The organism is Anatilimnocola floriformis (assembly GCF_024256385.1).
Taxonomy (GTDB): Bacteria; Planctomycetota; Planctomycetia; order Pirellulales; family Pirellulaceae; genus Anatilimnocola; species Anatilimnocola floriformis.
The window spans coordinates 5,816,739-5,874,409 of the sequence record NZ_JAMLFW010000001.1; the positions used below are offsets into that span (position 1 = coordinate 5,816,739).

The 57,671-nt window shown below is 59.9% G+C and carries 43 protein-coding genes (2 of these 43 cut by a window edge); 27 read left to right on the forward strand and 16 right to left on the reverse strand.

Translation table 11 applies throughout. From position 1 onward, the window contains the following. From M9Q49_RS23110 to M9Q49_RS23150, 9 genes are all read left to right on the forward strand, one after another. Positions 1-5 carry the end of a hypothetical protein gene (locus M9Q49_RS23110; RefSeq protein ID WP_254511296.1) on the forward strand. 406 nt of this gene lie to the left of the window's left edge, so 5 of the gene's 411 nt are visible here — the last part of the coding sequence; the start codon falls outside the window, past its left edge; it ends in the stop codon at positions 3-5. Positions 6-74: 69 nt separating this feature from the next. Further along, complete coding sequence (locus M9Q49_RS23115; protein ID WP_254511297.1) at positions 75-2,690, forward strand: PSD1 and planctomycete cytochrome C domain-containing protein; 2,616 nt, start codon at positions 75-77, stop codon at positions 2,688-2,690. Positions 2,691-3,226: 536 nt separating this feature from the next. Continuing rightward, positions 3,227-4,621, forward strand: coding sequence for a DUF1501 domain-containing protein (locus M9Q49_RS23120; RefSeq protein ID WP_254511298.1), 1,395 nt, complete (start codon positions 3,227-3,229; stop codon positions 4,619-4,621). 12 nt (positions 4,622-4,633) lie between these two features. Continuing rightward, a complete protein-coding gene (locus tag M9Q49_RS23125) occupies positions 4,634-4,942 on the forward strand; it encodes a hypothetical protein (RefSeq protein WP_254511299.1) in 309 nt (102 codons plus the stop codon). Between the two features lie 105 nt (positions 4,943-5,047). Beyond that, positions 5,048-5,323, forward strand: coding sequence for a PIN domain-containing protein (locus tag M9Q49_RS23130; RefSeq protein ID WP_390844838.1), 276 nt, complete (start codon positions 5,048-5,050; stop codon positions 5,321-5,323). 172 nt (positions 5,324-5,495) lie between these two features. Further along, the gene (locus M9Q49_RS23135; protein ID WP_254511301.1) at positions 5,496-6,476 is read left to right on the forward strand and encodes a DUF1559 domain-containing protein; all 981 of its coding nucleotides are present in this window, start codon (positions 5,496-5,498) and stop codon (positions 6,474-6,476) included. A gap of 32 nt (positions 6,477-6,508) precedes the next feature. Continuing rightward, a complete protein-coding gene (locus M9Q49_RS23140) occupies positions 6,509-6,907 on the forward strand; it encodes a hypothetical protein (protein ID WP_254511302.1) in 399 nt (132 codons plus the stop codon). Between the two features lie 317 nt (positions 6,908-7,224). Beyond that, positions 7,225-10,035, forward strand: coding sequence for a type I DNA topoisomerase (topA, locus tag M9Q49_RS23145; RefSeq protein ID WP_254511304.1), 2,811 nt, complete (start codon positions 7,225-7,227; stop codon positions 10,033-10,035). A 14-nt stretch (positions 10,036-10,049) separates the two neighbouring features. Then, positions 10,050-10,265, forward strand: coding sequence for a hypothetical protein (locus M9Q49_RS23150; RefSeq protein ID WP_254511306.1), 216 nt, complete (start codon positions 10,050-10,052; stop codon positions 10,263-10,265). Positions 10,266-10,280: 15 nt separating this feature from the next. On the opposite strand, the gene M9Q49_RS23155 is transcribed toward M9Q49_RS23150, so the two are convergent. From M9Q49_RS23155 to M9Q49_RS23185, 7 genes are all read right to left on the reverse strand, one after another. Next, the gene (locus tag M9Q49_RS23155; protein WP_254511308.1) at positions 10,281-11,636 is read right to left on the reverse strand and encodes a cytochrome P450; all 1,356 of its coding nucleotides are present in this window, start codon (positions 11,634-11,636) and stop codon (positions 10,281-10,283) included. Positions 11,637-11,662: 26 nt separating this feature from the next. Then, a complete protein-coding gene (locus M9Q49_RS23160; RefSeq protein WP_254511309.1) occupies positions 11,663-12,970 on the reverse strand; it encodes a BaiN/RdsA family NAD(P)/FAD-dependent oxidoreductase in 1,308 nt (435 codons plus the stop codon). A gap of 23 nt (positions 12,971-12,993) precedes the next feature. Next, a complete protein-coding gene (locus M9Q49_RS23165) occupies positions 12,994-13,206 on the reverse strand; it encodes a hypothetical protein (RefSeq protein WP_254511310.1) in 213 nt (70 codons plus the stop codon). Positions 13,207-13,218: 12 nt separating this feature from the next. Beyond that, positions 13,219-13,854 (reverse strand): DUF6677 family protein, encoded by a 636-nt coding sequence (locus tag M9Q49_RS23170; protein WP_254511311.1) that lies wholly within the window; start codon positions 13,852-13,854, stop codon positions 13,219-13,221. Between the two features lie 163 nt (positions 13,855-14,017). Further along, positions 14,018-14,611 (reverse strand): 3-isopropylmalate dehydratase small subunit, encoded by a 594-nt coding sequence (leuD, locus tag M9Q49_RS23175; RefSeq protein ID WP_254511313.1) that lies wholly within the window; start codon positions 14,609-14,611, stop codon positions 14,018-14,020. 104 nt (positions 14,612-14,715) lie between these two features. Further along, entirely contained in the window at positions 14,716-16,134 is a 1,419-nt protein-coding gene (gene leuC, locus M9Q49_RS23180) for a 3-isopropylmalate dehydratase large subunit (RefSeq protein WP_261365091.1), read from the reverse strand. A 180-nt stretch (positions 16,135-16,314) separates the two neighbouring features. Continuing rightward, on the reverse strand, positions 16,315-17,355 hold the full coding sequence (locus tag M9Q49_RS23185) for a hypothetical protein (protein ID WP_254511314.1): 1,041 nt from the start codon (positions 17,353-17,355) through the stop codon (positions 16,315-16,317). A gap of 988 nt (positions 17,356-18,343) precedes the next feature. Between M9Q49_RS23185 and M9Q49_RS23190 the strand changes: the two genes are divergently transcribed. The 5 genes from M9Q49_RS23190 to M9Q49_RS23210 all read left to right on the forward strand — a co-directional run bounded on the left by M9Q49_RS23190 (position 18,344) and on the right by M9Q49_RS23210 (position 23,294). Beyond that, positions 18,344-18,739, forward strand: a complete 396-nt coding sequence (locus M9Q49_RS23190) for a hypothetical protein (protein WP_254511315.1) — start codon at positions 18,344-18,346, stop codon at positions 18,737-18,739. 30 nt (positions 18,740-18,769) lie between these two features. Then, the gene (locus tag M9Q49_RS23195; protein ID WP_254511316.1) at positions 18,770-19,072 is read left to right on the forward strand and encodes a hypothetical protein; all 303 of its coding nucleotides are present in this window, start codon (positions 18,770-18,772) and stop codon (positions 19,070-19,072) included. A gap of 118 nt (positions 19,073-19,190) precedes the next feature. Continuing rightward, positions 19,191-21,143 (forward strand): peptide ABC transporter substrate-binding protein, encoded by a 1,953-nt coding sequence (locus M9Q49_RS23200; RefSeq protein ID WP_315861191.1) that lies wholly within the window; start codon positions 19,191-19,193, stop codon positions 21,141-21,143. Continuing rightward, positions 21,140-22,075 (forward strand): ABC transporter permease, encoded by a 936-nt coding sequence (locus M9Q49_RS23205; RefSeq protein WP_254511318.1) that lies wholly within the window; start codon positions 21,140-21,142, stop codon positions 22,073-22,075. The genes M9Q49_RS23200 and M9Q49_RS23205 overlap by 4 nt, the downstream gene beginning before the upstream one ends. Before the next feature lie 10 nt (positions 22,076-22,085). Then, complete coding sequence (locus tag M9Q49_RS23210) at positions 22,086-23,294, forward strand: ABC transporter permease (RefSeq protein ID WP_254511320.1); 1,209 nt, start codon at positions 22,086-22,088, stop codon at positions 23,292-23,294. A 103-nt stretch (positions 23,295-23,397) separates the two neighbouring features. Here the strand turns inward: M9Q49_RS23210 and M9Q49_RS23215 are convergent, their stop codons facing one another. Both M9Q49_RS23215 and M9Q49_RS23220 read right to left on the reverse strand, forming a co-directional pair. After that, positions 23,398-29,877: a hypothetical protein gene (locus M9Q49_RS23215; RefSeq protein ID WP_254511322.1), complete on the reverse strand. Its 6,480-nt coding sequence runs from the start codon at positions 29,875-29,877 to the stop codon at positions 23,398-23,400. Further along, positions 29,874-33,296 (reverse strand): hypothetical protein, encoded by a 3,423-nt coding sequence (locus tag M9Q49_RS23220; protein ID WP_254511324.1) that lies wholly within the window; start codon positions 33,294-33,296, stop codon positions 29,874-29,876. The genes M9Q49_RS23215 and M9Q49_RS23220 overlap by 4 nt, the downstream gene beginning before the upstream one ends. Positions 33,297-33,667: 371 nt before the next feature. Here M9Q49_RS23220 and M9Q49_RS23225 point away from each other — a divergent pair, with 371 nt between their 5' ends. Then, on the forward strand, positions 33,668-36,682 hold the full coding sequence (locus M9Q49_RS23225) for a dockerin type I domain-containing protein (protein ID WP_254511326.1): 3,015 nt from the start codon (positions 33,668-33,670) through the stop codon (positions 36,680-36,682). Here M9Q49_RS23225 and M9Q49_RS23230 read toward each other — a convergent pair. From M9Q49_RS23230 to M9Q49_RS23245, 4 genes are all read right to left on the reverse strand, one after another. After that, positions 36,679-37,539 (reverse strand): ABC transporter permease, encoded by an 861-nt coding sequence (locus tag M9Q49_RS23230; RefSeq protein WP_254511328.1) that lies wholly within the window; start codon positions 37,537-37,539, stop codon positions 36,679-36,681. The genes M9Q49_RS23225 and M9Q49_RS23230 overlap by 4 nt on opposite strands. Positions 37,540-37,632: 93 nt before the next feature. Continuing rightward, positions 37,633-38,976 carry a purple acid phosphatase family protein gene (locus tag M9Q49_RS23235; protein WP_254511329.1) on the reverse strand — a complete coding sequence of 448 codons (1,344 nt, stop codon included), beginning with the start codon at positions 38,974-38,976 and terminating at the stop codon, positions 37,633-37,635. A 449-nt stretch (positions 38,977-39,425) separates the two neighbouring features. After that, positions 39,426-40,505: a zinc-binding dehydrogenase gene (locus M9Q49_RS23240; RefSeq protein ID WP_254511331.1), complete on the reverse strand. Its 1,080-nt coding sequence runs from the start codon at positions 40,503-40,505 to the stop codon at positions 39,426-39,428. Then, on the reverse strand, positions 40,502-41,797 hold the full coding sequence (locus M9Q49_RS23245) for a DUF5690 family protein (RefSeq protein ID WP_254511332.1): 1,296 nt from the start codon (positions 41,795-41,797) through the stop codon (positions 40,502-40,504). The genes M9Q49_RS23240 and M9Q49_RS23245 overlap by 4 nt, the downstream gene beginning before the upstream one ends. Before the next feature lie 161 nt (positions 41,798-41,958). On the opposite strand from M9Q49_RS23245, the gene M9Q49_RS23250 reads away from it, so the two are divergent. The 5 genes from M9Q49_RS23250 to trxA all read left to right on the forward strand — a co-directional run bounded on the left by M9Q49_RS23250 (position 41,959) and on the right by trxA (position 45,487). Continuing rightward, entirely contained in the window at positions 41,959-42,528 is a 570-nt protein-coding gene (locus M9Q49_RS23250) for a phosphonate degradation HD-domain oxygenase (RefSeq protein WP_254511334.1), read from the forward strand. Continuing rightward, complete coding sequence (locus tag M9Q49_RS23255; protein WP_254511336.1) at positions 42,525-43,652, forward strand: TIGR03364 family FAD-dependent oxidoreductase; 1,128 nt, start codon at positions 42,525-42,527, stop codon at positions 43,650-43,652. The genes M9Q49_RS23250 and M9Q49_RS23255 overlap by 4 nt, the downstream gene beginning before the upstream one ends. A gap of 47 nt (positions 43,653-43,699) precedes the next feature. Beyond that, a complete protein-coding gene (gene phnX / locus M9Q49_RS23260) occupies positions 43,700-44,479 on the forward strand; it encodes a phosphonoacetaldehyde hydrolase (protein ID WP_254511338.1) in 780 nt (259 codons plus the stop codon). Positions 44,480-44,527: 48 nt separating this feature from the next. After that, the gene (locus M9Q49_RS23265) at positions 44,528-45,100 is read left to right on the forward strand and encodes a tRNA (cytidine(34)-2'-O)-methyltransferase (protein ID WP_254511340.1); all 573 of its coding nucleotides are present in this window, start codon (positions 44,528-44,530) and stop codon (positions 45,098-45,100) included. 84 nt (positions 45,101-45,184) lie between these two features. Next, positions 45,185-45,487: a thioredoxin gene (trxA, locus tag M9Q49_RS23270; protein ID WP_254511342.1), complete on the forward strand. Its 303-nt coding sequence runs from the start codon at positions 45,185-45,187 to the stop codon at positions 45,485-45,487. Between the two features lie 3 nt (positions 45,488-45,490). Here trxA and M9Q49_RS23275 read toward each other — a convergent pair whose 3' ends face one another. Further along, positions 45,491-46,897, reverse strand: coding sequence for an MATE family efflux transporter (locus M9Q49_RS23275; RefSeq protein ID WP_254511344.1), 1,407 nt, complete (start codon positions 46,895-46,897; stop codon positions 45,491-45,493). 178 nt (positions 46,898-47,075) lie between these two features. Between M9Q49_RS23275 and M9Q49_RS23280 the strand changes: the two genes are divergently transcribed. The 7 genes from M9Q49_RS23280 to M9Q49_RS23310 all read left to right on the forward strand — a co-directional run bounded on the left by M9Q49_RS23280 (position 47,076) and on the right by M9Q49_RS23310 (position 54,518). Further along, positions 47,076-47,351 (forward strand): DUF2089 domain-containing protein, encoded by a 276-nt coding sequence (locus M9Q49_RS23280; RefSeq protein WP_254511345.1) that lies wholly within the window; start codon positions 47,076-47,078, stop codon positions 47,349-47,351. 104 nt (positions 47,352-47,455) lie between these two features. Continuing rightward, the gene (gene argC, locus M9Q49_RS23285) at positions 47,456-48,463 is read left to right on the forward strand and encodes an N-acetyl-gamma-glutamyl-phosphate reductase (protein ID WP_254511346.1); all 1,008 of its coding nucleotides are present in this window, start codon (positions 47,456-47,458) and stop codon (positions 48,461-48,463) included. A gap of 83 nt (positions 48,464-48,546) precedes the next feature. Beyond that, positions 48,547-49,737 carry a bifunctional glutamate N-acetyltransferase/amino-acid acetyltransferase ArgJ gene (argJ, locus tag M9Q49_RS23290; protein WP_254511347.1) on the forward strand — a complete coding sequence of 397 codons (1,191 nt, stop codon included), beginning with the start codon at positions 48,547-48,549 and terminating at the stop codon, positions 49,735-49,737. A 108-nt stretch (positions 49,738-49,845) separates the two neighbouring features. Continuing rightward, on the forward strand, positions 49,846-50,646 hold the full coding sequence (locus tag M9Q49_RS23295) for a TerC family protein (protein WP_254511348.1): 801 nt from the start codon (positions 49,846-49,848) through the stop codon (positions 50,644-50,646). A gap of 77 nt (positions 50,647-50,723) precedes the next feature. Continuing rightward, the gene (locus M9Q49_RS23300; protein ID WP_254511349.1) at positions 50,724-51,329 is read left to right on the forward strand and encodes a hypothetical protein; all 606 of its coding nucleotides are present in this window, start codon (positions 50,724-50,726) and stop codon (positions 51,327-51,329) included. Positions 51,330-51,421: 92 nt separating this feature from the next. Next, positions 51,422-53,236, forward strand: coding sequence for an ankyrin repeat domain-containing protein (locus M9Q49_RS23305; protein ID WP_254511350.1), 1,815 nt, complete (start codon positions 51,422-51,424; stop codon positions 53,234-53,236). A gap of 61 nt (positions 53,237-53,297) precedes the next feature. After that, complete coding sequence (locus M9Q49_RS23310; RefSeq protein WP_254511351.1) at positions 53,298-54,518, forward strand: iron-containing alcohol dehydrogenase; 1,221 nt, start codon at positions 53,298-53,300, stop codon at positions 54,516-54,518. A gap of 5 nt (positions 54,519-54,523) precedes the next feature. On the opposite strand, the gene M9Q49_RS23315 is transcribed toward M9Q49_RS23310, so the two are convergent. Together M9Q49_RS23315 and M9Q49_RS23320 are read right to left on the reverse strand one after the other, a co-directional pair. Beyond that, positions 54,524-57,112: an alpha/beta hydrolase gene (locus M9Q49_RS23315; protein WP_254511352.1), complete on the reverse strand. Its 2,589-nt coding sequence runs from the start codon at positions 57,110-57,112 to the stop codon at positions 54,524-54,526. A 132-nt stretch (positions 57,113-57,244) separates the two neighbouring features. Next, positions 57,245-57,671, reverse strand: the final stretch of a protein-coding gene (locus tag M9Q49_RS23320; RefSeq protein WP_254511354.1) for a hypothetical protein. Its footprint extends 1,187 nt past the window's final position; the window shows 427 of its 1,614 coding nt (coding positions 1,188-1,614); its start codon lies off the right edge, out of view; it ends in the stop codon at positions 57,245-57,247.

Below are 57,671 nucleotides of genomic sequence, written 5' to 3' on the forward strand. Positions count from 1 at the left end.
GCTAGTCGCTTCCTCGTCGCACACCCACCGGACCACATCCTTCCCCAGCCTTTCTGGCGCGAAAGAATTGCACGATGCAAAAGTCCTTACCCACATTCCTCGCTGCAACTCTTCTCTTCGCGGCCAACTCGGCGAGTGCTGCTCCCGATGCGAAAGCCATCGCTCGCGCTGCGGCGGAAGATCCTGCCAAGATCGAGTTCTTCGAAAAGAAGATCCGGCCGATCCTGATCGACAACTGCTACAGCTGCCATTCGGCGACGACGAACAGCAAGGGTGGTTTGCGGACCGACGATATCGGTGGCTTGCTAACCGGCGGCAACAGCGGCGCGGCGATCACTCCCGGCAATCCAGAGGATTCGCTTCTGCTGCAGGCGGTGAAGCACGAAGGCTTCAAGATGCCGCCGAAAAAGAAGCTCGCCGACGAGCAAATCGCCGATCTCGAAAAGTGGATCGCCGATGGCGCTGCCTGGCCGAAAGCGGCTTTCGATGAAAACAAAAAGCCGAACGAGAAGTACGAAACGCTCAAGCAAAATCACTGGGCCTGGCAACCGCTCACCAAACCCACTGTGCCGCAGGTCGAAAACGAATCGTGGGCGCGCGGTGAACTCGACAAGTTCATCCTCGCCCGCCTCGAAGCCGAAAAGCTCGCGCCGGTCGGTGATGCCGAGAAACGCGATCTCATTCGCCGACTGACGTTCGATCTCATTGGCCTGCCGCCGACGCTTGAAGAAGTGAATGCCTTCCTCGCCGACGAATCGCCGAAGGCTGTCGAGAAACTTGTCGATCGACTCCTCGCTTCGTCCAGCTTCGGCGAACGCTGGGGCCGGCATTGGCTCGACGTCGCTCGCTACGGCGAATCGACTGGCAGTGCTCGTAACCTGCCGATGCCTCACGCCTGGCGGTTTCGCGATTACGTGATCGACTCGGTTAACGCCGACAAGCCGTACGACAAGTTTGTCCGCGAACAGATCGCCGGCGATCTGCTGCCCGCGACCTCGCCCACCGAAAAAGCCGAGCAACTGGTCGCCACCGGCTTTCTCGCCCTCGGCGTGAAGGATGTGAATCAGCGGTTCAAAGTCCGCTACATCATGGACAACGTCGATGAGCAGATCGACACCGTCAGTCGGGCGATCCTCGGTCTCACCGCGAGTTGCGCCCGTTGCCACGATCACAAGTTCGATCCAATTCCGACCAAGGACTATTACGCTCTCGCCGGCATCTTTCAAAGCAGCGACTTGTGCGCTGGCCTGCGAAACAAGATGGGTGGCGGCGGTCTCGATTACTACGACAACAATTTGCTGCTGACCATTTCGACCAGCAAAAGCACTGTCAACGAAGAGGATCTCAACAAGGCCAAGGAGGCTGTGAAGACGGCTCAAGCCGAGTTCGTCAAGCTCCGCGATTCCGCCGAAGGGGCCGAGAAAGCTCCCGACGGTCGGCCGAAGCGGCAAGTCGCTCGGCAGAAGTGGAACCGCGCCCAAGCCGATTTACTCGCCTTGTCCGATCCCGCCGTCCTCGGCGAGGTCGCCTACGGTGTGCGTGACGGCAAAGCAGTGGCCGACACCGAAGTCCGCATCCGCGGCGAAGCGGAAAAGCTCGGCCCGGTCGTGCCGCGCGGTTTCCTCTCAGTGGTTCCCGTGACGAACGCTCGGCCGGTGAACACCGACCAAAGCGGCCGGTTGGAACTCGCCTACTGGCTGACGAGCAAAGAAAATCCGCTCACCTCGCGGGTCTTTGTTAATCGAGTCTGGCAAAAACTGTTCGGCGAAGGGATCGTCAAAAGTGTCGATAACTTCGGCTCGACCGGCGACAAGCCGTCGCACCCTGAGTTGCTCGATCATCTTGCCAATCAGTTTGTTCGCGACGGCTGGTCGCTGAAAAAGCTGGTGCGCTCGATCGTCCTCTCGCGCACTTATCAATTGAGCTCGGTCGAAACGCTCGAGCATCGCGAAATCGATCCTGCCAATCGGCTCGTCTGGCGTCACAGCCCACGGCGGCTTACGGCAGAAGAAATTCGCGATGCCTCGCTCGTCGCCACCGCTCAGTTGAAAGCCGATCGCCCTGAAAAGGGAACTTCGCAAACGCTCAAGGTCATCGAAATTCGCAACAACGGCGCGGAAGCAGCGAAGATCGCCGACGAAGCGCTCGCCAGCCCGCATCGCAGCGTCTACTTGCCGCTCGTCCGCGGTCAAACGCCCACGTCGCTCGCGATGTTCGATCCTGCCGAGCAAGGGATGGTCGCCGGTCAACGCGAAAGCACGACCGTCGCGCCACAGGCTTTGTATCTGCTCAACGATCCATTCGTCCGCAGCCAGAGTCTGGCTCTCGCCGAACGGGTGCGGAAGGAAAAGGAGCCGCTGTCGCTGCGGATCTCGCTGGCTTACGAGTATGTCCTTGGCCGACCGGCGACCGGCGAAGAACTGACGCGGATCGAGAGCTACCTGGCCGAGTATCAACAAGCGGCTGCCGAGATTCTGCCCCAAGAAGCCGAGAAGGTCGTCGTCAAAGTTGAGAAGCCGGCCATCGAAGAAGAAAAGATCGTCAAACCAGCGGCTGACCCTGACAACGTCGATCAAACCGACCTGACGGTCCGCAAAGAAGAAGCAGGCCCGAGCGATCCCGAACTCGCTGCCTGGGCCAGCTTCTGCCAGGCCCTCTTCGGCACGGCGGAGTTCCGGTATTTGAAGTAACAGCGCGATAGGCCCGATTGCTTCAGCAATCGGGTCCGCGCAGCGGCAAGAGGCATTGTTATCCACAGCGGCCGACGCGGGATGGCGACACCTTGATGCCGGCAATGCGGTGTTGATTGCCGGCGTGAGTTCACTGGCGACAGAGATGCCTCTAGTGGCTTCGCCACACAGGTTGCCCAGGCAACCTGTGCTATCCGACAAACCCCAATTTCCTTTTACCCAAGTTGTCCAACCTCAAACGTCTAATACCGTTGGCCCATTGCGCGCTGAGGCGGGAGACTGCCACGGCGGTTCAAAAAACTGAAAACACTATTGTGAGCCAACGGATCGAGCCTCGCACTTCCCAAGAAAAACGCAAATCAGCCCCCTGATCTAGCTGTTGTGAAGTAGTGACTTCACAACAACTCACCAGAAAACAATCAAAACACACATAACTACTTCATAGATAACCACTTACTTAGCATTTCTTAAGCCGCTTTTACAACCTGCCAGCCCCCACCACAACAACATTACAACCCTCGGTTGAGGATCAACCCATGAAGCGCGAACTCCCCCTGTTGCCATCTTTGCCCATTACTCGCCGTTCAGCGCTGCAAACGGCGGGAGCGGGTTTTAGTTATCTCGCGCTGCAAGGTTTGCTCGGTGAGAACGCACCCAAGGTGCAGGCCGCAGAAACTCCTCCCGCCGAGAAGCCCTTGGCCGTGAAGGCGCCGCATTTTCCTGCCAAGGCCAAGCGGATCATCTTCTGCTACATGCAGGGCTGCATCTCGCCGATCGACACCTTTGAATACAAAGCGGCGGTGCAGAACAACGATGGCAAGGTGGGCCCCGGTGGCGATACGCTCACCGCCTCGAAATTCAAGTTTGCCCAGCACGGCGAGACTGGCACTTGGATGTCGGAACTCTTTCCGCACCTCGCCAAGCAGGTCGATCAGTTGTGCTGGCTCCGCGGTTTGCACACCGACACGCCGGCCCATCCGCAGGCGGTCATTCAGTTGCATACGGGCACCGCGCTTGCGCAGCTCACTCGGCCGTCGATGGGCGCCTGGCTGACGTATGGTCTCGGCAGCGAGAACCAAGATCTGCCGGGTTACATCACGATCAATCCGCCGCCAAACTTCGGTGGCGCGGTGAACTACGGCAGTGCGTTTCTGCCGGCTCACTATCAAGGGACGAAGATCAACGATCAGGGTTACGTGCCGAACTTGAAGGCGAGCGCGCCGAGCACGTTGCAACGGAAGCAGCTCGATCTGATTCAGTCGATGAATCGCGACCTGGCCAAGAACCCCAGCAAGCCCGACGAGCTCGACGGCGTGATTCAGTCGTATGAACTCGCGTTTCAAATGCAAGGCAAAGTGCCGGAGCTGCTCGATATTTCGAAGGAGCCGCAGCACGTGCTCGATCTGTATGGCGTGAAGCCGGGCCCGGCTGGCAGCTTTGCCCGTCAATGCTTGATGGCTCGTCGCTTGAGCGAAGCCGGTGTGCGGTTCGTCGAGATCTGCCAGCCGGGCTGGGATCATCACAACAACCTGCACAAAGGCCTGATCAGTAACTGCGCCGCCGTCGATCAACCGACAGCAGCTCTGCTTGTCGATCTGCAACAACGCGGTTTGCTCGATGACACGCTGGTGCTCTTCGGCAGCGAGTTCGGCCGCCAGCCAACCGCGCAAGGTCCCGACGGCCGCGATCACAACATCACGGGCTATCCCATGTGGCTCGCCGGCGCCGGCGTGAAGCACGGCTTCTCGTATGGTGCAACCGACGAATACGGCATCCACGCCGTCGAAGGCCGGATGCACATGACCGACCTGCACGCCACGCTCCTGGCACTGATGGGCCTCGATCACGAAGCCCTGACCTATCGCTACGCAGGCCGCGATTTCCGGCTGACGGATGTGGCGGGGAATGTGACACGGGAGATTTTTGCTTAGGATCGCGTCAGCATGTTAGAATTCGTGCAGACGAGGGACGCCATGACGCTTTCATTGCAATTGCCTCAACACCTTGAGGCAGAACTTTCCGCAGAAGCCGCTCGCCACGGCCTGACATTGCCTGACTACGCGTTGCAAATCCTTGCGACTGGTAGCCGCCCCGCGAAGTCAGAGCTTGAGAGGAAGCCCAGGACCGGCGCAGAGTTAGTTGAGTACTGGCAGCGCGAAGGGCTGATCGGCCCCGCGCCGGCGGTCAATAACGCGCCGGAAGATGCACGAGCACTCCGCGAAAAAGCCCAGAATCGACGATGGGCCGAATAAATGGACCTCGTTGACACCGACGTATTAATCGATGTGCAACGTCAACATCCTTCGGCACTGCAGTAGTTCAATTCGCTGGCTGCGCAGCCGGACGTGCCCGGATTTGTGGTGATGGAACTTGTTCAACAGGCACGCAATTCTGCGGAGCAACGGCGTCCTTTGCAGCTTGTGGCAGCCATGAACGTCGTCTGGCCGACAGAACCGGAATGCGAGCAAGCCCTCGACTTTTTCAAGCAATTTCACCTTTCTCACAATCTTGGCTTGATTGATTCTTTGATTGCATCGCTTGCTGTCGGGAGGGCCGCCACGCTGTTCTCATTCAATGCGAAGCACTATCAGTGCGTGCCAGGTCTGATCGTGAAACGCCCGTATGTGCGTTGAGTTAACTAGAACAGCATTCCAATTTCTTCATTGAGCCTGCCCCGTGCGCAGGTTATCTTTCACTCCGTCGGCGGAGATATTCTCTCCCGCTGGCCACGGCGAACCTATCGCCGTTGGCGGCCTCTCTTTGACGTGTGAATGTCCTTTCCAAGTGCCTGTTGAGGTAATTGGTATGAGAACGAGCACGAGAGTTTTGTGTGGTCAGCGATCTCGCGGTTTCACGCTGGTGGAACTGCTGGTGGTCATCGCCATCATCGGCGTGCTCGTGGCGCTACTGCTGCCTGCCGTGCAAGCCGCGCGGGAATCGGCACGGCGAATGTCCTGCACCAACAACATGAAGCAGATCGGCATCTCACTGCACAATCACCACGATTCGAAATTGGTGCTGCCGCCGGGTTCGACGGGAGGCGGCGGAGTGGGGACCGATCTGGGCAAGCCGCGCGGTCCGAGCGAGACGACTTGGGTGGCTTATTTGTTTCCTTTCTTGGAACAGACAAATCTCGACATTCAGGTGAATTGGGCACAGCTGAATGCCAACTTTTACGACAATGGCGGCCTGAAGATCACGCCGCTCAAAGTTACGCTGTTTCTGTGCCCGTCCGATGTCCGCCCCGAGCCGAATACGACTTATCCTCCGTCGGTGTTTGGACGTGGCAACTATGTCGCCAACAACGGCATCGGGCCGGCGATTGAGTATCGCCTGGGGCCGGGGCACACGACTCCGCCCAACATGGCCCGGCCGGGCGGCGCGTTCTTTATCAATAGTTGGCTGGGCATGAAAGATATTACCGACGGCACTTCGAATACCGTCATGGTTTCGGAGATTCGTTGTCCCAAGAGCACCACCGACGGCCGCGGCATCATGCATTATCCCGAAGGACCACTGTTTCATCACAACCGCACGCCCAACAGTCTCGCTCCCGATGAAATCCGCCAGGCCTGGTGCGTGAGCACGCGCGAAGCTCCCTGCATCGGCGCGTATACGGCGTACAACAACATTCGCGATATTCGCACGGCCCGCAGCAATCATCCGGGCGGCGTGAATGCGATGCTCGCCGATGGCAGCGTGCGGTTTGTGCGCGAGTCGATTCAGCTCAGCATCTGGCAAGCGGTTTCGTCACCCGACGGCGGCGAAATCATTGGCGAGTTTTAGCGGCAAACAAAAGAACGGAAGGGAAGTCTTTGATGCGCGCGGCAATGTTGTTGTTGATCGTCCTAGGATTCGCCACCGGTTGCGGCAGTAGCTTCGCCACCGTCGACGGCATGGTGACCTTCGATGGCCAACCGGTCGAACAAGGCGCTATCGTCTTCGAGCCTGCGGACCGCCAGGGTGCTGTTGCCGGAGCAACCATTCAAAACGGCAAGTACCGCATCGGGCCCGAATCGAAAATGGCTCCGGGCAACATGACCGTCCGAATCACTGCGATGCGGACGACGGGAAAAAAGATCAAAGCCGGACCGCCGGCCCCGGAGGGCACACTGGTCGACGAAGTGCTCCCCTACCCGTCTAGTAATAATGAGAAGACCGCGCAGGTACAGGCCGGCAACGGAATCCACAATTTCGAGCTGCAATCGCCGAAATAGCTGTCGAACTCGCCGCGATCGCTGCTCGGCTGCAACCCGGAAGTCGTTTGAGCCATTTGAGATAGATCGAGCGATGCAACCTTGAGCAGTCGCAGAATCGCCGACACCGGCCGCTCCTAAAAACCCTTCTCACCATCATCGACGGCTTGACGAGGGGGCGCTCTAAAGTTTAGGAACGTTGGTCTGACCGTCCTCCTCAAGGTACGGAAGGCGGGTCTTTTGCCGTAGGTGCTCAGGCAGGGACCTATTTATAGGGCATATTTCCAGGCAGTGCTTTCTCAGGCAGTGATTGGGTTCTTTGGGCGAATGGATTGATCATGGCCAAACGTGCGGCAGGAAACGGAAAATCGCTGGTGATTGTCGAATCACCGGCCAAAGCGCGAACCATTTCCAAGTACCTGGGAAAGGACTACACCGTCGAAGCCAGCATCGGCCATATTCGCGATCTCCCCAAGGGCTCAAAGGAAATGCCCGAGGAGTTCAAGCGCAAGAAATGGTCCTACCTCGGCGTGAACGTCGACGAGGGCTTTGAGCCCGTCTATATCGTACCGGGGGAAAAAAAGGCTCAGGTAGCCAAACTGAAGAGCCTGCTCAAAGACGCATCTCGACTGTATCTCGCGACGGACGAAGACCGCGAAGGAGAAGCCATCAGCTGGCACTTGCTGGAGGTTCTCAAGCCGCGAATTCCCGTGCATCGCCTCGTCTTCCACGAAATCACCGAAGAAGCCATTCTCGGCGCTATTGAGCATCCACGCGATATTGACGAAGGTCTGGTCCGGGCGCAAGAAACCCGCCGCATCCTCGACCGCTTGTATGGATATGAAGTCTCGCAGCTGTTGTGGCGCAAGGTTGCCGCGGGGCTATCGGCCGGCCGCGTGCAGAGCGTCGCGGTGCGACTGATCGTCGAACGCGAACGGCAGCGAATCGCGTTTCGTTCGGCCACTTATTGGGATTTGATCGCACGGTTCGTGACCGAGGACGGCAAGGAATTTGACGCTGAACTCGTCTCGGTGGGCGGCCGCAAGATTCCCGCCGGCAAAGACTTCGATCCGAACACCGGCAAAATCAAAGACGCGAAGCTGTTGCTGCTCGATGAAAAGGCAGTCAAGGAACTCGCCGAGAATCTGCAGCAAGCGAAATTTGCCGTGCATGCGCTCGACGACAAGCCCTACACCCGCAAGCCATCGGAACCGTTCACCACCAGCACGCTGCAACAAGAAGCGAACCGCAAGCTCGGCTTCACCGCGCGGCGAACGATGAACGTCGCGCAGAGTCTGTACGAAAACGGTTACATCACCTACATGCGTACCGACTCGACGAACCTGGCCCAGGTCGCCATCGATGCGGCCCGCGACCTGGTGCGCACCGAATACGGCAACCACTTCCTGCCTGCCGAACCGCGCGTCTACAAGAGCAAGGTCAAGAACGCGCAGGAAGCTCACGAAGCCATTCGTCCCGCCGGCCATCCGTTCAAGTTGCCCGAGTCGCTGCGGAACGTGCTCACTCCTGATCAGTTTCGGCTGTTCGATTTGATCTGGAAGCGGACCATCGCCAGCCAAATGCTCGATGCTCGCGGCCGCAGCATCACGCTGCAAGTCGCCGGCGCCGAAGCGGTGTTTCAAGTCACCGGCAAAACAATCGAGTTCCCCGGTTTCTTGCGAGCCTATGTCGAAGGCTCGGACGACCCCGAAGCCGAACTGGCCGATCAAGAGCGGCTGCTCCCTTCGGTGAATATCGGCGATCCGCTCGGCTGTAAGAACCTGAATGAGAAGAGCCACTCGACGCAACCGCCGGCGCGGTTCAGCGAAGCGGCCCTCACGGCTGCTCTTGAAGAGCGCGGCATCGGCCGCCCGTCTACGTACGCCTCAATTATCGATACGATTCTCGAGCGGAAATACGTCTTCAAAAAGGCGAACGCCCTGGTGCCGACTTGGGTCGCGTTCTCCGTCTCGCGATTGATGGAGCAGCACCTGCCGAACCTGGTCGATTACCAATTCACCGCGTCGATGGAAGACTTGCTCGACTCGATCAGCCGCAAGGAACAAGATGCGACGTCGTACCTCAAGACTTTCTACTTCGGCGAAGGCGGCGTCGACGAAGGGAACGGCCTGAAGGCGCAGCTCGATAAGAAGATTGTCGAAGTCGACCCGCGCGAAATGGGTCGCTTCACCCTCGGCACGCCGACCGAAGGGGAACACAAGGAAGAGGTATTCGTCCGCGTCGGCAAGTACGGGCCGTTCATCGAGCAGGGCGAACGAAAGGGTTCGATCCCGCAAGACACGCCGCCCGATGAAATGACGCTGGAGCGAGCTTTGCAACTGCTCGATCAGGCCGGCGTCGGCGAGGAACCGCTGGGCGTTTGCCCCGATACGGGCGAACTCGTGTACTTGAAGACGGGCCGGTTTGGTCCGTACGTGCAGCGCGTTCCTAAAGGCGAGAATGAAAACGAAAAGCCGAAGAACGCTTCGCTTCTGCCGGGTATGCAGCCGAGCGACGTTACGTTTCTAGTTGCGCTCGATCTGCTCAAGTTGCCGCGCACGCTCGGCGAACATCCGGAAGATCACGAACCGATCCTCGCCGCCAATGGCCGCTATGGCCCGTACATCAAGCACGGCTCCGATTTCCGTTCGCTACCGCCGAACCTTTCGCCCGTCGTGGTGACACTGGAAGAAGCACTGGCAATCTTCGCTCAGCCCAAGCTGCGCGGCCGTCGTGGCCAAGCCAAGGAACCGCTGAAGACGTTCGAAGCCTCGCCCGTCACCGGTCAGCCGATTCGCGTGCTCGAAGGTCGCTATGGCGTGTACATCACCGATGGCGAAACCAACGCCACACTCCCGAAGGACCTCTCCACCGAGCAGTTGACCCTGCCGCAGGCAATCACGCTGCTCGAAGAACGCACCGCCATGGGCCCGCCGAAAAAACGAGGCCGCGGCGCGAAGAAAGCGGCACCCAAGAAGGGAGCTGCCGCACCAGCCGAAAAGGCGCCCAAGGCTGCGAAGAAAAAAGCGGCTCCCAAAAAGAAGGCTGCCAAAAAAGCTGCCCCGAAGAAAGCCGCCAAAGCCAGCACCGGCGAGAAAAAATCGCCGGTGAAGAAAACGCCGAAGAAGATCGAGGACGTGCCGTTCTAGAAAGTGATTGTTCGATGGCGAAATCGTTGCTCGATGTAATTGAAAGGACTCCACTCTTGAGCGGTCGATTTTCCAATTCATCGACTCTCGAAGATGTGCTGAAGTACATCGACCAAGTGCTGCTCAGCGACTCTGATCCTGACGAAGATTGGGAGGCCATTCTTGACAATGTTGACAATCTCGCCGAGCAGCATGGCGAGAGTGTAACGCTTGACACCCTAGTCAAGTGAATTAGGTTGACGGTCTTACGTCTGCAAGTTCACCCGCATCTCCATCGGCTTCTCGGGCCGCAACGTAATCGCCGGCAAGATGGGCATTGGCTCGGGATCGACGAGCGACAGCTCAATCCGCTGCGCCATCGTCGCCAGGATTAGCGTCCCTTCGAGCATTGCAAACTCCTTGCCGATGCAAGCCCGCGGGCCGCCACCGAAGGGAAAGTACGCATACTTCGGCAGTGAATGGCTAAACTCGGCGGTCCAGCGATCGGGCAGAAACACATCCGGCTCCGGAAACCACCGTTCATCCCGCTGCACGACCCATTGGCTCATCAGCACGTTTGTCATCGCCGGCACAAAGTGCTCGCCGATCGTGCAATCCTCGGCGCACCGTCTGCCGACGACGTACGCAGGCGGATAGAGTCGCATTGCTTCACGAATGACGCGATCACAAAACGGCAACCGAGGCACATCGGCAATCGTCGGCAATCGCCCCTGCAAAACCTGATCGACTTCATCGCGCACCCGCTGCTGCTCGACAGGGTTTTGTCCGAGCAGATACCAAGTCCAACTCAGTGCATTCGCCGTCGTTTCATGACCGGCGAGGAACATCGTCATCACTTCGTCGCGCAATTGTTGATTTGAAAGCGGCTTGCCATCGTTTTCATCGCGAGCCGAAATCAACAGCGAGAGAAAATCGCCGCGGAGTTCGCCTTTTCCTTCGATGGCTGCCCGGCGTTCATCGATCATCTGCTGCAGCACGGCATCGAGTCGGCGAATGGTCCGTTTCAACCACCAGTTCCCCGGCGTCGGCAACCAATAGGGAATTGGAATCGGTGCGCGGAACCTCGCGAGAAAGTCGCGCATGACTCCTTCGAGACAAACGACCACTTCGCGATATCGATCGCCGACGTCGACGCCGAGCAGCGTCTTGCCGGCAATGCCCATGGTCAACTGCATCATCTCGCGGGCCAAGTCGCGCTCCTCGCCGCTGCGCCAGGTCGTCAGCATGCGGTCGGTGAGTTCCACCATCGCCTGCGTATAGAATTCGAGTCGAGGTTTGGCGAACGTCGGTTGAATGAGTCGCCGCTGCCGCAGCCAGTTATCCCCTTCGTTGATGAGCAAGCCGTTGCCCAGCAGCGGCCGCAGAAAAAAGCTGAGGGCGAAGTTCTTGATGAACTGCTTGTTGTCAGTAACCAGGACTTGTTCGATGTCATCAGGATGACTAAGGAGCATGCTCTTCCGCTGGCCGACGCGAAAGTAGGCAGCGTCGCCGTATTCGCGCTGGCAGGTCGAGAAAAAACCGAGAATATCCTTCCGCAGCGCCGGCAAACTACCGAGCAACCAACCGCCGCGCGGGCCGGGAAATTTAGTGAGAGCAGCCATACCAATATCTTACTGTCTGCACCCCGCTACACGCACCGCCCGGCCAGCATTCCCGTGGCAAACGCCGCTTGGAAGTTGTAACCACCGATCGGGCCATCGAGATCGAGCACTTCGCCAGCAAAGAACAAGCCAGGCATGAGCTTGCTCTGCATCGTCCGTGAATCGACTTCGGCTAGGTCCACACCACCCGCCGTGACTTCCGCTTTGGCATATCCGCGCGAGCCGCTGGCGGAGATGCGGGCTTCCTTGATCCATCGCACCAACTGCGATCGCGCGGCCTTCGACATTTCAGCCGCGCGCGTCTCGGTCGAAACGCCCGCTTGTTGAAAAATCTCTTCCGCCAGGCGGTGCGGAATCCACTTCTGCAAGATGCCGCCGATTTGCTTCTTACCCGCGGCAGCACACTGCTCGCGGATCCCTTCGTCCAACAGATCAGACCGAATGTCGGGGACAAAATCGACCACTACATCGCACGCAGTCGGCTCCGGATGACCAGTCACCGTGCGGCTAATATCGAGCACCACCGGCCCCGACAAACCAAAGTGCGTAAACAGCAGCGAGCCGCGGCGTTCATCCAGCCACGGCAACTTCTTCTTACCTTTCTTGCCTGCAGGGGCATTTCCCTCGTCCGCGGCTCCTCGCGCTTCGCCTCGACGATCGGCGATTCGCAGCACCACATCGGGCAGCGTCAATCCCGACAGCCGCAGCACCCACGGATCGTTCGTGGTGAGTGGCACGAGTGCTGGCTGCAGCGGAGTGATCTTATGACCAAATCCTTCGGCCCACGCGTAACCATCGCCGGTCGTGCCGCAGCCAGGATAGCTTTTACCGCCGGAGGTAATGAGAAGCTTACCCGCGACGAAGGTTTGCTTGTCGGTCGTTATCGTAAACGTGCCGTCCTGCTGCGAGATGGTTTGCACCGACTGCTCGAGCAACAGCGTCGCGCCGCTCCGATCGAAGCGTCGCATCAGCGCGCTCACCACATCGAGCGCCCGATCGCTGACAGGGAAGATCTTGCCGGTTTCCTCGCGCTTGGTCGGCACTCCTTCGTCTTCGATCAGCTTGATCAAATCATCGGGGCCGAGGATCGACAGGGCGGAGTGTAGAAACTGCCCCTGCTCGCGATAGGCCGTGACGATGCCACGTTTGTCGGTCGCCTGCGTCAGGTTACAACGCGTACCGCCGGAAATAAGAATCTTCACGCCGGGCCGGCGGTTCTTTTCGAGCAGCAACACACGGTGGCCTTGAAAGGCAGCTTCGGCTGCACCCATGAGTCCAGCAGCGCCCGCACCGATGACGATCACATCCCAAACATCGGCAGGCGCTTCACTCATCTCGGCCCAGAATTCTTTTCGGCTTAGACCAGCCAGTTGAGCACAAGGGCAACGAGAAAGATGCCGCCGATGAACGTCGTCATCCACACGGCAGTGTGCCAGGCATGACGCAAGATCGGACCGGGCAACTCATGACGTGTGGCGCCATACACCAGGCTGATGGCTACCAGCAGCGGCACGTAGTACCAGAGTTGATTGAAAGGCAACGCAGCGAGCAGCGGAAGATTGATAAGCATGAGCTCGCTCCGTTACAGGGATTTGATGGCGGGTGATGGGCTGCTCTTCGGCGGATCGTCCTTTTTCGGATCGCTCTTATCCTTCTTCTTTTTGTCGGCTGGTTCGCTCGGCGCCGGACCGGCGGCAGCATCCCAGATGGCAAAGAAGTTGAGCAAGCCGGCGATCATCGTATAGAGGACACCCATGTCGAAGCGCTGATTCAGCTGCCGATGCCAGCTGTTCAATTCCTGCGCCGAATTCGGCGGAGCCATCCAGCCGTTGAACAGTGGTGGCTTGTGACTTTTGACGCGCATCCGTTGCAAGACCGCAGGCATGGCCGGCAAGCCGGTGCCGGCCTGCAGCCAGAACGGCAAGGGAGCGAGCGAGGCAAACTTCGTAAAGATGCCACCAATGCCGCCGCCAGCGGGCGGATCTTGATTGGTGGGATTCATCGCATAGACCACGCGACCCTGCCCCAGCACCAGGCCAAAGAAAAAGATAGAGAGGATGCAAACCATGAACAGCAGCCCCTTACCGTACCGCCGTTGGTACAGGTGGCCGGCGCCGGGCCACAGCCAGGCGAGAATACCCGCGAGCCAAGGATTGCCGAGGTCGATCGTGATCGAAACCGACGGCGGAACAGCGGGTTTCTTGGAGGCGTCGTTCATGGGCGTGCGGAGACTGCGGTGGGAAGGGGCCTGCCACTAATTCGTCGCAGCGCCGCCGATATTGTGACCGAACCCACCGCTGGCAACCAGGGCAGTTTGGCTGTTGGACACGAGCCTGAAGCGCAAGCGAAGGAGCGCACTTTTCCTTCTTGTGGAGGTGGCCCTACGACACCATCTGCTTTTCGAACGCCGTGATCTTGGCTTCGTGCATCAGTGTGAGGGCGATGTCATCGAGGCCGTTCAGCATGTTGTGCTGGCGCGAGGGATCGATGGCAAAGGTCAACGCCAGGCCGTGATCATCCTTCACCGTGCAAGTCGCCAGATCGACGTGCAACTTGTAACCGGGATGCTTCGCGGCTCGCTGGAACAAATCCTCAACCTGCTCTTCGCTCAGTCGGATCGGCAGCACGCCGTTCTTCGAGCAGTTGTTATAGAAGATGTCGGCAAAGGAAGGCGCGATCACGACGCGAAAGCCGTAGTTCTCGATGGCCCACACCGCATGTTCGCGGCTCGAACCGCAGCCGAAGTTGCGGCGGGCGAGCAATACCGTCGCGCCGCTATTCTTGGGCAGATTCAATTCAAAGGCCGGATCGTCCGTTGTGCCATCGGCGAGGTACCGCCAATCGAAGAACAAAAACGGGCCGTAGCCAGTTCGTTCGATCCGCTTGAGGAACTGCTTCGGAATGATCTGGTCGGTGTCGACATTGGCCCGATCCATCGCACAGACGAGACCGGTGTGTTGGGTGAAGGCTTGCATTTGAGGTAGCCCGTAGCGTTAGCGAGGGCGAGCGAATTTAGAGTGTGAGTTGGTTGGACGGAAAGAGGACTCCCTCGCTTACGCTACGGGCTTCCTGGCGGCAACTACGCCTGGTACTTCCATTCGCGGATATCGACAAAGTGCCCCGCGACCGCCGCTGCAGCGGCCATCGCCGGCGACACCAGATGCGTCCGGCCACCCTTTCCTTGACGACCTTCAAAGTTGCGGTTGCTGGTCGAGGCACAGCGTTCGCCGGGCTCGAGCTTGTCGGGGTTCATGGCCAGGCACATGCTGCAGCCTGCTTCGCGCCATTCAAAACCGGCTTCGCGGAAGATGCGATCGAGACCTTCCTGTTCGGCTTGCTCTTTCACCAAACCGCTGCCGGGCACAACCATCGCGTGAACCTTGTTCGAGACGCGATGACCACGAACCACCGCGGCCGCTTCACGCAGATCGCCGATGCGACCGTTGGTGCAGCTGCCGATGAAGACGCGATCGATCGTCACGTCGGTCAGCGGCGTGCCGGCTTTCAGATCCATGTATTTCAGAGCCTGATCGCAGGCCTTTTGCTCGGTGGCATCGGCGTAGTCGCCGGGGCTCGGCACTTTGTTGACGACCGGCGCAACCTGGCCGGGGTTGGTGCCCCAGGTGACTTGCGGCGAAATATCCGACGCTTTGTAGATCAGCGACTTGTCGTACGTCGCGCCGGCGTCAGTGGGCAACAACTTCCAGCGAGCGACGGCGGCTTCGTAATTTTTCGGAGCGTATTCGCGGCCCTTCAGGTAAGCGAAGGTCGTTTCATCTGGTGCGATCATGCCGGCGCGAGCGCCCGCTTCGATCGACATGTTGCAGACGGTCATCCGCTCTTCCATGTTCAGATTGCGGACGGCTTCGCCGGTGTATTCAATGACCGAGCCCGTGCCACCATCGGTCGTGATCTGGCCGATGAGATACAGGATCAGGTCCTTCGCCGTGACACCGCGCGAGAGCTTGCCATCGACACGCAGCTCGAGCGTCTTCGGCAGCGATTGCAACAGCGTTTGAGTGGCGAGAACGTGCTCGACTTCGCTCGTGCCGATGCCGAAGGCGAGCGCGCCGAAAGCGCCGTGGGTCGCCGTGTGGCTGTCGCCGCAGACGATCGTCATGCCGGGCTGCGTCAAGCCGAGCTCCGGGCCGATGACGTGTACGATGCCCTGGTTCTTGTCGTGAATGTCGTACAGCCGCACGCCGAACTCTTTGCAGTTGTTGCGAAGCGTCTCGACCTGCTGCTTAGCAATCGGGTCGGTGAACGGCAAGCTGCGGTTCGTCGTCGGCACGTTGTGATCGGGCGTGGCGACGGTCCGTTCGGGCCGGCGAACCTTGCGGCCGCTGAGGCGCAGCCCTTCGAAGGCTTGGGCGCTGGTCACTTCGTGAACCAGTTGCAGATCGATGTACAGAATCGTCTGCTTCCCCGATTCAGCGTGAACGACATGGTTGTCCCAGATTTTCTGGAACATCGTGCGGGGCTTCGTAGCGGCAGTCATGGCGATTTTGGCGAGCGGATTTGTGCACTCACCCGGAAAGGAGAAAACAGCACTCAAGTAGGCGCAGCCACGGCGAAAAATACGCCGCCGTGAGACCTATAAGTATAGCCGATTTCGACCGCCTCGGCGAGAGACTGCCGTGTGTAACTCTGCTCGCCGACCTGCGGACCACCGCACTCGCTATTTCAGCGATGAGCGGAGCGATTCCAACTGCTTCTTCAGATCTTCGAGCTGTTGCTGAGCCTTTTTCAGCTGATCGGTGTCGCCACTCTTCTTGGCCGCATCCTTCAAGCTGGCATCGGCTTCGGCGAGGGCTTTTTGGAGCGACTCCAAACCTTCCACCAATTTCTTATCCGGAACCGGAGCAAACGCCGGCGCGATCGGCATCAGCGGAACAGCCCGGGCCGGCAGCGGAACCGGCACTGCATCCGGAAACGCCGGCAGCACCGGAATCGCACCGGCCGGCGCAAACCCAATGCCGCCCATCTTCACCTCGACGCCCTTCGCCGCGTACTGCTCGTAAATCTTGTGAGCTTCGGCGTGCTTGCTCTTCAGCTCTTCGGCGTTTTTGACGTCGTATTTCTTCGTCTCTTCCTTACCGTCTTTCGTCTCGGTCACTTCCAGCTGCAGGCTCTTGTCGCCGTCTTCGACGATCTTCACCTTGCGGTCTTTGTCCTTGATCTCGGTCGTCTTCACGCCGTCTTCGACCTTGATTCGCGTTTCGACACCACCACCAATGCCGCCGGCAATCGCGACTCGGGCCGCAGCGATCCGAATGCCGCCACCACCCACAGCGATCGGCATGCGAGCATTCGCGGGCACGTTTTGCGGAACGACCGGCGGCGGAGCAAGTGCTTCGCTGGCCCGACGCGATGCAGCGCCGAGATCTGCCTTGGAGATCCGCTCCAGGGCTTGCTTGGCCGCGTCTTTGACGCCGGCTTCACCCTTGTCGAAGTGCCCCTTCAAAATCTCGAAAGCCCGCATCGAAGTTTCGCGGCTGTCGCTGAGGGCAGCCTTCTCAAGAGCGGGAATGGCTTTCTCCAGCTCCGCGGCCAACTTCTTCGAAGCCGCTTGGCGATCGCCGAAGCTCTCGGCATCGAGCTGCTTGACAAGCGTGGCGATGTCGTCGGGCAAAGCCGGAGCCGCATCCTGAGCCGACGCCCAGCTACCAGTGACTAGCAGCCCCAAAACCAGCATCGAGCGGAACCAGGAAACCTTCATCGCGGCACCTCAACAACAAACGGCAGAAACGGCGTCGATCACAGAAATTGCTGCCCCGTATGTTACCGCACTGCAAGGAATCTTGCATCCTCATCACCGCCGCGGCCAACTGTCGCGCTCCGCACCATTCGGCGTCTGCGCTGGCCCCGCCGTAAGGGAACTTCGCTCGCGAGTTTTATAACACCTCACGCACTTTTCTAAACCTTCGAAAAGTCAGGCTGAGTCAGCACTTACGCCAAACCACCCGCAAAACCGTATAACACTTTATAACAGCGCCATTTTTGAACGTTGCCTCGTTTGGCAATCGCAAAACACTCTTCCAGCCAACAACTTGCCGCGAACGACCAAGCCGCAAACCCTTATTCTGTCCGCAGCGAATATAACCCCCGATATAACACGTCATCACCACCGTATAACGGGCAATTCGTTCGCCAGCAAAGCAACTTGAAGTCGCTTGCCGTCAGGATCTACCAGTTTGCCAAGGAACGAGGCATCGGCCGGCGCCAATGAATATGGCTTTGCCCAATAAGTCCGACTTGCCCAACAAGTCGCGCGGCTGCCCAATAAGTCCACGCCCAGCATCAAACCGGCGGCGGCTCAATCTTCGCTACGCTGAGCCTGCTTCGTAGCCAACCTCCCATAAACGCTCCGGCAGTTACAGTCGGCAACACGTATGGCAAGATGAGAACAACGCTGAACGCTTCTGGCCATCCGAACTTAGTCAGCATCCAGCTCTCCGCCCACCCGCAAGCAGCGATTGTTCCCAGCAGAATGCCAACCCAGCGATAGGGCGTTAGCAGCCCGCCGCAGAACGAAATCACCATTACGGCAAACAGGGGCGGCAGCGGACTCGGATGGGATATTGTGGGGGAGTTGATCCAATAGCCAAGAGCCAGCGCAATAGCCGTCACTGCGATGAAGACGCCAGCCAGCGAAGTGCGAGGACGGTCCATCCACGCATTAGAGCAAATTGGAGGAGCAGCCAGCGATGCCGATCTCGTTTCGCAAAGCGTTTCCTTACGTGATCGGCGCGCTGTTGATCGCAGCAGTGGGCCGGGCGGCAGTATTTTTCTTCTATGGCACGATGGTGATTTCCACGATCAATCGCTTGGCAGATCGCTATCAGGAAGCGCAATCGGCGGTTCGCGAAATTTCCCAATTCCACGCCGGCAGCGGGAAATGGCCCACTGAAGCGGAAGCTCAGGCCATTCTACGCAAGCACTCCGTTTCTCCGGACTGGGGTTACACAGCGCCCGATGCATACGTCGACACTCCGACTCTTGCCTTAGGCGGAGCCGCGCACGCGAGAGTCGTCCACTTCTTCGAGGAAGATGACGACCGTTGGGAGTTGAGAGTTGAAGGTGATGTATTCCGGCGATGGTAGTTCAATGCAGAGGTCGATCCTGACAGAAATGTGTATGACAACGATCGTTCCGAAATCAAACACCGCCATTATTTAAGTTTGGCTTCGTTACCTTTTTGGTGCAGCGCACTCCTCCTTTGGGCGACCTTGATTGCGATTGTTGCCACCAGTAATTTTGGCTTGTCAGGGGCGTTTGTTGCCTCGTTCTCACTAATCGCCGCAACTGCCGCGATTGCTCGCTTATTAAGGCTCAACGCCAATCGATTCGCCCTCTCGGCATTCCTGGCTGGCTTGATATTGACCGGCAGCTTGTTTCTGATTGCCCTGCTCGCGAATAGCGAATGGGTTGGTTAGCACTCTGTTGTACACGCGGCAGTGAAAGCAACTGCTTGCCGCCGTTGCAATCCAGTCGGCCTCGCATTAGGTTGACCCGGCATTCAAGCCACTTCCTTGGTTCCCGCCGCAGCCAGCGATGCCGATCTCGTTTCGCAAAGCGTTTCCCTATCTCATCGTCGCCATACAACTCGCCGCGGTGGCGTGGGCGGTGTCGATGCGGCCGTTGCCGCCGGCTGACTTCACGTTCGACAACGGCACGGAGTGTCAAACGCTCGACCCGGCCAAGGCCACCGGCAATCCCGAGAACCGCGTCATCAACGGTCTGTTCGAAGGGCTGCTCCGGCAGTTGCCGCCGAAGGAACTGAAGGGCCCGCACGAAAACACGCCCCTCACGGCCGAGCCGGCGATGGCCGAGTCGTTCGATGTCTCCGCTGACGGCAAGACGTACACGTTTCACATTCGTAAGGACGCCGTCTGGTCCGATGGCTCACCGGTGACGGCCGACGATTTCGAGTTCAGTTGGAAGCGAATGCTCCATCCCGAATCGGCCAGTCAATACACCTATCAGCTCTTCTACGTTAAAGGTGCCCAAGCCTTTAGCCAGAAGAAGATGGAAGGCGGCACGCCGATTGAAATCGAGCTGACCGATCGGCCGCAGCGCTATCAAACGTATCCCAGTGGCACGATGAAGCACGCTGTGCTGAAAGAGATTTTGAAGCATCCGGAGCCGGAGTATCCCAAGGGAATCTCGCCTGATGAAAAGACGGAGCTCGAATCGGATTGGAAAAAATCGTGGACCTATGTCGTCGACCTCGATGGCCAGACCGCGGCCTTCAGCCAGGAACCCGACGAAGCGATCAAGTTCGAAGGCAAGCCGCCGCAAGCCTGCCTGACGGTGATGACCGATTGGAAGAAAACGGTCGGCATCACGGCGAAAGATGAAAAGACCCTCGTCGTCGAGCTCAACAACAGCACGCCGTTCTTTCCCGAACTCGTCGCGTTCTATCCACTCTATCCGGTCAATCGTCGCTGCGTCGAGAAGTACGGCTCGCCGGAATTCACGCAGCCCGGCAAGCTCGTTTCCAATGGCCCTTTCACGCTGGAACTGCGACAGCTCCGTGATCGCATCCGGCTGAAGAAGAATGAAAAGTATTGGCGGGCCGAGACGGTGAAGCTGAAGAACATCGACGCGCTCGCCCTACGTGATGAGACGACGGCGCTCAATATGTATCTGACTGGCCAGCTCGATTGGGCGACGACGATGCCGGCTGCGATGATTCCGCAGCTGAAGCGCGAGTTGAAAGATGAGTTCCCCTCGGCGCCGATGCTCACCGTTTATTTCTATCGCTTGAATACGAATCGGCCTGGCCTCGGCGACAAGCGGATTCGTCAGGCCCTGAATCTGGCCATCGACAAGAAGAAGATCTGCGACTTCGTGACCAAGGCCGGCGAGGTTCCCGCAGCGACCTACGTGCCGCCGGGCATGGCCGGTTATGAAAGTCCGCCGGGTTTTGAATTTGATCCTGAGCGGGCCAAAAAACTCCTCGCCGAAGCGGGCTTTCCGGGCGGCCGCGGCATGCCTCATCTCGAGATTCTTTACAACGATTCGCCGGTGCTCCATCGCACGATTGCCGAGACGATTCAACAATCGTGGCGCGAGCACCTCGGGATTGATGTGCAACTCGGCGGCCTCGAGTGGGGCGTGTATCTCGATGCACAAGACAAGATGGATTACTACATCTGCCGCGCCGGCTGGATCGCCGACTATCCCGACCCCAACACCTTCCTCGATATGTTCGTGACCGGCGGTTTGCAAAACATGACCGGCTGGGGAAACAAAGAATATGACACTCTGATCGACGCGGCTGGCAAAGAAGCCGATCCGCCGAAACGAATGAAAATACTGAAGGACGCGGAAGCTATCTTCCTCGACGAGATGCCGATCATTCCGATGTACTTCTATGTCTCGAAGAACCTGGTCAAGCCACACGTGAAAGGCTTTTGCAACGACGTACAGGACCTGCATCCGCTCAACACCCTGGAGATCGATCGCGAGCTGAAGGCGAAGAACGTGGGAGCAGGCAAATGACCAGCTTTCCGCAACTTCTCGGCATTCTCGGTCGCCGCGTCCTGTGGCTGTTCTTCACGCTCTGGGCCGTCTTCAGCATTTCGTTTTTGTTGATGGTGTCATCGCCCGGTGGCCCGTTTCTCGGTGAGCGCAAGCTCCCCGATGAAATCCGTCGCAGCATGGCAGAGTACTACGATCTTGATGGCACGATGAGCGAGCGCTATTTCAAATCGCTCGCCAAAGCCTTCACGTTTCGCTTCGGCCCGAGCACCAAGCTCAAGGACTACACCGTCAATCGTGTTATCGCCGAAGGCTTTCCGGTTTCGGCGGCGCTGGGGGTGATCGCGCTCACACTAGCGCTCGCAGTCGGCATGACGGCGGGGATCATCGCCGCCGTGAAGCGGAACACGTTCTTCGATTTCGCCTTCATGGGCCTGGCGACCATTGGCATCGCGATTCCCAATTTCGTGCTCGCCGGCTTTACGATCATCTTGTTCTGCTTCGTTTTGAAATGGTTTCCGCCCGCGGGCTGGGGAAGTGTAAAGCAAATCGTCCTCCCCGCCGTGTGCGTCGCCGCGCCATACGCTGCTTACATCGCGCGCTTGACCCGCACTGGCATGCTGGAAGTCCTCAATCTCGACTTCGTTCGCACTGCCTATGCCAAGGGACTGTCGCCGCGCACGGTGATCGTGCGACATGCGTTGCGCGGCGCGATCATGCCGGTAGTTTCTTACATCGGCCCTGCCGCGGCGGGCATTCTCACCGGTTCGCTGGTGATCGAACGGATTTTCAATGTGCCGGGAATGGGCTCGCACTTTATTGATGCGGCCATGCAACGCGACTATCCGCTCGTGACCGGCATCATCATGGTCTATACGTTGCTGCTGTTCACGATGAATACGCTGGTCGACCTGTCGTACGCCATCATCGATCCGCGCGTCAAACTGGAATAACTCACCGGCAATGAGCAGTCCGACAACCGAACCAAAAAACACCGCAGACCGCTACGCCGCGCTCCTCACCGAAGCCGCGTCGATTCGCGGCGTGTCGCTGTGGCTCGATGCCTGGCGTCGACTGCGCAAAAACTACGCGGCCATGGCGTCTCTGTTTGGGCTGATCGCGATCGTACTGCTGGCCTTCTTCACACCCATCCTGCCGCTGCAGTCGCCGCAGTTCATTCGCCTGACGAAGGCCGATCAATACCAGCCGCCGCGCTTCACCAAGACCGAGCTCGGCATCACCCGCGCTGGCGTGCAAAAGTTTGAGGAAGAACTGCGCGACCTGCAATCGCAACTCGGTTCGCTGAGCGGCGACGAGCTCAAAGCGAAAAAACTCGATATCGAAAGCAAACATCGTGACCATCCGTTTTATAAACTCTGGAACAACCCCGGCCCGCTGGTGTGGCAGCTGCTGAAGCTTCGCCTCGCTATTTTTGGCGACTGGTGTTTGCCCTCGATCTGCGGTACCGATGAACTCGGCCGTGATGTTCTCTCGCGGATCTTCTGGGGGGCGCGCGTCTCGCTGATGGTTGGCATTCTCGCCGCGCTCGTCTCGCTGGTTATCGGCGTGAGCTACGGCGCGACGGCGGGTTACGCGGGAGGCACGATCGATGCCGCGATGATGCGCATCGTCGACGTGCTTTATTCGATTCCGTTCATTTTTATCGTGATCAACCTGATCATGCTCCTCCGCGACGATTACTACAAAGCAGCCATGGCCCGTTGGGGACTGAACGAAATCACGCTGTTCTATATCGTGATCGGCGCACTCTTCTGGCTGACGATGTCGCGCGTGGTGCGCGGTCAGGTGATCTCGCTGAAGCACGAACAGTTTGTCGATGCCGCCCGCACCATCGGCGCCGGCAGCCAGCGCATCATCTTCCGCCACATCGTGCCCAACGTGCTGGGGGTGGTGATCGTCTATCTCACGCTCACCATTCCCAGTGTGATGCTCTTCGAAGCCTTTCTCTCCTTCCTCGGCTTCGGCGTGCAACCGCCGAATGTCTCGTGGGGTTTGCTGGTGAACGACGGCATTAAAGTCATCACACCGATCGGCATTCACTGGTGGCTGGTCCTCTTTCCCGGCCTGGCGCTGGCGCTGACGCTCTTTGCGCTCAATTACCTCGGCGATGGCCTGCGCGATGCACTCGATCCGCGCATGAAGAACCGCTAACGCGAAATGTAGGGTGGGTCGAGCGGTACTCCGCGAGGCCCACCAAATGTAGCTGGTGACGAATGGTGGGCCTCGCGGAGTACCGCTCGACCCACCCTACGATTTACACCCGTTGTCGCCAGGGCGAATGCACCGTGACTAACAAACTGCAAGCGAGCAACAGCACGCCGATCCACAGATAGTCGGGAATGGCCAGCGCGGCACAACCACACAGCGCGAGCACCAGTTGTGGATACGCAATCACCCAATCCCGCAGACTCGCGCTCCGGGCCGATTGCGTGATGATCAGCGCGCCGAGCAGCAAACCGCCGGCGATGAGCCATTGCCACAGCAGGTTGGTGGTGGGGGCTGCCGTTGGGCGCACCACGGTCAAGCTGACGAGTTCACCAGCCGAGCTCGTGCGGAGTTCCTGTAGCGGCCGGGCGGCGACTTCGCTCAGATTGTCGAGCACCGGCGCGGGACGACTTGCTTTGCTATCGGGCAACGCCGCGTTCAACTGGTCAGACATTTCGTTTTCGAGCGCTTGCAGCCGAGCTGCGATCATCGGCGCGAAAGGGGACGTCGGCGGGCGTTTGCGAATGATTTCCAGTTCGCGATCCCAATGCCGCCGCCAAAGCGCGAGCCAGGTGCTGGCCGACTCGGTGTGATTGCCTGCCGGCGCATCGGCGGCCCCTTCGGCCATTTCGACCAAGGCTTCGAAGGGGGCGAGCGCTTCGTCCGGCGGCGCGATGTTGGCGCGGGCCATGCTGGGAGGAAGCTGCAGCTGCGCAGGTCCGAGAATCTGCCAGCGGGTGTGCGCGATGGGAACATTCGCGACGCGCGGCGCGGAAAATTCCCAGCGGCCACTGGTGTCGTCAGCCGTCGCGAGCACACCGCGATAAATCACTTGCACCCACTGCGGCCAACTGTCGGAATGGAGCTCGACAGTCGCAGCGCCGCCGATGCCGGGTTCGCGGCGGAGCGGCGTGGGGACGTCGTTGACGATGGCGGCCACCAGCTCATGCGCCGGCGGCGGTTGCAGCAGCAGCGTCTTCGCGCCGCTGGGAAGGACCATCAATTTCGTCTGTCCCACGACTCGCCGATCGGCTTGCCATGTGACCTGATGTTCGGCGAGCAGAATTCGCGGCTGTTCGCGGCGCACGCGTTCGGGCCGCGCCGATGCGCGATACCGATCGATGATCGCTTCGTAGGTCAGCTCCGGCCCGACGGCTAGGTTGGTGAATTCCTCGGGCAGTTCACCCCGTGGCTGCAGCCCCGCCGTTTGCCATTGCAGCGGCGAATCGGCACCGCGGCGCGGTAGTGCGATGAAGCGCTGTAGCGAATCGTGATTGCCGATGAGATCGATCACCGGCAGGCGAATGAGCTCCTGCTCGACCGCGAGCGGAGCTTTGATTTGCAGCAGCAGTTGATCGGTCGCCGGCTTGTCGAGTTGCACGCGGAGCAAATTGCGAGATTGCCCCGGCAGCGATTCGAGGTGGTAGCGGGCAGTGGGCTCGATATCGAATGGCCCTTCCCAGTCGCGCGGGATGGAGAATTGCAGTTCGTCGAACGTGCCGCCGGGGCTGCGGAGCTTGGCGATTACCTCGAGTTGCCAATCGTCGTCTTCGGTGAGGACGCGAGTCAGCAGTTCGCCCGAGTAACCGATCAGCGCCGCGCCGAGCGTGATGGGAATTGGCTGCGGCACGGGACCGGGGCGCGGGTTACTCCAATCGAGGCGGGCGAAGATTCGATCGGCGGTTGCAGGCTCATCGGCCGTCGGCGTGATCGCCACTTCTTTCCAACCAGTGAGCTTGCCGAGCGTGATCGCAGCGCCGGCCCGCTTGCGAAGCGTGCAGTCGTAATGCTGCACGTCGATCTCGCTCGTTTGCAGCACCGGCAAGGTCAGCGACTTGCCCGCGACATGCGCGCGATCGGCGAAGACTTCTACCTGCCAGGCCGCGGTGCGTGTTTCATCGAGCAAGATCGTCAGCAAGCCATCCGCATGGCGGAACCAACGGCTGGCGACGGCAGCATCGGTTTGCGAAACCGTCACGCGGCGGACGATGAGTTGCGGTGGCAGTTGAAAGCGAAGTTGATTGACACTCGCGGGCAACAGCGGACCGCTGACGCGATAACGCACGCTGGTTTGTTCGGGAGTGAGAGTCCACTCGATTTGCTGCGACGCTTGCAGGCGATTGGGCGTGGCGATGACCGCCAGCGTGGGTCGCGGCGCATCGGCTGTGCTGCGAAACGCGTGTACCGGCGCGAGCGAAGGATCGCCCCAATTCTGCAGAAACTCGGCCGCGGGGAGCGTGCCCGGTTTGCCGTTCCACTGCAGGCTGGGCGCGATCCACGCCGCTTGCCAGTCGCGCGTGATGCGTTCGGCAATCGGCTCGATGCGAGGCGGTTGTAGATTGCCGATGCCAGTCGAACCGACGAGCAAAAACGAAGCACTGATGTGAACGTCGCCGGTCGCCGGTTTGTCGAGCACGAAGTGATGCAGATTGGTTTCGCCCTCGTCGGTGAATTGGCGGACGACATTCACGCCATAGCCGGTCGGCAGCAATCGGAAACGGGGGTCGGCGCGGACCACTACTTCACGCAACTTACCGGTGAGGGGCCGGAATTGCCATTTTCCTTCGACGACGACCGAGCTGGGACGCATTCGCCAGAGGAGCAATTGCTCGACTTCGACGACAGGCGCGGGCTCCGTTGCCGTTCGCGACCAGGTGACGCTCAGTTGATCGCTGCCGCCGAGTTCGACTGCGGCCGTAGTGCTGGTGGAGCTTCGTTCGCCGCCCCGAGCGCTGGCAATAACCACATGCTCGCCCGAGGGCAATTCGGGAACAACGACTCGGCTGCTTGTCACCGGCGGAATGCGAATCTTCGCACCGACCGCGCCATCTTTTTGCGGCGTGGCCAGCGCAAGACCGATTTCGAGGCGCTTGCGGCCGAGGCCCGTGAACTCGATTTGTAGAGCATCGCCCGCGGCAGACCATGTCGCTGAGGCGGCCTCGCCCTCAATCTTCACACCTGGGTCGCTCAGGCGAACCTGCTCGCGCTGGAATGGCAGGCGAACGACGCTCTGTTCCTGAAATATCTCCACTTCAAAGCTGGCCACCAGTCCTTGCAGCTCGGCGGGAAGATCGGCGGTGCCGGTGCTCCAGCGCAGCTCATACTGAGCGCTGCGGACAAGCCAGGCCGGGTGCTCGCCACTGCGTGTTTCGGCGCGAAAGAGTGCGGCATACAAACCGGGCGATACATAGACGTAATCGGTCGGCTGTTGCTCGGCATCGACGGGAATGACGACGCGCCAGGGCTTGGTTGTTTTTTCTTCGGCTGCCGAAGGACGATGCTGCGCCTGCACGAGCAACGCGAGCGCGCCGCCAGCGAAAAACAGTCTCGCAGCGGTCTGCCAGGCAAAACCCGTGGTCGTGGGTGAGGGTTGCGGCGCCGTGGGCTGCTTGAGCGGTCGAAGAAAAAGCTGCCAGGCAAAACCGGTGAGCCAACCCGCGAGCGCGGCCAGCGCGAAACTCCCCCACGGTTCGCCGGGGAGCCACGAGATGGCCAGCAGTGCACAGGCTGCGCTGAGGTGGCGAAATGAGCTCCATTCGCGCAGTCGGATGGCGAGTCCCGCCACGGCAATCGCCAGCACCAGACCGAGCAATCCGAACCAGGCCGGAGAATAAACGACAATCGTTTCGGCTGCCGTGGTCGGTAGATCGCGCGAGATCACCGCACTCGAGTTGCGCGGCCAAAGCAGGGCCAGCAGCGAATCGGCAAACAAGCTTCGACTTTCCTCGGGCTTCAGCTCGCTCGAGCCGGGCCAAGGTTGCCAATTGCCGGGCAGGCGAATTTGCCAGTCGCTTTGCAGAATCGGCAATCGCGTGGTGGGGATCGGCGCGAGCCAGCGGGCAGTCAGCCAAGCGCGCTCGCGGCTGGCGGGCGATGTGTATTCGATCCGCACGCGCGGATTGCTGTTGCTCGTCGCGCTGCCGTTGCTTGCTCCGTTGTTTCCACGCAGGGGAATCGACAGCCAGCGAGGATCGCTGGTGCGCGAGAAGGCGAGGACTTCGCGGCCGTCGACAGTGGCCCGCGCGAGACGAGCTTGCTCGGGTAGCCGCAGCTCAAGCACTTCGACATTGCCGGTCACGTCGTAGCGTGCTTCGTGTCGGCCGGCGCCGGTGGGGGCAAACTCGCTGTCGAGATCGCACAGGCTGATCCAACCGGCAAAGGCCCGCTGCGAATCGGGGAGCGCGGAGATGGTGAGTTTTGCCTCTTGGCCCGGTTGATAGCGATAACGGGCGCGAAGATCTTGATTCGCCGCGGCAAACGGCAGCGGCCGAAGACGTTCGGCATGCCAGGCATATGGGCCATCGAGCGCGCCGAAGATCTCCAGGTGCGCGGCGTGCGCGGTGGCTTCGGGGAGCTCGACGAGCGGTGTCGCCGTGGGTGCGGTCAGTTGCTCGGTCCACTGCGCTTTGACGACGAAAGAATTGTCGCGGGCCCGCGGCAACTCGACACGATAGAGCGCGGGCTGCACCGCATCGGCGGCCATCATCGCTTCGACGCGTTGCGCGACTAGCGGCCGATCGTCACCCGCGAGGAACCAATCGGGATCGGTCGCCGGCGCGGGTCGCAGCTGCACGAGCAGACTGGCCACGGCGGACGACTCGGGTTCGCACTGCAGCTGTAGTTCGTACTCGATCCGTTCCGGCGCGAGATGAATTTGCAGCGTCGAATCGGCAGCGTAATGCGCCGAGCCCGGCGTGAGTTGAAAGCGTGGTTGACGAGCGGCATCGGTCAAACGAACAAGCCAACTGCCGGGAGGCGATTCACTTAGCGCGCGAACTTTGGCTGGTAGAGTCGCGGTGGTGAGAAACTCCAGACCATCGGCAGTGAGGAGTTTCGGTTCGAAGCTGGAATCGGCGAGCTGCAGGGTGACATAGCGCTGCGTGGTGGCCGCGGCTGGAAAACGCAACGGCTGGAGCATGTCGTCGCTCCAGTTTTCGGCGCCGGTCGCGCGAACGTGCCGGAGCCGAGCGTTGATACGTACGGGCCGGACCGAGCGGAGAGGTTGCCGCAGCTGCAGCGTGATGACTTGGAAATTGCCGCGGGGCCGTACGACGCGGTCCTCGAGCAATTCGGGTGGCGAGGTTTCGACCGAGTCGATCACCCAGCTCCGCGGCACTTCGCATTCGACGCTGAATTGCTGGCCGCTGCTCACCGAGAGCTCGGCGCCGACCTGCGCCACGATTTGTTTCGGCTCGACCTGCAGCGTGACCAGGCTGGTCGCTTCGAGCGGCATGGGCGTTGGCGCGGGCTGCACTTCGATGACGGCGTTTTGTCGTTCGAGTTGATATTGCAGCAGGTCCATTCCCGAGCTGTCGCTGGCGAGCGTGGTCGCCGACAGCCGGCCGCCGGGACCGGCTACTGCATCGAGCTGCAGCCAGCGCGGCGAAGCAATGTTGATGCGCCCTTCTTGCCAGAGCGCGTCTTCGATTGTGGCCCGCGGCAACGACCATTTTTGCGGCGACTGTGGCCAATCGGCGACGGCGGTGAGTTGAATCAAACGACTCGGGCCGATCAGCGGTTCGGGCAGCGCGATGATCGCGAGTGGTTCGCCGCTAGCTGTTTTTTCGCTCGTCCACGAGAGGGATTGTTCGCCCCAGCGGATGGTTGTCCACTGCAGCCGCGGATCGTGACGAACGCGGATTTGCCGGAGCGGTGCGCGATTGATATCGAGCTCGAGCGAAAGTTCCAGATCCATCTGGCCGGGCGTGAAGACATAGCTGCCGGTCTCGCGGACGAGGACCAGCGGCGGCGTTTGAGCATCGGCCTGGCGGGGCTGCGCGAGCAACTCGACGCGATTGCCGCCGGCGATCTCGATTTGCCAGAGCGATTCGGCTTCGCTGTTTTTGGACGAGGCACTCGGCGTTTCGCGGAGGATGGCCTGATCGCTGGTGAGGAGCCAATTGGCTGGGACTCGCAGTTCCAAATGCTGCCGTGCTGCGGGTGGCAGATCGAGGGCAAACTTCAAGCGGCCTCGCTCGTCGCGCCGGCCACGCAACGACCACGGGAACTGCAACACGCCCGATTGCGGTACGCCGAGGAGCAGTTGTTGTTTGTCGTTTTGGCCGAAGGTCGCGGAGTTCAGGTTGGAGTCACTGCCGGCAGCGTCGCTCTCTTTCCAATTCGGCAAACCGATGGCGAGGCTGCAGGGCGACAGCGTCAGCCAGGCGAGATCGGGAGCATTTGCTACGTTGCGGCGATCGATTTTAAGTTCCGCCGTTCCTTGCGTCAGCTGATCGGTCTTCAGCGTGGCGCGATACAAGGCAGAGGTGATGACAGCGCCAGGCGGAGCGACCGGCGGTGCCGTGACGACTGCGAACCTCGCCATGCGTCGTTCGAATTCCGCGCGCGGCAGTGGCAGCAACCCGCGGGCTTCGGGATCGAGTTGATCGACGGGGACGAAGATTTTGCGTACCGACTGCGGCGTGAGTTCTTTCGGCGCCTCGACGGGCGCGACAGGCGGCTGAGCGCTGGCGAACGCTGCGGCGAATGCGAATAACAGCGCGCAGCAAATGGCTGCGACACGGTTCACGACTCCACCTCATGCGGCGACGATGGCAAGACCGGGGCCGCTGCCGTTGTTTGCGGCGGTGGAGCAGCAGAGCGGCCAGCCGTCGAGCGCGGCCCCGTCAACTGCGAATGCGTACGGCTCACGGAAACAGGAGCAGCAGGCACCTGCCCAGTCCAGAGCCAGCGGAGCGCGCCGATGACGGCGACAATCACCAGGCCGAGGCCGAAGAGTTGCGCGACAAAGAGCATCGTCTGCGGCGCAGCAAAGCCGAAGGCAAACAGAAGCGAAGCGAGCACCAGCAAGCCGGTGGAGCTGCGGACTTGTGGCACGTGCAAGATGAGCAATCCCAGCGCGAGACCAAGGCCCGAGAGCCAAATGGCGAGGACGCGCTGGCTGGTCGTGCGCAAATGCAGCTCGGGCGAACTGCCAACCGTGGAATACAGGTAGCTGTTGAGCGAAGCCGGGAGTGGTTCTTGTCGGCTGGCGCCGTACGTATCTTCCAGCAAGCGCTGGTCATAGAGGGAGACACGCGACCAGTAGTAGTCACGCCATGCCCATTTCATTTCGGGCGCGTAGTCGAGCGGATCGAACAATAAGTGCTCGTGCGAAGGCAACACGATTTGCCACTGCACGCGCTGCGGCTCGATGCGCTGCGTCGAGTTCGGCAACTCGACCTGCGGCGGCGAGAGACGATGATCGGAGATCCAGGACGAGGCATTGGTGCGGCGCATTGAATACCAAAGCTCAACGACTTGCGGCTGTGAACTCGCGCCACCCAGTTCGATGCGCACGGTCCGTTCGCCGCTGGTGGTGGAAGTGACGCCCTTGCCGTTGAGGAGCATCTGCACATTGCTATCGGCGACGGCGACTGGCAGGCGAACGACAATCGCCGGCGCTGCCGTGCGCAGTTGCAGCACGCAGCGGTCCTGGCGTTGTTGCGGCGACAGCCAAGTTTGCATCCAGAGGCGATCGATCACCAAACCGCTGACCTCAGGTGTTTGCAGCAGCGCGACATTCAAGTCGATCGCGGTCAGTTGTTGATCGGTTTTCCCAGCGAGTACGCCGCGCTCACTCGGCAGCAGTTCGTCGCCCCCGGAACTTTCCGGCGCTGTTACACGCAGTTCATCAGCATGTTCCACGCGAACGCTTTGCCCGACGAAGCGATCGACCTCGCCAGCCGCGGGAACGATCAGCGGAATGTGCAACGTGCTGGCATCTGTTTTCCATTCGGGCGACGGCAGCGTATAGCGCACCGTGAGCGTGACGCGGCCGAGCCGCGATTGCGTATCGAGAATTTCGAGGAGCTCGGGGCCTTCTTCGGGCGGCGGCGCGGGGCGATGTTCGAGCAATTGCGTGCCGAGCAAAACCTGCAAGCCCTTCGGCTCGGAGAGGCCCGGCGGCAGCGCGAGGAAGTAAGTTCGCTTGCCTTCGAAGGAGATTTGATAATCGAACTGCTGTTGCACTTCGATGGGCCCGCGGCGGAGTTTCACCGTGGTTGCGGCTTGCACGCTGGTATGTCGCGAACGAACGCGCCGCGTGCCGACGAAGGCGATGGCTTCGGCGGAACCGAGATCGCGATAGAGGAGCGGCGGTTGCTGCCGCTGATTCGCGTTCACCGCTGGCGGTGTGGCAGGAGTGGCATCGGCGACCAGTCCCTTGAGCTCGGCGACGACCGGCGCGAGCTCGACATTATCGGCTGGCTGCACGCTGATGCCGGCCGGGGCCGAAGTATCGACCTGCGGCCGTGGCAACGAAAAGCGAGTCGTCGCGCTATCGGCGGGCAAAGCTTGATGCGCCGAGATGCGATAGGTCAGTTCTCCCTTGGCGACATCGACCTGCGCGAGGGGCAGCGCAAGCGAGGTGCTGCCGTCGCCGGGGGGCAATGGTTGCTCGGTCGTGTTTTCGCCGCTGATGCTGTCGATCCGCCAACCGGCGAGATCGAGATTGGTGGTCGTCGCCTTGGGTCCGCGAATGCGGAAGCGGAACGAAGCTTCGAGCCGCAGCTGGGTGGCATCGACAAAGACCTGGTAGTTCGGTTCGACGGCAACACGCGTGGGGCGCGGCGCGACCGAGAGCTTGAGATCGAGTGGTTGTTTGAAATATTGAAACCGCGCAACAGGCCGGCCGGCGGTCGCAATCGAATCGGTGAGTTCCACGCGACGGGTCGCGTTTTCGTCGGCCCAACTCAGATTCCAATCTCCTTCGACGAGAAAATCGATGTTCCCTTGCTGCCGCTGTGCACCAATGACTTCGAATCGCGCGGGGCGGAGCGAAGTGTCGGTCATGTTGGGCGACACATCCTGCTCGGCGAGCAGCCGAACTTCGATCGGGCCGTTGGTGGGGCGATCGAAACGAACATCAATGAGCGAGCCGTTGCCCGGTTTGCCGCTGTCGCCAGCGGGAGTGAGTGTGTAACCCGTGGTCGGCGCGGGGACGAGCTGCATGCCAGGGGGCAATCGAACGGAAACCGTTTCGAGCGGTTTGCCGACGGCGCGCAGTTTCAAACGTGCTTCGGCGCTAAGGCGGTTACGACTCTCGACGCGAACGGTGATTTCACCGCTGGCATCGAGCGAGGGTTTGATGTCGGCGGCGGCGCCTTTGCCGGCCAACCAAGCGAGATGCAAATCGCCGGCAGGGCCTACGATGGCGATTTCGCTTTGATTGCTGGAGAGGGACTTCGTCGAAAGGATTCCTTCGCTGGCGTTGCGCAGATTGGCGATGACCTGACCGAGCGGCACTTGCAGCTTCACTGCCGATTCGGTGCCGCGGGGCAGGTTCAGTTGCAGACGGCGCTCGGTGCCCGATTCCGTAATGGGTGTGGCGAGTCGCAGCTGCAGTTGATGGGCTTTGCCTTGCCCCTTGAGCCACAGCACATAACCTTCGCCATCGGCGCCGACATTTAAGACGTGTTCGCCGGGGCCCTGGTGTTTGGCTGGTTCCAGCAGCGCGCTCCCCGCGAATCGCAGCGGCACACGCACCCAACCGTCTTGCCGCACGCGCACTGTGGCGTTCACCTGCAGCTCGGCCGTGGCGCCTTCTACTTTACCGGCGATCGTCAGCGAATCGATGGCAAACGGCGGTGGCGGCGGCGGGGCTAGTTGCTTCTGAATTTGCAGGAGTTTTTCAAAATCTTCGAACGAGAGACCGATGACCGGGACGAGATTTCCCTTGCTGTCGCGCAGCAGGTAAGTGTCGAGCTCGCTGGCCGCTTTTTGTTGTGAAAATGTTGGCGCTGCGGGACCGGCCACGGCGGGCTTGGGATCTGGTTGCTTGGCGGGTTCTTTTTCGGGCGTCTCTTGCGCGCACAAACCCGCTGCCAGAATTCCTGCGAACAGAATTCCGCCAATCAGGGTTGCGAGTCGGCCTGCGACAGACCGGCGCGTCGAGATGCTCAGCCTGCCAAAACGCACCAGCGGCCCACCTTTGTGCGAAGAACGCACGACGAGAAGAGTTTGCACACAATCCCCAGTTTAACTGGCTGGACCCGGGGAACAACCAGCAAGTAGGTTGCCGCCCGGCTGGATTACTTGGCTAGCCGCCGCAGAAAAGTTACACACGGCGTAAGCCCTCTCCCCAATCGGCGGGAGGCGGAAGATTCCGAAAAATTCGCTAGCGGTTGGGAACTTAACGGCGGTTTGCCGCGTCGGAGAGTTGTTTTGTGTGTTCGGTCTGCTTACGATGGATATCTGTCGTGGGACGTTCGTCAGGAAGAGGAACGTCCGCCAGCGGGTAACGATGATTCAATTCTTTCCCAGGGTGTGCCGGAACACATGCCCTAGGGGTGAGTCTCCGTCTGGTTGGACAATCTCTAATGCAATGGGCTTTTTCTCGCCGTAATCGTCACAGCGTTGCTGTGAATTATCCGCGCCGTACGCGCCGCAATGATCGTGCGCGCGATCAGCATTTGGAAAACTCCAAACGCAAGTTGCGTCGACGCGCGCTGTTTGAAACGCTCGAAGAGCGGACTGTCTTTGCGCCCCTCGGCGCCATGCCCGATGACACGGGCGACTACATGTTGGGCGACGTGCTGGTCACCGTCGTGCTGATGGAATCCGATCCGACGCTGCCCGGTGCCGACGTGAGCACCGAAAACTGGACCCAGTCCACCATCAACGCGGTGAAGACCAAAGTTCAAGACGGCATGAACTACTGGAAGCAGACGCTGGCGAATGCGACCCAGTTCTACAACAACCCAGACATGCCGCTGCTCAATTTCAAGTTCGACTTTACCTGGGCCGATAATCCCGTTCCGACGCAATACGAGCCGATCAACCGCTACGCGTCGTATCACGAATTGTGGATCAACGATTTTCTCAATCAGCCCAACGTCAATTTCGCCAACTCGCTCGACATCTATAAGGATGTCAAAGCCTTCAATAATTTCCAGCGCGAGAAGTATGGCACGGATTGGGCCTTCACGATCTTCGTGGCCAATAGCACCAACAGTGTGGACGACTTTTTCCCGGTAAATCCGACGCCCGCCGTGGGCGAAGTGACCTATCGCGGCGCTTATGCGTTTCTCGGCGGCCAATTCTTGGTTGTGCCGTCGGACCGGCCGACGACGACGTTTGCTCACGAAGCCGGGCATATTTTCTACGCGCTCGATGAATACACGGGCGGCCACTCGTATTATCAGAAGTCCGGTTACTACAACGCCCAGAATCTGAACGGCGCGACGAATAATCCGACGGCGAATTTTCTCAATTCGCAACAGCCCAGCATCATGGGGACGGGGACCGGCCAGCAGACGGCCTTCAACACCTTCGTCACCTCCACTTCGTCGATGGCCACCATCGGCTGGCGCGACAGCGATGGCGACGGCGTGATGGACGTGCTCGACGTTCCCTTCACGCTGAACGGCGGCGGCAGCTACAACTCGGCGACCGGGACGTACAAGTTCAAGGGAACGAGCAGCGTGCAAACGCTGAAGAACGAAAACACCTTTGGCGGCCAGCACACCGACCTGAACTACAACGACATTAGCATCAACAAGATCCGCCGCGCAGAATACTCGCTCGACGGCGGCGCTTGGACGACGGCTGCCGAGTACACCAATCTGACGACGGCGAATCTCGATCTGACGATCACCGGACTGTCGGCAGGCGCGCACATCCTTAAGATTCGGACATTCGATCAACGGACCGGCGCTAGCTCGCCGGAGTTCGTCGCCGAGATCAACCCAGCCAATGAACCCACGCCGCCAGAGCAAACGACCTATTCGGGCGGCATCAGCGGTTATGCATTCCGCGATGACAACGCCAACGGTGTGTGGGACAACGGCGAACAACCGCTGGTCGATTGGGGCGTGGAACTCCGCACGGTCGACGATACGCTGTTGAAGCTCGCGACCTTGATCGAGCCCAACAACTACTCCGAAAACACGATGCTCAACTCCGTCGAAGCCGGCGTGAATCTAAGCGTCATCGGCGCCACGTCGGGTGGTTCCATGGTGCTCTCGCGCACGGTCACGAACGGCTCGAACAAGATTTTCTACGCCGCCTCGAGTGGCAACGAAACATTCGCGACGAAGCGCGACTTCTCCGGCAACAATCTGTCCGTTGATCGGAAGTTGAAGGCCGAATTTTTGACGCCGACGACCACGGTGAGCCTGACCGCGATCGGCACCGGCGCTAGCGTTGGTCGGCTCGATGCGTACGACGCCAACGGCAATCTGGTGGGCCGCTACACGACGAGTCCCTTGGGCGCCGGCCAAACGGAAGTGATGACCATCACTCACGCCACGGCCGACATCAAGTATGTGATCGCTAGCAGCCATCTCGAAACCGAAGTGATGTTCGATACGTTGTCGATCGGCCCGCAAACGGCCACGACCACGAACGCTGACGGCAGCTTCAATCTGGCCGCGTTGCCAGCCGGCACTTACAACCTGCAGGTCATCACGCATCCCAACTACAATCCGATTTCGCCCATCGAAGGCCGCGTCACCGTTACGGTTACGCCCGGCAGTTCGGCTTCGAACAATCTGTACTTCGCCTATCAGTTCGGCGGCAATCCGTGGCACAACCTGCTCGACCCGCTGAACACCAACGGCACGGGCGGCATCACGGCCTTTGACGCGATCATCGTCATCAACTACTTGATCCTGTATCCGACCGGCAACAGCCTCGTGGCCAGCGAAGCTCAGGCGGGCATGTACATCGACGTCAATAACGACAGCAGGATCACTGCGTTCGATGTCATTCCGATCATCAATTTCCTGAACGAGCATCCCGCCGGCAGCCTCGGTACTGAAGGGGGTGACGGCGGCGAAGGGACCTACGAAACACGAGGTTCCACTAGCAGCGGTTCCGGTACCGGCGGCGGCACGATCTTCAACACAAATACCGACTACGGGAGTCCTGGCGGCGGTGGCAGTGAGAACGCCGGCGGCGAAACTCCAGCCGTTGCCCAGAATGCGGATCAATACTTCGCCAATCACCCGTTGCACGTTTCGCAGCGATTCAAAGACCAATCGCACGAGGACCACGACGACGACGATGCCGACGTGATCGCTTCGGCAACCGACGGCAGCCTGTCGGACGATCACGACGTGATCTTTCAGACGTTGTCGACGACTCAAGACGACGAGTCGAACGACGACACAATCTTCACAACCACGGCCACGCCGCTGACGAATGAGTTGTTGTCGCTCGTCGAACGTCTCCGCCGCTTGAAGGAATCGGCGACTCGCGACAAGGATCAGTTTGATCCTCGTTTGCTCGCCATCCGCACCGCGCTCGGCGACGATTTTGATCCCGTCACGGCGACCAGCGACAAGCTGGCGCAGTTCAAGTTGCTGATGAAGCAGAACTTCCGCCGTAATTAGTTGGTAGTGCGCGGATCGAACGCGTCGCGCAACCCATCTCCCAAGCAGTTAAAGCCCAGCACCGAGAGCGAAATGGCTCCGCCCGGCGCGAGCGCGTACCACACGTTGCGGCTCCAGCTATCTTTGGCCTGCGAGAGCATCGCGCCCCATTCCGCATCAGTCGGATCGCCGCCGAAGCCCAAGAACGACAGGCCGGCCACTTCCAGAATCGCGGTCCCCACACTCAAACTGGCGAGCACCGTGAGCGGCCCGATGAGCGCGGGCAACATCACCCGCGCGAGCAATTGCCCCGTACTCATTCCCATCGCCCGACTGGCCAGCACGTAGTCGAGACTCGCCATTCCCAGCACGGTGGCCCGCGCTTGCCGGGCAAACACAGGAATGTTGATGAGCGCCACGGCCACGATCACGGTCGTTCGTCCTGGCTGCAGCGCTGCCGTGCAAAGCAGCGCGATCAGAATGCTGGGAAAAGTCAGTGCTACATCGATGGCCCGCATCACCAAAGCGTCGGTTCGCCCACTCAAAAATCCCGCCACCGCGCCCAGCGGCGCACCAATGCCCAGGGCGAGCACAATCGACGACACGCCGGCCAGCAGCGACAACCGCGCGCCGTGCAGCACTTGCGTGAGAACATCTTTGCCGAGCGCGTCGGTTCCAAACCAATGCGCCAGCGAAGCCGGGCTCAGGTTGCCGCTGGTTTGATGCAATCCGTGTGGCGAAACGAAATCGGCAGCCACGGCAACGAACACGAGCGTGCCGACAATCACCGCTCCGACATTGGCTGCACGATTGCGCGCAAATCGCTGCCAGGCACGTTGCCAGGGAGTTGCCGGAGGAGCTAGGGAAGCGGTGGTCATGCTAGGAGGAGATTCTAGCGAAGACCTGGCCCGGCTGTCTCCTCGCGCGGTCCCTTTCGTGCCGCAAACGATTCGCAATCTTTCCGCACCGAATTATCCGCGGCGGGCCACACGTTTGCCGTTCGTCGAGCAGATGTCGGCGATGCGGCCGGAGGAAGTGAGGGCCACGTGGTGCCGCTGATTTCCTTCCAGGCGGTGAACGCTCACGTGATAGGAGTCGCCGTAGGCGGCGAGGTAAGGACGTTCCTCGGGCTTCTTCAGTGAGCGGAGTTTGCCCCACGAGCCATCGCCCAGATAGAGCACGCCGTTCTTGTCGTACAGACCGTCCGTCAGTGGATGCGTCCGCTTGAAGGTATGGTCGTGATGTTCGAGCACGCCGTCGACGCCGAATTTTTCGAACAGCGGGCACCAGTACTTGCGATTGTCCTTGCCGGTGTTTTCGATCGCACGGTACGACGGATACGCCGGCACGTGATTAGCCACAAAGAGATGCGGCTTGGTCTGGCGGTCGGCGAGGACCTTGGCCAGCCAATCGGTCTGTTCACCTTTGACGGGCGTAACGTGGCCGCTGTCGAGCAGCACCAGGCTGAGATAATCGGCGAAGTCGAGCACGCCATACATGCCGCTGTTAAAGATGCCATCGAACAGCGCCGTGTAGTGCGGCGCGATGGGCTTCTTGAGCGAAGGAAAAATGCCGGTGAGATTGCTCGCGCTCGTGGTCTCGTGATTGCCGATGCAACTGACCAGCGGAATCATCCGGCCCTGCGTATCTCGCATTGTCTGGCTGTAGTTCTCAAAGAACTGCTGAACCGTGGTCGGACTCTTGCCGTTGTCGTAGGCGAGGTCGCCGCCGATGAGCGCGAACTGTGGATCTTGCGCGGCCGCGAGGACATTGGTCTGCAGCGCCGACGATCCCACGCCGCAGTCGCCACCAGACACAAACTGAAACGTGCTGGTCAACTTCGCCGGCATCGTGCGAAAGCGATAACTGCGCGGCGCATCGTTGATCACAAACTGGTATTCGGTCCCCGGCAGCAGGCCAGTCAGTTCACAGCGATGAACCTTCAGTGGCGTATCGGGAAACGTCTTCGACTGCACGCGGGCGGTCAGCTTTTGTTCGCTCTTCAGCACGCCGTAATGAATGCTGCATTGCTCTTCCGGCCCGAGCCATTGAATGACCATGGTCGTCGTCGGATCACGCCACCAAGTGAGAAACAGCGATGGCGGCTGACCCGGAATGTGAGCGGCAAGTTTGACGCCCGGTTCAGCGGGCTTGGTCTCAGCAACCTTCGCCTCGGCGGTTTTAGTTTCGACCGGCTTGGTGGCATCGGCAGCGAACGCAGGCGACGGCAGGTACGCACCCAGAGACCAGGCGGCGGCAGCGCTCAGCGAGGTAGTGAGAAATTCACGGCGATCGCGCCGAGGAGAGCGTGGCATGGCGAGGGCACCTGGTGGGAACTGCAGGCTGAATTGCAATAAGCGGGCGGGATGCTGTTACGATAACCGCCCGCGAGACGGGGGGCAATCGAAATGACATTCTGTCGCTCTTGTAAGCCAACCTGAAGAAGAAATGAAGAAATCTTGCGTATGGAGTCAGTTTTGCGGGTTATTCGACCTGCTGGCTGCAAAAGGTTGTCATCGCGCTGCAACTTGAGTGCATATTCACGCCAAAGTAGTCGATAGATTACCCAGCGTGATACTTGTTCTAACAACCCTCAGATCAGCAACTTTGGATCGACCAGATCACGCTGCGACATGAGCCCAACGGGCCCACGCGCTCTGCTCCGACTGACCGCGATATTGGAGCTGCGGCTCATTCACTTCGAGATGGTACTGCCCCACTGTCTTGAAGTGCGTAGCCGCAGCTCTTTTTCGTTTCTTGGTGACTACGTTTCCGCCCGCACGCCGATCCGAACTGCTTGCGATTCGCGAGCGACTTGAAATGCCTCGGCCGTTTCCGCCAGCGGTCGCCAGGCTGCGACGAGACTGGCGAACGGAAACTTTTCTTGGTTGTGCTCGAGAAATGACATCGCGACGGCTAAGTGCCGCGGCGCGTAGTTGTGTACACCGCTGATCGTGAGTTGCCGGCGGATGATTTGTTCGGGAACGAGCGACAACGGCGGGCCGGGAAAGACCGCGCCGACCAACACGATACGGCCGCCGATCCGCAGCAACGGCCAGGCGTTCTCTAGGGCGGGCGTGGAGCCGGTGAACTCCAGCAGGATATCGAGGCCATGACCGTCGGTCAGCTCGCGAACTTTGTTTGCTAATTCATCTGGAGTAAGCGCGTGCGTCGCTCCAAATGCAATCGCTTGAGCTCGCCGCGCTTCATTCGTATCAACGCACAGCACTTCCGCTGCGCCCGCCGTGCGGCTCATCGCGCACACTGTGAGGCCGAGCATTCCCGCGCCGAGAATGCCAACCGTTCGCCCTGATAGTTCACCGGCGGCTTCGAGGGCGGCAGCGACTGTCGAAGTCGCACAACTCGCCGGGCAAGCAACTTCCAGCGGTAAATTTTCCGGCACACGGATGATCGCAGTGCCGCGCACCAGCAGGCAATGTTCGGCCAGACCACCGAGCAACTCGCGGCCCGGCCGAAAGGCTTCATGGCCATACTTCACGCTCTGCAGACATTTCTGCGGCAAGTTGCGCTGGCAATAAAAACATTCGCCGCAATTGGCAACGATGGCCCAGGTCACGCGATCGCCGATCCGCAGTTCGCGACCGGCCAGATCGATTCGCGGCGTTCCCTCACCAAACGAGATAATCTCGCCGACGATCTCATGACCGAGCACGGTTGGTACGGGAACCTTGCGATGCCCTTCATAACTGTGCAAGTCGCTGCCGCAAAGCGTGCAGCCAAGGACACGCACCAGCGTTTCACCCGATTGAAGATCCGGCAATGACAATTCGCGCAGATGAACTTCCCGCGCGGTTCCTTCGAATACGGCAGCCTGTGAATTCATGCTTCAACCTTTAGCGCTCTGGCCAGCATCGCAGGCTGCCGCGCGCGAGTGGCGAAGTACAACCAACTGCCCAAGAGAAAAAACATCGACAGCCCTGCTGCGATCCAGCTGATGGTGAAAAAGAACCCGAGGAACGAGCCTTCGACCTTGAAGAAATTCTTGCACAACAGCACGGCGACCACACCCAGATATCCGATGGCATCGGCAACATACATCAAGAATCCGAGGTTTCCTTTTTCGCGCGTCATGGCGAGAAACCGCTCGAACACCGTGGTGTGAATGGCGACATACGGCAGATACAAACCGAGCCCGATCAGCACCATGAAAGGAAAGCTGCCGAGCGAACCACTCTGCACCGCAAACAGCGCGGCGATCATGAGCGCGAGGCCTGCGCCGCAAACTCCTAGCGAGGCAAAGAATGCCGCGCGACTATCGCGAATCATCACAAGTGCGCCGTTTACGACCAGCACACCAAGGGCCACAAACATTTCCGATTGGCTGAAAATTTTGGGAACCACTTCGGTGTGTAAACCGTGCCAAAGCTCCGGCGCAAAATCACTGCGAATGCTCCGCAGGATGGAAATGAGCAGATAGATCAACACAATCGCGGTCAGACCGAACCAGTACCTGCCATACAGTCCCCAGCGCTCCGCTCGCGTCAGCGTGACGCGCTCCGAACGTTCGGCAACATCATGCCGTGTCGGTGGCGGAATGAAAGCGAGCATCAACACAAACACCAGCAACGGCCCAGCAAACACGAGCCCGGCCACCGAAGGCATCCACGCGCTCGGCACCTGCTGTTCGAGCAACCAGGAACCGACTGACTTCGTCATGCCGTCGGCGAGAATGAAACTCGTACACAAACCAGCGGCCAGCGCTTCAGTCGCGCGTCGTCCTTCTAAAAATCCCAGCACCAGGCCGAAGACCATTCCCAGCGGCAAACCGTTGAAAAAGAGGGCGATGGCATTCCACGGTTGCGGCAACAACCCAAAGAAGACGAGCGCGAGTTCGGCGATTCCCACGAGTGCGAGAATCGCCATCGCGCGTCGTTCGCGCGGCATCTCTGAAATCACTTTGATGCCGATAAACTTCGACAACATGTAGCCCAGCGTCTGGGCGATGACGAGGACCACTTTCAAGCTCAAGCCGAAGACCAGCGCTTGGTCCGGCGCGTCGGCAATCGTCGTGAACGGTTTGCGAAAACCGTACATGCAAAAATAAGTGCCGAAAGCCGCGACGACCGACCAGATGCCCCAGAACCAGGCGTTGCCCGCGGGCACGTCGCGCGCCATCTTCCTCGCATCGGTCTGTACTCCGCCATTCATACGTCGCACTATACACCCCGCCCCTGACGAGTGTGTTTAGATTTGATGAATCTCCGTTTGAGCCCTGCAAAGCAAGCGAATCGCGCGATACGATACCAGCCGCGACACTCACCGGAGGAATTCCCACCATGGACAATCATCACCCCGTCACGCGCGAAGTGCTCCACCTCTTTCACGCCCACGGCGGTTCGCGCTACGGCGGCGAAAATGTCTCGCAACTCGAGCATGCCCTGCAAGCCGCGTACTTCGCGGAACGCGACGGCGCACCATCGACACTCATCGCCGCGGCGCTGTTGCACGATGTCGGTCACCTGCTGCACGACTTGCCCGCCGATGCTCCCGATCAGGGGATTGATGACCGGCACGAAACCCTCGGCGCGCGGTGGCTCGCGAGTCGGTTTGGTCCTGCGGTATGCGAGCCGGTGAATCTGCATGTCATTGCGAAGCGTTATTTGTGCGCGATCGATCCCGCGTATTTCGGTTTGCTCAGCGCGCCGTCGATTCAAAGTTTGGCCCTGCAAGGCGGGCCGATGAACGCCGAAGAGTCTCGACAGTTCGAACAGCATCCGTTTCATCAAGAAGCGGTTCGCCTGCGTCGGTGGGATGACGCTGCCAAGGTCGAGAAGCTCGCCACGCCTTACGTTGAGCACTTTGCTGGGCACTTGGATGCCGCTGCCGCAGAAGGACACGGCGCGTGAGCAAGGTCGGTATTATCGGCGCGGGGATCGTCGGCTTGGCGCATGCCTGGTCGGCGGCGGAACGAGGCCATCACGTCACGGTGTTCGAACGAACCGCGCAGGCCAGCGGCGCGTCGATTCGCAACTTCGGCATGGTCTGGCCCATCGGTCAACCGGCGGGTGAATTGCATCAGATCGCGCTCGCGAGCGCTCAGCGCTGGCTCCGCCTCGCCGACGAAGCGAGCGTGTGGGTCAATCGCTGCGGCTCGATCCATCTCGCGCATCGCGCTGACGAATGGCAGGTGCTGCAAGAGTTTCACACGCAAGCGGCGACGCTCGGTTTTGCTTGTGAACTTCTAACTCCCAACGAAGTGCTCCAGAAAAGCCCAGCCGCCAATCCCAACGGCTTGCTCGGCGGCTTGTACAGCGCAACCGAGCTCGGCGTGAATCCGCGTGCCGTCATTCGCGAGTTGCCTGGCTGGCTGGCCTGGCAAAAGGGCGTGAACTTCGAGTTCCAAACAACCATCACGCATGTCGACAGCGAATCGCTGCGCACTGCGAACGGTCAGAGCTGGCAGTTCGACAAAATCATCATCTGTGGCGGCGCCGATTTCGCCACGCTCTTTCCCGCAGTCCTCGCCTCGGCTGGCATGAAGCAATGCAAGCTGCAAATGCTGCGAACGGTTTCACAAGCCAATAACTGGCGGATCGGCACGCACTTGGCGAGTGGTTTGACGCTGCGACACTATCACAACTTTGACGTTTGTCCGTCGCTCGAAAAACTGAAGCAACGCATCGCGCACGAAACGCCGGAGCTCGATCGCTACGGCATTCATGTGATGGCATCGCAGCTCGATGGCGGCGAAGTAATCCTCGGCGATTCGCACGAGTATGACGGCGACGTCGAACCGTTCGATAAATCGCTAATCGATGATCTGATGCTTCGCGAACTCCGCCAAATCATTCAGCTCCCTGACTGGTCGATCGCCGAACGTTGGCACGGCATTTATGCAAAGCATCCCACGCTGCCGATGTTCCAAGCCGATCCACTGCCGAACGTTCACATCTGCACCGGCACCGGCGGCGCCGGGATGACCATGTCCTTCGGCCTCGCCGAACGCAACTGGCAACGCTGGTCAAGCTAATTCTTCCCTTCTTTCAATCTGCATTCTGCCATCTGAAATCTGCAATCATGAACCTCCAAGCCGTTTTCTTCGACTGGGCCGGCACAACCGTGGATTACGGCAGCCGTGCGCCCGCTAAGGTCTTTGTCGAAATCTTCCGCCGACGCGGCGTGGAAGTGACCGTTGCCGAAGCACGCGGACCGATGGGAATGGCCAAGCGCGAACACATCGCCACGGTTCTTGCGCTGCCGCGCGTGACGAAACTGTGGACCGAAGTTCATGGGCGAGCGCCCGTCGACGGCGACGTGCAAGCAATGTACGACGAGTTCCTGCCATTGCAACTCGACACGCTCCGCGCTGGCAGCGAACTCATTCCCGGCGCCGTCGCAGCCGTCGATGCTTGCCGGCGGATGGGTCTTAAAATCGGCTCCAGCACCGGCTACACCCGTGCACTCATGGAAGCCGTCACTCCCGGCGCTGCTGCCGGCGGTTACGTGCCCGATTGTGTCTTCTGCGCCGACGACGTTCCGCAGGGCCGCCCTGCTCCGTGGTTGAATTTTCGGATCGCCGAGGAACTCAATGTTTATCCCCTCAGCCAAGTCGTCATCGTCGACGACACCCCGGTCGGCATCGCCGCGGGCCTGAACGCCGGCTGCATCACCGTCGCCGTTTCACAAAGCGGCAACGCGCTCGGCCTCTCGCTGGCTGAGGCTGAATCGCTCCCTCCTGCAGAATTAGAGTCTCGCCTCGCTGCGATCGACCGCGACTTCCGCGCCGCTGGCGCGCATCACGTCATCCGTTCGGTTGCCGATCTGCCGGAGCTTCTAGAAAAGCTAATTGCAAGCTAAGCCGTAGGGCGGACCATTGGTCCGTCGAAGAGCCGCGAGTTCACAGATTTGGCGTGGTACCCGCTTCGGGAGCGGACCGATGGTCCGTCCTACGAACTCGCTCGCCTCGGCTACAATAGCTTGGCTATGAACGACTCGCCGCTGCTCCACATTGTCCTTTATCAACCCGAAATCCCGCCGAACACGGGGAACATCGGCCGCAGTTGCGTGGCCACCGGTTGCCGATTGTGGCTCGTCGAGCCGTTGGGCTTCGACATCAGCGAGAAGGCAGTCCGCCGCGCCGGGCTCGATTACTGGTCGCTGCTCGATCTGCGCGTGGTGCCCAATTGGGAAACGCTTGCCGCGGAACTGAGCACGCAGCTCACCAGCGGCCGCGTCTGGCTTTTCACCAAGCACGCCACACAGAGCTATCTCCAGCCGCAGTATCAGCCCGGCGATGTGCTGATCTTCGGCTGCGAAACAGCTGGCCTTCCGGCGGAGATCCTGCAGCAGTTCCCCGGCAACCTCGTTCGCATTCCGATGCGGCCGCAGGTCCGCAGCTTGAACCTCGCCGTCAGCGCCGGCATCGCCATCTACGAAGCCGTTCGCCAGATCGGCGTGACGGATGAACACTTTGCGTGACAGCTGCTTTGGTGGGCCTCGCGGAGTACCTCTCGACCCACCCTACGTAAGTTGATTGCGTAGAATGGAGTCAGGAGGTTCCTCATGTTGCTCGAAGAATTCAAATGGAAACAAGAAGTCCTCGAATCGACCGAGCCGGTGCTTGTCGATTTCTGGGCCGAGTGGTGCCAGCCGTGTCGTGCGATGCACAAGACACTCGAGTCGCTCGCGCGAGATTTCAAAGTCTGCAAAGTCAACGTCGATAAAAATCAACCGCTGGCGGCGAAGTACAACATTTCGTCGATACCCGCGCTGCTGATTTTCAAAAATGGGCAAATCGCCGCTCAGCATCTGGGCGTAACGCCCGAGGCCACATTGCGAGCCGACTTGCAGCGGCTAGGCGGTTAGTTTTCAAACCTTCGCATGCTGCCATTTGCCGCCGGCGAAGCGGATGGCCATCAGCACGCTGCGAACGGCAACGTCGGTGACCATCGCCATCCACGCGCCATGCACGCCGAGGTTCCAACCCGGTATCGAAGTGTGCAAAAAAGGGAGCGGCAATTCGGCCCAGGCCAGCCACATCGCGCCCGGCACGCGAATGCAAATCAAACCGGCCAGCGTCACCATCAGCGGCCAGGTCGTGTCTCCGGCGCCGCGCAGCGAACCGCTGACAACCTGCAGCACTGCGAGAAACGGACACGACAGCGCGACGATCTTCAGCAACTGTCCAGTCATCCGCGTCATCTCGCCGGGCTCCTTCGCAAAGAAAACGGCAAGTTGCTCGCCGAAAGTGAAGAACAACAGCCCGGCCGTGCACATCACTGCCATGGCCAGACCGCTGCCGACCAGTGTGCTGCGCACCGCGCGTTCTGAGTTTTCCGCACCGAGCGATTGCCCCACCATGGTCGCCGCCGCTACGGAGAACGACAGCCCGGCCAGATACGACATGGCTTCGATCTGCACGCCCAGTCCATGCGCGGCCTGCGCCGCCGTGCCCAGGCTGCTGATAATTCGGTAATAAACGAGATGGCAAAAAATAATCACAAGCAGATCGAAGCCACCGGGCACGCCGACGCGCAGAATGCGGCGCATCAACGGCTGATCGATCTTCAGCGTTTGCAGCGAAAGTCGCACACCGCCGCGCCCGCTCAGCATGATGAGCAGCAGAGCGCTGCTGCCGGCAAGGTGTCCACACACCGTTCCCGCCGCCAGCCCCTCCCAGCCAAGCTTTGGAAAGAGCCCCCAACCAGTCACACAGCCCGTGCTAACGATCGCATTAACGAGATTCACCAGCACCCGCGCTTGCAAGCCGCTGATGGTATCGCCCGAGCCGCGCAAACAGGCCGTGCCAATCTGCTCGAACATGATGAACGGCACGGCGAGATTCAGCAGCCGCAGATACCGCGCACCAAAGCTGGCCGCATCTCCTTGCAGGCCCATCGCATTCACAAACGCCCCGCCGCCGAAGAAGATCACCAACATGGCCAGCAAAGCGAAACCAACGCCGAGAAACATCGCCTGCTGCGTCGCGAACTCCGCATCGGCCCGTTTGCCGGCGCCGACGCTGCGGGCCACAAACGCCGTTGCGCCGATGCCGATGAACGCGAAGGAACTCGGAATCAGCCAGCTGATGTAGGCCATCAAGCCCATCGCGGCGAGCGGATCTTCGCCGCCGATGAACCGCCCGGCCAACCACCAGTTGGTGTAACCGACCGCCAGATTCAGCGCTTCTTCGACCAACACCGGCAGCGCCAGCGCAACCAGCGGACGGAGCACGCCGGCAGAGGCATCGAGCGACTTTGATTCCGCGATTTTCATGGGTCTGCAGTGTAATTCAACGGCGGCATGTCGTTGTTCAGTCCCGACCGCAGATCGTGTCGCCAACGTTAGTCCCCGCTGCCCTCATTCCTCGCTGGCTGGTAAATTATCAACTGCCAACGGGACCGCTCGCGCGGTGCATCTGCTTTTCTTGCCAGTTATCTAGGAGGCCAGGACGGTGAAAAAGGACGAAATTCTTGCCAAGTTGCAATCCGGTGAAATCTCGGTCGAAGAAGCCTCGAAGCTGCTGACCGACACCGCTCCCAAACGCGGCCAACTGTATTGCAAGGTCAGCGAAAAAGGGGCCATCTCGGTCTACGGCCTGCAGCGCATGCCGGTGACGCTGTACGTCGAACAATGGACCCGCTTGCTCGATTTTTCCGACGACCTGAAGGATTTCATGAAGGAAAACGACAGCAAGCTGAAGCGCAAGGAAGCCGGGGCCGCGGAGTAGGCGGTCCAAATAAAGCGGCAATTCACGTGAACCAGCGGCGTGGTCGCCACGTCTTTGTTTGCAGGGCGGCGGTCTGCGTTTTTTGAAAGAGAAGGTCTGACAGCATGATTCGAGTCGGCATTTTGGGTGCAACGGGTTACACCGCATTGGAACTCATCAAGATTCTGCTGCGCCATCCGCAGGCCCAGATCACGGCAGTCACCAGCCGTCAGGAAGGCCGGCCGCCGATCGCATCGACCCATCCGTCGCTGACGGGCCGGCTCGATTTGCCGCTCGAGGATTTTGCGCCAGCCGCGGTCGCCGAACGCTGCGATTGCATCTTCAGCTGCTTGCCGCACGCGGCTTCGGCAGAATCGGCCAAGGCGTTGCTCGCGCTGGGCAAACGGGTGATCGACTTCAGCGCCGACTATCGACTGAATGATCCGGTCAGCTACAAGAAGTGGTACGACCACGACCATCCCGATGCGGAGCGACTGGGCAACACGGTGTATGGTCTGCCAGAACTATTTCGCAAGCAAATTCCAGATGCGAAGCTGGTCGCCAATCCGGGCTGCTATCCCACTTCGGCGATTCTGCCGCTCATGCCGTTTTTGAAGGACGGCTGGGTGGAAGCAACAGACATCATCGTTGACAGCAAGAGCGGCGTGAGTGGCGCCGGCCGCACGCCGAAGCTCGGCACGCTTTATCCGGAGTGCAACGAAAGCATCTCGGCTTATTCCGTCGGCAAGCATCGGCATCAACCCGAGATCGAACAAATTCTCGGCCGTGTCGCGACGCAGCCGCAGGTCATCTTCACGCCGCATCTCACGCCGATGGATCGCGGCATTCTCTCGGTAAGCTACAGCAAGCCGAAGCGCTCGTTCACCGAAGAAGAAGCCCTCAATCATCTGCGCGACGCTTATCGGGGTGAGCCGTTTGTCCGTGTCGTCAAGCATTTGCCGACGACGAAAGATGTGGCGCATTCCAATTTCTGCGACATCACCGCCCGCGTGACTGGCGGCCGGCTGTTGCTGATCAGCACGCTCGACAATCTGATCAAAGGCGCTTCGGGCGCCGCGGCGCAGAATTTCAACTTGATGTATGGGTTCGCCGAGACGACGGCGCTGCTTTAAAGAAGTAGCTGAATTCGCCAGAATTCAGAAGAACTGCAGCTCGACTGAATTCTGGCGAATTCAGTTACATGAGTGTGACAGCAATGGCCATTGAAGTTCCTGCCGGCTTTGTGATGAACGGCGTTGCCGCGGGCATCAAGAAAACTGGCAAAGACGATTTCACCCTGATCCACTGTCCGGGCGGCGCGACAGCGGCCGGTGTGTATACGCAGAACCTCGTGTTCGCCGCGCCGGTTGGTTTCGACCGCGCTCGCACGCCGTCGAACAACATCCGTGTGATTGCCGTCAACAGCGGCAATGCCAACGCCTGCACGGGCGAACGCGGCATGAACGATTGTAAAGAGATGGCCCGCCTGGCCTCCGTGGCCTGCGGCGAAGACGAATCGACCTCGCTCGTCATGTCGACCGGTGTGATCGGCGTCTTCCTGCCGATGGACAAGATCGCCAATGGCGCGAAGCTCGCGGCTGCAAATCTCGGCAATAGTGAAGCCTCGTTCCTCGCCGCTGCCCGCGGCATCATGACGACCGATCAATTTCACAAAGTCGTCGGCAAGACGCTCGATCTCGGCGGCCGCGCGATTCGCCTCGCTGGCATGTGCAAAGGAGCCGGCATGATCGGCCCGAACATGGCCACCATGCTCGCCATCATGCTGACCGACGCCAAGCTCACCCCCGCCGATGCACAGCGCGTGCTGAAAGCCGCGACCGACGAGAGTTTCAACTGCATCAGCGTCGAAGGGCACACTAGCACGAACGACACGCTGCTGCTCGTCGCCAGTGGCGCTGCCGGCGGCGAACCACTTAGCGGCAGCGATTTGCAAAAATTCCAAGCCGCGCTAACCGACGCCTGCATCGAGCTCGCCCAGCAAATTCCCGACGACGGCGAAGGAGCTTCGCACTTGATCTGCATCGAGATCAAGGGCGCCAAAGACCAAGCCTCCGGCCAGCAGATTGCCCGCACCGTCGCCAACAGTGCGCTCGTGAAAACCGCCGTCGCCGGCGCTGATCCCAATTGGGGCCGCATCGTTTCTGCCGCTGGTTACGCAGGCGTCCCCTTCCAGCCCGAAGGCGTCGGCCTGATTGTGAATGGCCATGAGCTCTATCGTGCCGGCGCTCCGGTAGCCTTCGATGCCAAGACGGTTTCTGCCGCGATCAAGAACAATCGCAAGACCGATATCACGCTAACGTTCACCGAAGGGACCACCACCAGCCGGTTCTGGACAAGCGACCTCAACGTCAATTATGTTCGCTTCAACGCGGATTATACGACGTGAGAACAAGTTCTGAGTTTTGAGTTGGAAGTTCTGAGACAAGAAACGAGTCTCGGGGCCGAATCTCCTGTCTCAGAACTCAAAACTTCCTAACTCAGAACTGCTCCCCCCATGCTGACCAACGCCATCGCTCTGCTTGCTCTTGTCGCGATGGAGATTGTGCTGGGGATCGACAATATCGTCTTCATCTCGGTGGTGACGAGTCGCTTGCCAGAGTCGCAGCAGCGGCAGGCTCGCAACATCGGCATGGCCCTGGCGATGATCTTTCGCATCGGCCTCTTGCTGACGATCACTTGGATCATGGCCCTCAAGGATGCGGCCTTTCACCTGCATGACCTGGGTATTCCCGCCGATTGGTTTCCACGGCACGCGCCGGGCGAAGAGTCAGAGATCGACGCAGTTTCCTGGAAAGATCTGATCCTGCTTGCTGGTGGGATTTTTCTCATTCGCAGCAGCGTGAAGGAAATCCATCACAAGGTGGAAGGAGTTCACGAAGAGGATGAAGCCGAAGCCAAGAAGGCCACGTTCAACTCGGTGATCGTTCAGATCGTCCTGCTCGATATTATCTTCTCGCTTGATTCGGTCATCACCGCCGTCGGCATGGCCGAGAACATCTGGATCATGATCACCGCCGTGATGATCGCGGTCGGTGTGATGATGGCGTTCTCGGGCTACGTCGCTCGCTTTGTCGAACGACATCCCACGGTCAAAATGCTGGCCCTCAGCTTCCTGCTTCTCATCGGCGTCATGCTCGTCGCTGAAGGGATCGGCACGCACTTCGACAAGGGCTATGTCTATTTTGCGATGGCCTTTTCATTGGGCGTGGAAGCGCTCAACTTGCGAGCAAGTGCCAAAGCGGCACGGCGGCGAGCCACGGCGATGAAGGAAGAAAAGCTTCTTAATAAGCACTAATGGCGACATCATCCCTGCCAACCGAAGTGCCTTCTCTACCCGCACCGAAGCGGCGGTGGCGATTTTCGATTCGGCAGTTGCTGCTCGCCATCGTCGTGATCGCGGTCGCACTGGTGCTGTATCGCGAAGTGCCGGACATTGTTCGCCGGCAGATTTACAACGATCCGGTGCCTCTTGTTGTTGGAGACAAAAACCTGATTCACGTACGGCAGATGCCGTACCTGCCCTCACAACATTTCGTTTATCGCGTCTATCTGCCAACCGACCGAGATTTTGAAGTCTGCGTTGGCGCACCTGGCGAAGGCGAGGCATTTCCAGTACCGAGCGCCACAATGTCGATTCCCGCACAGCCCGACCGAAAGGAGGTAAAGATCATCGGACTGACTTGCCCCGCAGATCCCGAAGGACTAACCCAAAAGTTCTTCATCGAAGCAGAAAGCTACCTCGGCCCTCATTACCGGCCGATCCAAGTCCCGCTCCAGCGTTCGCAGTCGAGTCGTATCTTTCGGAGAGTGGGGGTTCGCACGACTGAATCCTGTCCCGCCGATCAGCGTGTGGTCCTTTTAAGACTGTTCTCAAGAGACGCCGCGGACCTTAATGCTCCACTTCCAAATCTGAATGAATTCTCGGCAGGTAAGGGCTTCATCGTGTGGATTCAGCCCAAATCAAACGAGAAAAATTAACGGCGAACCTGTCACAAGACGGGCCGGTCTTGCGCAGTAGAATTGCTCGTCCTCTTATCGTTTGAACCTGCGCATTCACTCGAAAGCGATTCATGTTTCGCAGCTGTTTTTTGGCCCTGCTTCTGTACGCGGCGATTGCCGTGGGTTACTGGTTTTGGCTCGACAAGGTCTTCGATCGTCCCGGCAGTTATTGGGGCGCGGCCGGTTTGGGCTTTGTCGTTTTCTGCTGCATCGGCGCGCTGATGAATGCCTGGACAGCCTGGAAGGATTGGACGCTCGCGTCGGCCGCGCGCGGTCACTCGCCGCCGCGCGATGGCCGCTTGATGGCTGCCTGTGGCCCGATTCAGCCGGTCGGTCAGCCGCTGCTCGCGCCGTTCAGCAATGCGCCGTGCTGCTTGGTGGAATACGATCTCTCGACGCAATCGAAATCCACTTCGACTGACGACGATACGAAGACCGGTTCCGATCTGGCCGGTTTTCTGATGACGCCGTCCGAAATTCAGACCGGCGCCGGGAACATCCGGTTGCTTGGCTTTCCGATCTTGGAAGAGACCGCTTCGTACACGCTGGGAAGTTTCACGGCAGCGCGGCGGGCTCGCGACTTCGTCAGCCGCACTCAGTTCGAAGACATCAGCGGCTTGCGACTGGTGAATGTTTTCTCAGCGATTCAAGATGCCTGGGCCGATGAGGATGGGCACGTCGAAAAGAATCTGCAGTTAAAGAAGGTCAATCCGCAGGCCCTGTTTCCCGACGATCTGGAAGCGGTCTGGCAAGAGATGTATGGCGAACAGGCCGTGGAAGATCCCGGCGCGGAGATCGGCAAGATCGAAGAGGAGCTTGATGAGGAAGAAGAAGATGACGAAGACTTCGAAGATGATGATCTCGATGACAACAGCCCGCCACTGCCGTACATCCCAATTCCCACGCTGAAGGAAAATCGGATCGCACCCGGCGAGCAGGTGTGCGTGATCGGCAAGTACGACGAGATGCGCCGCGGCATTCGCCCTAGCGGCTTTGGCATGCAAGGGATGCGGCTGATTCGCGGCAGCATCGACACGCTCGAGAAGAAAGCCAGCGCCAGCCTGTGGGGAAATCTCCTCGGCGGCATCTTCTTTTTGATCGTCGCTCATGCGGCGACATACTTCGTGATGTGGGCCTATTTGCACAACAATCCGAAGCTGGTGCAGAAGCGGACGCAGGCAGCGTTCACTGCCGCCGAGAAGGGTGAAGTGCCGCCCCTGGAGGAGCTTTTCAAGCGGGGAGTCGACGTCAACCTGCGCGATGACCAAGGCCGCACGCTACTGATGTGGACCCACAATCTGGAAACCGCGGCCTGGCTGATCGAACAAAAAATCGACATCGACGCCGTCGAAAAGCACGGCAACACCGCGCTCAACTTTGCGGCAGCGCAAGGCCATCTCGATAAAGCGAAGCTGCTGATTGATTCCAAAGCGAAGTTGAACTTGCGCAATGAACAAGGCCACACGGCGCTCAACTCGGCTGATTCCTATGGCAATGCAGATATCGCGGCGTTGCTCCGCGCCGCCGGTGCAGAGGACGATGTCATCACCGAGAAAACGGGCGAGCCGATCGCCGCTGATGGTCCACAGGCAGCCGTGGTGAAGAAATATGTGCAAGCCATTTTCGACAAGGATGCGGCCGCCCTCGCGGCCACGCAAGTCAAAGCGGCCGACTACGCCATCGAAGACCAATGGTGGAAAGGTTGGCAGGACAACGTCTTCACACCATTCGAAAAAGTGGAAGGCTTTGCGCGAGGCGACTCTGCCGTGGTAACGGTCTATGGCAAAGCAACGAAGTTCGATAACGCACCGGCCAAGATCACTTTTCAGCTGCGACGAAGCGGCAATGAATGGAAAGTGGCCGATAAACGATTGGATATCAACTAGTCCCGGCTTGCTATAATCCTCCGCATCTCCCGTACTCCTCATCTCCCACACGTGCCCCGCCATGCGCAATACCTGGAACTTCTACTCCGCCGGTCAACTCATCTTCGGCAATGGCGCTGTGCAGCAACTAGGTCGCCGTTGCCTCGAGCGTGGTTGGCAGCGAGCGGTGGTGGTGACAGATCAGAATCTGGTGAAGGCCGGCATCGTCGCGCGCGTCGAAGAGTCGCTCCAGCAATCAAACATTGCCACCAGTGTCTTTGCCGCAGGAGAACCTGAGCCGAGCGTCGCGCTGACGATTCGGGCGGCGGAACACGCTGCTGATTTTCAACCGCAGGTGATGATCGGCCTCGGTGGCGGCAGCAATATTGATCTGGCCAAGTTCGTTGCTGTGTTGCTGAAGCACGGCGGAAAACCGGGCGAGTACAACCCGTCGCAGTTCTTCAGCTTCAACAACGTGCCGGGCCCGGTGATGCCGATCATCGGCATTCCCACGACAGCGGGGACCGGCAGCGAGGTCTCGCACGCGACCGTACTGACCGATACGCAGAACCACATCAAGGTCAGCACGCTAAGCAATTACCTGCGCCCGGCGCTGGCGCTGGTCGATCCCGAACTCACTTACACCTGCCCATCGAAGGTTACAGCAGACAGCGGCATCGATGCGCTGACGCACGCCATCGAAGCGATGACCGCGATCGACTTCACGCAACTGCCAATCCCGCCCGAAGAAGATGTCGCCTACAGCGGCTCGCATCCACTGGGCGATTCACTTGCTGAGAAAGCCATCGAACTGGTCGGCAAGCATCTCGTCGCCGCCGTCACCGATGGCTCGAACAAAGTCGCTCGCGAGGGAATGGCGCTCGCTTCGACGCTTGCCGGCCTGGCGTTTTCCAACTGCGCGGTGGCTCTCGTGCATGCGCTCGAATATCCGCTCGGCGCCGTGCTGCACTGCTCGCACGGAGCAGGGAACGGCCTGCTGCTGCCGTATGTCATGCGGTTCAACCTCTCCGCCAGACCGGCAGCGTTTGCCAAGATCGCATATCTGCTTGGCGAAGACACTCGCGGCTGCAGCGAACTCGAAGCCGCCGAGCGCTCGATTGTCGCGGTCGAACGGCTCCGCCAAAAAATCGGCATCCCGCAGCGCATCCGCGAACTCGGCGGCACGCGCGAACAGTTGCCAGCGTTCGCCGCGAAAGCGTATGCAATTAAGCGCCTGCGCGATGTGAATCCGCGAGTGCCGACGGAAGCGGATTTGTTGGCGATTTTGGAAGCAGCCTATTGATGTATTTACCTCGGCGCAATCAGCGACGGCGCGCTGGCCGACGTTAGCGGCTTAAACGCCCAATACGTCTGGCCGTCGAGTTCTTTCATGTTGAGCCAAGTGCGGCGCTCGGGTGGCAGCGAAGTGAGAAGCAGGTGCAGATCGCGGAGAACCGGATCGCTCGCGCCGTAGTACGAATGGCCCCAAGGGCCGCCGTCGATGTTCGAGACGTCGATCGTCACCACGCCGGGCACCAGCACCAAGCCTTCGCTGGTATCTCCCGCGCGGGCGTTGCGGTGAATGAGTCGCGACGCGGCGAGCGCCCGATCGTGCGCCGAGGCGTAGAGCGTGACTTGCTTGGCGGTGCGCTGAATGGCCGGCGCGATGTTGTCGCGGAAGTCATCGGCGTCGATATCGGGCGCTGCGAGCACCACCTGGTTGAAGAGGCGGGCTTCGTTGCGCAGTTGCAAATCGATTTCGCGAAGGGCGGTGGTCAGAGCGCGATTGCCCATGCTGTGAGCCACCAGGTTAATGGCGCGAGCATCGGTGTTGTGAACCAGGTCGAGCAGAAACTCGCGCAGGTGAGGCGCGGACCAGCTCACGCTGGTTTCATCTTTGCCGTAGGTCAGCAGGAAATATTTATCCGCCGGCCAGCTGAAGAAAACCGGCGCGCCTTGCAACTTCAAATCATTGGCCATCTGCGCGGTGCGGCGGGCAGCATCGTCGAACGACACATTAAAGCCGTGCACAAAGACGAGGAGCTCGCGATTTGGCGAACTGGCAACCTGCTCGCGCAGCTGCTCGTAAAACGCATCGTTGTGCAGGCGAACCGTCTTCCGTAGCGTGATGTGTTCGGCTGGATTGAATTCAAATTCGAGTCGCGTAATCAACGGCGTTTCGAGCGCGCCGGGTTCGTGCGTTTTGGGAATCGACACTTCGCAGATTCCCAGTTCGACTTTGCCGCGCACGCTTTTGTCGGCAGAGTAGCTCGGCTCTTCCTGGGCAGCCAACTGGGCGATCTCGATCGTTTCCGAAATGCCATGCCAAACGGCGAGCACGCTGCAAACCAGCATCGTGCCCGTGCCCAGGATCCAACTGATCTTGCGCGAAGTGAGCAACACGAAGACGCCAAAGACCGACAGACCAATCAGAACGGCAGCTGGAGTGAAGCGGATCAACCGCATGAGCAGCGTGTCGCGATTGACATGCTCTGCCAATCGATCAGTGCCGTAAAACACGCGGACCACATCGAACGGATCGTTACTACTGGTCGCTGGCACCAGGGCAGTGGTTTTTTGCGGCGCGTCGCTGGGAGGCTGAGCAATTGGTTCAGCGGCCGTTGGTTCTACGGCGGGCGCGGGGACCTCGGGAACTGGTTGAAACGTGGGTGGCTCGAAGCTCGGCGGCGCGGCAGGAGTTTCCGCCGGCTCGACTGCGTCTGGTGTTGCCGCTGGAATACCAGCGGCGATCGGCGCAGGTTCGAACGTGGGCGGATCAAAGACCGGCACGGACGGGATCTCGATCGGGCCTGATGGCGGATTCGCTGCCACCGCGCCTTCGCTCGGGGCATTTACTTCGGGCGCGCTCGCAGGTGGATCCTGTTTCGCGCCGAGCTCCATCATCCGCGGTGGCGACTGCGGTTGCGGGGCCGGGCCGTAAGCGGACGGATCGTAGTCCGACGCCCGCGCACTGCCGCCACTTGGACTTTCCTCAGCGGCCGCGAGCTTTTGCTTTGCTGACCATTCGGCATGCGCTTGCGGATGAGTGGGGACGCGCGGTGGTCGCGAGGCGGCTTTGTTGGTGATCTTTGGCAACGGCTTCGGGAGCGCTGCCACCGACTGCGGAGCTTCCGCCGTGGGAGCCGCAGATGGTTGCTCATTGGTCGTCGTCGATGGCGCGAACGGCACGGCAGCAGGCGCTGGTGCGATGTGCGTTTCCAGCGGCGCTGACGGCAATAGATTGTCGGAAGTGGGTGCCGCCAGGTTCGGCGACCGAGTGGGCAAACCGCTCGATGCAGTTGTCGGAGGTCCCCATGCTGGTGACGCACCAGGAGCGTTCAAACGTAACGGATTACCCGTGCTAGGCGCAGCGATGCTGCTTGGCGCGGGCACCGCGATCGGCGGCGCTTGAGGCTCGCTCGCGCGCAGTGGATTTTCGTCGCTGGGTACTGCGGCAACTGGAGCTGTTGCCGGAGGAGCAGGACTCGCCGGCTCGAACTGCGGCGACGTGAACGCGGGCGGAGCGAACTCGGTGGCCAGGGGTTGTTCGGTCGGCAACGGCGGTGGCGGCGGGTTCGCGGGGAACAGCGGCGGCACGGCAGCGGGCGCGGGAGGGCTAGGGTTCGTCGTTGGTGGCCAGAGAGGCAGATGATCCGTCTCGGCTGGATTGACTACGGCCTGCGATGCAGGCCGCTGCGCGAGATGGTTCGGCACGAGTTGCGTGGGAACTAGTTCGGTCTTCTCGCCGCCGACGAATGACGCAGGCGCGGTCGATTGCGGGCTGGAGAGTGCGACGGAATCGGTTGGTTCCGCGCTGCAGCCGGCGAGTGCGATGAGCGCGCAGCTCACCGTCAAAAGTATCGCGCAGTGCGCAGGGATTTTTTTCAGATAGTGCATGGCGGCTGCCTCGCTTCCTTGCTAGCAGTGCGCGCGAATCGTCCAACAATTAGAAGCCCGAGAGCCTCCTCTTATCGGCTGTCGGCGGTTGGCGAACCGCCGCATGAGAATCGTTGGCCGAAAAGGGCAAAATCAGGCCGCTCGACCCAAAGGAGCAAGCCTGGTCCGTCGTTTTGACAGCCAGCCCTCGCCGAGCACGGTCAGCGCGATGCGATCTTCGAGATTCGGGCGGAAGATCGTGAGGAGCATCAGCGGCATGAACCAAGCGATGTAAGTGCCGCCACCATAGCCATGCCAGAACTGAACCGCGAGCATCATGGCAGCCGAACAGCTGAGTAGCGTGCCGAGGTTTTTCTGAGCAGGCCAAAGTGCGAATAGTGCGCTGATGCAGATTGAGACAGCGATACAAGGCAACCGCCAAATCGGATCCCAACCGAACGTCTGCCCCCAAATACCACGGAGCTTCTCAGCGTCCATGTTGGGCATAAAGAGACCAAACATCTGGCGGATCTTCGACCAGAACGACGCCATGTCTTCCGACACAAAGGCCAGCGAGATG

Coding starts and splice junctions, on each gene's coding strand:
- M9Q49_RS23115 (WP_254511297.1), top strand. CDS start 75: ATGCAAAAGTCCTTACCCACATTCCTCGCTGCAACTCTTCTCTTCGCG.
- M9Q49_RS23120 (WP_254511298.1), top strand. CDS start 3,227: ATGAAGCGCGAACTCCCCCTGTTGCCATCTTTGCCCATTACTCGCCGT.
- M9Q49_RS23125 (WP_254511299.1), top strand. CDS start 4,634: ATGTTAGAATTCGTGCAGACGAGGGACGCCATGACGCTTTCATTGCAA.
- M9Q49_RS23135 (WP_254511301.1), top strand. CDS start 5,496: ATGAGAACGAGCACGAGAGTTTTGTGTGGTCAGCGATCTCGCGGTTTC.
- M9Q49_RS23140 (WP_254511302.1), top strand. CDS start 6,509: ATGCGCGCGGCAATGTTGTTGTTGATCGTCCTAGGATTCGCCACCGGT.
- topA (WP_254511304.1), top strand. CDS start 7,225: ATGGCCAAACGTGCGGCAGGAAACGGAAAATCGCTGGTGATTGTCGAA.
- M9Q49_RS23150 (WP_254511306.1), top strand. CDS start 10,050: ATGGCGAAATCGTTGCTCGATGTAATTGAAAGGACTCCACTCTTGAGC.
- M9Q49_RS23155 (WP_254511308.1), bottom strand. CDS start 11,636: ATGGCTGCTCTCACTAAATTTCCCGGCCCGCGCGGCGGTTGGTTGCTC.
- M9Q49_RS23160 (WP_254511309.1), bottom strand. CDS start 12,970: ATGAGTGAAGCGCCTGCCGATGTTTGGGATGTGATCGTCATCGGTGCG.
- M9Q49_RS23165 (WP_254511310.1), bottom strand. CDS start 13,206: ATGCTTATCAATCTTCCGCTGCTCGCTGCGTTGCCTTTCAATCAACTC.
- M9Q49_RS23170 (WP_254511311.1), bottom strand. CDS start 13,854: ATGAACGACGCCTCCAAGAAACCCGCTGTTCCGCCGTCGGTTTCGATC.
- leuD (WP_254511313.1), bottom strand. CDS start 14,611: ATGCAAGCCTTCACCCAACACACCGGTCTCGTCTGTGCGATGGATCGG.
- leuC (WP_261365091.1), bottom strand. CDS start 16,134: ATGACTGCCGCTACGAAGCCCCGCACGATGTTCCAGAAAATCTGGGAC.
- M9Q49_RS23185 (WP_254511314.1), bottom strand. CDS start 17,355: ATGAAGGTTTCCTGGTTCCGCTCGATGCTGGTTTTGGGGCTGCTAGTC.
- M9Q49_RS23190 (WP_254511315.1), top strand. CDS start 18,344: ATGCCGATCTCGTTTCGCAAAGCGTTTCCTTACGTGATCGGCGCGCTG.
- M9Q49_RS23200 (WP_315861191.1), top strand. CDS start 19,191: ATGCCGATCTCGTTTCGCAAAGCGTTTCCCTATCTCATCGTCGCCATA.
- M9Q49_RS23205 (WP_254511318.1), top strand. CDS start 21,140: ATGACCAGCTTTCCGCAACTTCTCGGCATTCTCGGTCGCCGCGTCCTG.
- M9Q49_RS23210 (WP_254511320.1), top strand. CDS start 22,086: ATGAGCAGTCCGACAACCGAACCAAAAAACACCGCAGACCGCTACGCC.
- M9Q49_RS23225 (WP_254511326.1), top strand. CDS start 33,668: ATGCAATGGGCTTTTTCTCGCCGTAATCGTCACAGCGTTGCTGTGAAT.
- M9Q49_RS23230 (WP_254511328.1), bottom strand. CDS start 37,539: ATGACCACCGCTTCCCTAGCTCCTCCGGCAACTCCCTGGCAACGTGCC.
- M9Q49_RS23235 (WP_254511329.1), bottom strand. CDS start 38,976: ATGCCACGCTCTCCTCGGCGCGATCGCCGTGAATTTCTCACTACCTCG.
- M9Q49_RS23240 (WP_254511331.1), bottom strand. CDS start 40,505: ATGAATTCACAGGCTGCCGTATTCGAAGGAACCGCGCGGGAAGTTCAT.
- M9Q49_RS23245 (WP_254511332.1), bottom strand. CDS start 41,797: ATGGCGCGCGACGTGCCCGCGGGCAACGCCTGGTTCTGGGGCATCTGG.
- M9Q49_RS23250 (WP_254511334.1), top strand. CDS start 41,959: ATGGACAATCATCACCCCGTCACGCGCGAAGTGCTCCACCTCTTTCAC.
- phnX (WP_254511338.1), top strand. CDS start 43,700: ATGAACCTCCAAGCCGTTTTCTTCGACTGGGCCGGCACAACCGTGGAT.
- trxA (WP_254511342.1), top strand. CDS start 45,185: ATGTTGCTCGAAGAATTCAAATGGAAACAAGAAGTCCTCGAATCGACC.
- M9Q49_RS23275 (WP_254511344.1), bottom strand. CDS start 46,897: ATGAAAATCGCGGAATCAAAGTCGCTCGATGCCTCTGCCGGCGTGCTC.
- argC (WP_254511346.1), top strand. CDS start 47,456: ATGATTCGAGTCGGCATTTTGGGTGCAACGGGTTACACCGCATTGGAA.
- argJ (WP_254511347.1), top strand. CDS start 48,547: ATGGCCATTGAAGTTCCTGCCGGCTTTGTGATGAACGGCGTTGCCGCG.
- M9Q49_RS23295 (WP_254511348.1), top strand. CDS start 49,846: ATGCTGACCAACGCCATCGCTCTGCTTGCTCTTGTCGCGATGGAGATT.
- M9Q49_RS23305 (WP_254511350.1), top strand. CDS start 51,422: ATGTTTCGCAGCTGTTTTTTGGCCCTGCTTCTGTACGCGGCGATTGCC.
- M9Q49_RS23310 (WP_254511351.1), top strand. CDS start 53,298: ATGCGCAATACCTGGAACTTCTACTCCGCCGGTCAACTCATCTTCGGC.
- M9Q49_RS23315 (WP_254511352.1), bottom strand. CDS start 57,112: ATGCACTATCTGAAAAAAATCCCTGCGCACTGCGCGATACTTTTGACG.